The following is a 57,671-nucleotide window of genomic DNA, read 5'->3' on the forward strand; positions in this document are numbered from 1 at the left end:
TTAAACCTAAATACAACATCAAAAAGGGCGACCAGGTGGTGGTAATCGCCGGTGATGACAAAGACCTGAAGAAACCACGTACGGTTTTAGAAGTAATTCTTGAAAAAGGTCGTGTTGTAGTTGAGGGCGCAAATATCATTACTAAACACACTAAGCCTAGTGCGCAAAACACTAAGGGTGGTTTGGTAAAAAGAGAGGCTTCTATAAACATCAGTAACGTGATGTTGTGGGATGCTAAAGCCGGCGCTGCTACGAAAGTAAAGCGTGACCGCCAGGAAGGTAAATTAGTTCGTATTGCAAAAAAATCAGGGGAGGTAATTAAATAATGGCTACCACTACTTATAAACCAAGATTAGCAGACAAGTACACCGCTGAAGTTGTACCTGCTCTAATGAAGAAATTTGGATACACTTCTATCATGCAAGCTCCTAAGCTGCTGAAGATTTGCCTTAACCGGGGTGTTAACGGCGCTGTATCTGACAAGAAACTTGTTGACGTTGCGGTTGAGGAGCTAACTACCATTTCTGGTCAGAAAGCTGTTGCTACAATGTCTAAGAAGGACATCTCGAATTTTAAGTTGAGAAAAAACATGCCAATTGGTGCAAGGGTTACTTTACGCGGCGTGAAGATGTATGAATTTCTTGACAGGTTTGTTTCTGTATCATTACCTCGTGTTCGCGACTTTAAGGGCGTTAACGATAAGGCTTTTGATGGTCGTGGTAACTACACGCTTGGTATTACTGAACAAATCATTTTTCCTGAAATTGATATCGATAAAGTAAACAGGATTACTGGTATGGATATCACTTTCGTGACATCTGCTCATACCAATGAGGAGGCCTACGAATTATTGAAAGAGCTGGGCATGCCATTTAAAAACGTAAAAAAAGACAACCAATAATATAGATTATGGCAAAAGAATCTGTAAAAGCCAGGCAAAGAAAAAGGGAGAAAATGGTGGCGAAGTTCGCTGAAAAAAGAACCGCTTTAAAAGCAGCCGGTGATTATGCAGGACTAGACCTACTTCCAAAAAATGCTTCTCCGGTACGTTTGAAAAACCGTTGCCAATTAACCGGCCGTCCTAGGGGTTACGTGGGCTACTTTGGACTATCAAGAAACGTGTTTCGTGATATGGCACTTAATGGTAAAATTCCGGGCGTAACAAAAGCAAGCTGGTAGAAGACCGCTCTCAGTCTTGCCCTGTAAAGGGCAGATGAAAGAAAGGATATCGCATTGTAACAACATTTTAAATTTTTCAATTACATAGAACAATGGTAACTGATCCTATAGCAGATTTATTAACCAGGATTCGTAATGCTCAAATGGCAAACCACAGAATTGTTGAAATTCCTGCAAGCAATTTGAAAAAGCGGATTACTGAAATATTATACGATAAAGGATATATTCTTAAGTATAAATTCGAGGATGATAACAAACAAGGCGTCATCAAAATAGCCTTGAAGTATGATGCTAACACTAAAGTGCCTGCCATTCGCAGCCTTGAAAGAGTTAGTCGTCCGGGTCTACGTACTTACTCTAAGCCAGCTGATTTTGAGAGAGTTCAAAATGGTTTAGGTATCGCAATCATTTCTACTTCTAAAGGTGTTATGACTGATAAAGAGGCGAAAGCGCAGAATGTTGGCGGAGAAGTTCTTTGCCATATTTATTAATCCCTGACCCCAAGGGGCCACAGAAGCCAAACAGTTGTTGATACATTAAGCCGACACTATACTAGGCTGACCGGTTAACAATACAACAATAAAGCAATAAAACAATAATTATGTCTCGTATAGGTAAACAACCAGTTGCTCTTGCAAGTGGTGTAACGCTTACGGTTGGTGGTGATAATACCATCACTGTGAAAGGACCAAAAGGAACCTTAACCCAGGCTATTGATAGGGATATCAAAGTTGAGGTAAATGGCTCTGAGGTTTTGGTAACTCGTCCTACTGACCAGATTCGTCACCGTGCAATGCATGGCTTATATCGCTCTTTAATCAGTAATATGGTTAAAGGTGTTAGCACAGGATTTACAAAGCAACTTGAATTAGTTGGTGTAGGTTATAAAGCAACTAACACAGGTAATACCTTAGACCTTTCTTTGGGTTATTCTCACAACATTATTTTTGATGTTCCTTCAGAAATTAAAGTAGTTACTGAAACTTTAAAGGGTCAAAATCCAAAGATTAATTTAGAGGGCAGCGATAACCAGTTATTGGGTGCTGTAGCTGCTAAAATTCGCAGTCTTCGTAAACCTGAGCCGTACAAAGGAAAAGGTGTTAGATACTCTGATGAATTCATCCGCAGAAAAGCTGGTAAAGCTGCTGGTAAATAATATTAATTTGAAAATTTGGAAATGCTCAATTTAAAAGCTGGGTGTTTCATTTCCAAATTTTCAAATTGTGACATTTTCAAATTCGGTTTCCCGGCAGTATCGGGAAATAAATAAAATAACAATGGACAAATTAATAAAAAGGCAAAAGATCAGGTATCGGGTTCGTAAGAAGGTTGCTGGTACATCTGCTAAGCCAAGGCTTTCTGTATTTAGAAGTAATTCTGAAATATACGCTCAGTTAATTGATGATACAACGGGAACTACTTTGGCTGCTGCTTCGTCAAGAGAAAAAGATATTGCTGCACAAACTGCTCCTAAAGTAGAGAAAAGTAAAATGGTTGGAGCTGCTATTGCGCGAAAAGCAACTGCATTAGGTCTAACTACATGTGTTTTTGACAGAGGAGGAAATCTTTATCACGGCCGGGTGAAAGCCGTAGCAGATGGTGCAAGGGAAGGCGGACTTCAATTCTAATTAAGAAAATGGCTCAATGGCTAAATTGCTCAATGTAAAGCCAGAGAGTGAATTATAAAAGCAGATTGAGCAATTTTCGAATTTTCAAATTTTCAAATTACAATGTCAAAAGCAATTTTAAATAAAGTAAAAGGCGCTGACCTTGAACTTAAAGAAAAAGTAGTAGCTATCAATCGTGTGGTTAAAACTACCAAGGGTGGTCGTACTTTTAGTTTCTCTGCTCTTGTAGTAGTAGGTAACGGAGCTGGTGTTGTTGGTCATGGCCTAGGTAAAGCAAAAGAAGTACAGGAAGCTATTACAAAAGGTATAGAAGATGCAAAAAAGAACTTGATTAAAGTTCCGATCATGCATGGTACTATTCCTCACGAGCAACTTGCAAAAGAAGGTGCTGCTTATGTTTTAATTAAGCCTGCCGCCCATGGTACTGGTGTACTAGCAGGGGGAAGCATGCGGGCTGTATTGGAAAGCGCTGGTTTAACAGACGTATTAGCCAAGAGCCTTGGTTCTGCAAATCCTCATAATGTTGTGAAAGCAACTTTTAAAGCTTTGGCCCTTTTAAGAGAGCCAATTCAGATTGCGAGAATAAGAAACATTAGTTTAAAGAAAGTATTTAGTGCATAATTAGTTTGAAGTTTCAAGTTAAATGTAGACCTGGAACCTTAAATTACAAACTGATAGATATGAAAAAAATTAAGATAACACAGGTAAAAAGTGGTATTGATAGAAACGAGACAGCTAAAAGAACTTTGATTGCTTTAGGCTTGAAGAAGCTCAATGCAAGCGTAGAGGTTGAAGCTACCCCTCAAATTTTAGGTATGGTGAGAAGAGCAGGACATCTTTTGAAGGTAGAAGAAGTGCAGGCTGTTGAGGCTGCAGCAACTGCTTAGTTTGAAGGATGGAGGGACTTTCTAAAAAAAATATAAAATTAAAGCGAGGGGAATCAACCCCGTAAGTAAAAATTAGATAAGATGAAATTACATGAATTAAGGCCGGCTAAAGGCGCAACCCATAAAGAAAAGAGAATTGGCCGAGGTGAAGCTTCCGGTAAAGGTGGAACTTCTACAAAAGGTAATAAAGGTGGACAAAGCCGTGCAGGTTATAAAAGTAAAATGGCGCATGAAGGCGGTCAAATGCCTATACAACGTCGTATTCCAAAACGCGGTTTTAAGAACCCACATCGCGTTGAGTATAAGGTTCTTAATCTTGGTCAAATTGACAATATCGTTGAGAAATACGGTTTCACCGAAATTAGTCCTGAAAACCTTTATATCAATGGTCTTATAGGCCAAACCGATTTGATAAAAGTATTAGGAAATGGTGAACTTAAGAGTGTAGTAACTTTTAGAGTGAACGCAATTAGTGAGAAAGCTAAAGCAGCTGTTGAAGCCGCAGGCGGAACAGTTGAAATTGTTAAGTAATTTTAGCGATATTTGCCAGACGCATCCGTGATGCGTCTTTTTTGGCTTTAGAGAGATTAACACCTACAACTCAATTTAAAAGTGAAAAAATTCATTCAAACTATTAAGAATATTTGGTCTATAGACGAATTACGTAGTAAAATTGTCGTTACACTGGCCCTGTTATTTACGTATCGTCTGGGAACTCATATTGTTTTACCGGGGATTAATCCAAACCTCTTAGCAAACGCCCAGGCAAATGCTGCAAATAATGGTTTACTCGGGTTATTCGACACTTTTGCAGGTGGAGCTTTTTCACAAGCTTCAATACTTGCTCTAGGTATCATGCCTTACATTTCTGCTTCTATTTTCATGCAATTGATGACAATTCTTGTTCCTCAATTACAAAAGATTCAAAAGGAAGGAGAAAGTGGTCAGAAGAAAATTAACCAGTGGACCCGTTATCTTACTGTTATTGTAACTGCTTTCCAGGCCAGTGCTTATGTTGCTTACTTAAATGGACCGGGTTATGCCGAGGCAATTATTCCTGCGTTTAAATCATATTTTGCTCTTACAACAATTGTTACTTTAACCGCGGGTACTTTGTTTGTAATGTGGTTAGGTGAAAAAATTCAAGACAAAGGTTTAGGTAACGGTACCTCTATCATTATTATGGTCGGTATCCTTTCACGTTTTCCTCAGGCTCTTATTCAGGAATTTGGAGCGAAGCAAACGAGAGGGGGTGGTGGATTATTGATTTTCCTAATTGAGATTGCAATCCTTATTGCCATCATCATGGGAATTATTATCCTTGTTCAGGGTGTTCGTAAAATACCAGTAAACTACGCAAAGCAGATTGTCGGTAATCGCCAGTTTGGTGGAGCAAGACAATTTCTTCCAATGAAAGTGAATATGGCTGGTGTAATGCCAATCATTTTCGCACAGGCGATCATGTTTTTACCTACTTTGTTTTCGTTCACTGAAAGCGGAAAAGGTATTGCACAAGTCTTCGGCGACCATAGTAACTTCTGGTATATGATTGTATATGCCGTTATGGTGATTGCTTTTACTTTTTTATATACCGCATTAATTTTCAACCCGAAGCAAATGGGTGAAGATCTGAAACGTAACAATGGTTTTATTCCAGGTGTTAAACCTGGTCAGCCTACGTCCGATTATATTGGTTCAATCATGGATAAAATCACTCTGCCTGGCGCTATTTTTCTGGCGTTAGTTGGTATTCTTCCAGGTTTTGCTCAAAGGTTGGGTGTAACGTCTACCTTCTCTTCGTTCTTTGGAGGAACCTCGTTACTAATCATGGTAGCTGTTATTCTCGATACATTGCAGCAGATTGAGACTCATTTAATGATGAGGCAATACGATGGATTGATGGATAGTGGCAGAATACAGGGAAGACAACAGTTGACTACTACTGCATCTGTTTAAGTTATAATAAATTTTAAATTTGAACCTGTTAGGAATGCTTCCTGGCAGGTTTATTTTTTACATGTCCAGAACAAGAAATATGGTGTTTTACAAAACGGAGGCAGAAATTGCCTTGATGAGGGAAAGTTGCCTGCTGGTTGGAAAGGTAATAGCTGAAGTGGCTAAATTTCTTAAAGCAGGTGTTACTACAATGCAAGCTAATAATATAGCCGACCAGGTAATTCGTGATAATAAGGCCGTTCCTAATTTTTTAAATTATCGGGGCTATCCTTACACTGCCTGTATTTCAGTAAATGATGCCGTTGTTCATGGCTTTCCTACCAATGACATTTTAAAAGATGGGGATGTGGTGTCTGTTGATTTGGGCGTTTTTAAGAACGGTTTTCACGGTGATAGTGCATATACTTTCGCCATAGGCAACCCGGGAGAAGACATCCTGAAATTAATGAAGATTACCAAACAGTCTTTATACAAAGGAATTGAAAAAGCGCATCACGGAAACCGAATTGGAGATATTGCATTTGCAATTCAGGATTATACGGAGAGGGCTCACGGGTACGGCGTAGTTCGTGAACTGGTAGGTCACGGCTTGGGAAGAAGTTTACACGAGGATCCCCAGGTTCCCAACTTTGGAAAAAGAGGGAATGGACCTAAATTGAAAGATGGAATGGTGCTGGCAATCGAGCCAATGATTAATCTTGGAGTAAAAGAGGTTTTTTATGATGATGACGGCTGGACTGTAAGGACTAAAGACCATAAGCCTTCCGCGCATTACGAACACAACGTTTGCATAAGAAAAGGAAAGGCTGATATCCTTTCTTCGTTTAAAGAAATTGAAGAGGCAGAAAAGGCCAACTCTAATTTATGTTCTGATTATTATTAATTCCCTATAAAAACCTTCTTCTTCGAAGGTTTTTTAATTTCTTACCATAATTGTTTTGGCATTTTTCCTGGTGATTTTTTTGTAACCGGCATTTGATCTTCACTCAATATCGTTGTGTCACTCACTTGTACTTTTATAACCAATATCGGCGAGCTATTGCCTTTACTGCGGTAGTAATAGCCCTTTTTAAATGAAAAAAAAACAGACATTAATAGTAATTGGAGGTGGCGCAGCTGGGTTTTTCTGTGCAGTAAACGCTGCAGGAGCTAACCCAAATTTGAAAGTAACAATAGTCGAAAAGACAAGTAAGCTGCTTTCTAAAGTCAGGGTAAGTGGCGGCGGAAGGTGTAATGTTACTCATGCCTGTTTCGAAATTTCTAATCTGGTTAAAAGATATCCCAGGGGTGCTAATTTTCTAAAGAAAACCTTTCATCAATTCAACACTACTCATTGCGTAAAATGGTTTGAGGACAGGGGCGTAAAATTGAAAACTGAAGCAGACGGAAGAATGTTTTCGATAACCGATAACTCACAAACAATAATAGACTGTTTATTAAGAGAAGCAGATAAATTTGGGGTAGAGGTTTTAATGAATGCAGATGTAAAAAGTGTAAGGCAAGAAGGAGAAACGGTTCGGCTTGAGCTAGCAGGCTTAAGAAGTCTTGCTGCTGATTATGTATGTGTTGCTTGCGGTGGATATCCTAAAAGTTCCATGTTTGATTGGCTCAAAGCGCTGGGGCATACAATTGAAGAACCTGTGCCTTCATTATTTACTTTCAATATGCCTGGTAATGCTATTACTAAACTAATGGGGGTATCAGTTGAAAAAGCGACAGTGAAAATTGTTGGCAGTAAACTATCAGATGAAGGGCCGCTACTAATAACACATTGGGGCATGAGCGGGCCGGCGATACTAAAATTATCAGCATGGGGTGCAAGAGAACTTGCCAATAGAAATTATCATTTCAATATTCTCATTAATTGGTTGAGTAACTACAACGAGCAAAGTTTGCGCGAAGAATGGCAATTATTACGAAATGAAAAATCTGCACAAAAGATAGGTAACCGTAACCCTTTTAATCTCCCCACCCGTCTATGGATTTATTTATTAAACGAGAGTGGGATTAATGAAGAAATCAGATGGGCAGACCTGCCAGGAAAAGAGCAAAATAGACTGATTAAAAACCTGACAGCCCAGGAGTTTGAGGTAAAAGGTAAAACAACCTTCAAAGAAGAATTTGTGACCTGCGGGGGAATAAAATTGACCGAAGTTGACGCAAACACGATGGAAAGTAGATTGGTGCCTCACCTATTTTTTGCTGGAGAGATCTTAGACGTTGACGGTGTAACGGGAGGTTTTAATTTTCAACACGCCTGGACGAGTGGATGGATAGCGGCCAAAGCGATTACCCAATTAAGTGAGTAGGTGAAGTGAAAAGGTAAAAGTATTAAGGCAAGCAGATAGACAATCGAAAAAAGTACGTAATTCATTCCCTCTTTTGATGCTTATAAGCTTTCATGTATTTTCCGATCGCTTTTAAATCCTCTTTAGAAATTTCATTTTCCTTAAATGACGGCATCACTCCTAATCCATGCCTCACTTGCATCTTTTTTATGAAGGAAGGAGCCGGATTCCAATTGATGTCGGGGCCTAAACCGCCTTCTCCGTCTGGGTGACATTTATCGCAATGCAGGTTATATAAAGCTTGTCCTTTTGCAATTTCGCTCGTAGCCGGTACAAAACTTCCCTTTAGCGGTTCACTTCTTCTTAAGGCGCAAGCTTCAAAGAGTAAAATGCAAATAAATATTGCAGTAACACGATTAATGTAAATTGTCATAAACCGTCCTTTGTTATTTTCCAAATCATTCCTGTTTGTTCCATTGGTATTTGTAAGTGGTTTTTTAAGATAATGGTACCATAGTCCACCACATACAAACTTGTTCCTGCAGGATCAAATTTCACTGAGAGCGGCCTCTCCAAACCTCCATTTTTCTTTTGAGATGCGGGTCCATTTTTATAGCCACGGTTTACCGCGAAATCCTGGATCACTCCATTGCTTACATTTACTCTCACTATCTTAAATCCAACCGGAGACATTACTTTACCAACGTCAGGGGCCATATCGCCAAATTGTGCCACAAAGGCTTCGCCTTCGTAACCAAATTTGCTTGTTTTCGAGAAATCAAATCCGTTAGAAGAAGAATGAACAGCGAAAATTGCAGTTGGCTTTGGAGGTGTATTTGGATATTTTGCTAATAACGGTTCTAACTTGCCTTTGCCTGGTGCATGAAATTCTTCATCGTTTATGATTGATTTGCCGGCGGAATAATCTGGCCAACCATACCATAGTCCATCTTTTATTTCCCATAGAACATCACCCGCTCCCCACACTGGTCTACTTCCCCGATCATCGTACGCGTTTTCGGTAACAAATAATTTACCAGCAGGAGAAAGCGCCAAACCATAGGGATTTCTAAATCCCCATGCTACGACTTCCGGATTACCTCCTGAAACAGGTATTCGAAGTATAGAGCCTGAGCATGGGCAGGTACCTTTAATAACCTGGCCAGAGACTGTAGTTGTTCCGAATGGAGAAAAGGCTCCGGTTGAGACGACGTCATTTTCTTCGGTTGTTAAAATATTACCTGTATTGAAATTTTTACCTGTTAAAGTGATGTCAGCACAAGGAATGTCATGAAATTTATTTTGCCGTAAAAGCCAACCGTAGTGGGCATTATCAATTCCTACAATGCCGGAATTTGTTGCAGTGCCAAGGCCGAAATAAATATAGCCTTCTTTAATAACAGGTCCATTTGTATGGTGATCTCCGATGGTTGGAAGATTACTAATTAAGGGAGTAATTTTCCCATCCATTGAAATTCTTAATATTCTACCGCCTTCCAATGCTCCGCCTTCTGCGATGTAAAAATTGCCCTGGTAAAAAGTAACTCCCGTCCATGGTCCGTTGTTAGTGCCTGTTGCCATGGTTGTAGTATTACCTCCCCGGTCGAGACGTAGCAACTTAGGAGACTTAAATACCTCGCCATAAGAGTACCCGGTTTCAATTACATACAAGTTTCCACTTTCATCAAAAGTAACTGCACTTGGAAACGTGAGGCCAGTTGACACTGGTTCTATTTTGTACCCTTTTGGCAGCGCAATATCCGCCACACTAACCTGCCTTGCCTGCACGGTTTTTATCTGCGCACCTCCTGTAGACTTCCTCATTTTGTAGCAGGAGGTATTAGACAACACTATAACAGTTAGAATAAATATTGAAGACAGCTTCATGTAGAAAGGTTTCTGATATTTTATGACTTAAAATATTTATACCAGACATACGAAAATTTAAGCATGTGTGATTTTGAAAATGAGACTTAATTAAGACTTTTACCCAGGCAAACCTGCCGGATTACACTAACTCATGTAGCTTCTGCATAGTTATAAAACAAAAGAGACTGTCTCGTTTTTATGAGACAGTCTCTTGTTATAATGTTAGCCTGAGTCTTATTGAATTAATAGACTTTCAGTTAAACTTTCATTATTAGAGCGTAAAGTAATTCTGTAGATCCCCTTGGTTATGTTGCCAGGCAGTACGATTTGCCTGTTCATGTAACCCTCAACTTTGATAGTTGAATTTTGTAAAGTTTGTCCCAGAGGATTTATTATCAGTAATTTATATGTTCCTGCAGTAAGACCATTTGCCTGTAAATTAATCGCTTTTCCAACTTGCTGCATTTTAAGTGTAGTGCTAATGTTTGTTTTAATTGCGATTATATTACTTAGCTCTTTGCGGTTTTTTTCGTTAATAGCCAACCTGTAATAATTGTTTCCTTTTAAAGGTGCGTTGTCAGTGAAGGTGTATTGGGAAATGATACCTGAGTTATTCTTAGCTGCAATGGTAGCTATAGTTGAAAACTGAATGCCGTTGCCTGAACGTTTTACTTCATATCCATCAATGTTTGTTTCTTGTGCTACACTCCAGGTTAATTGCACTTTTTCTTGTAAAGGCGAAGCTTTAAAGTCTTTAAGGACTACAGGTAATGCTGTGCTTGAGTTATAGGTAAAAAAGCTTTTGATAGTATACGGCTCTGTGCTACCTATTCTTGCAGTACCGTTATAGCCAGTGAAAGGATCTCCAAATCCTTCTGCTGACCGAGATACTGTGTTGCCGTCAATATAGGTTCCAACAAATTTCAGCATGATTACCTGTCCCGGTGTTAACCCTAATTCTGACTTTGAAAATCCCTTTCCATAAGAGTTGCCAGATACGTTTATAGCAAATGAATTAGCTTCTAATATAATGTAACTGCCTAAAAAATTTTGGAAGGAATAAAGTTTACCGCCTGTTTTGTCAAAGGCTATTGCAAAGTCAGGAGTAAAGGTGGTAGGGAAATTTAATACTGGATTTTGTGTTCCGCCTTGTGCAGAAGCAGCTTTGCCGTATTTGTCCAGCGTGGTGAAGGACGAAAGTTGGCTTGTGCTGGTTATTCCCCCAGTGGAAAAGGTGTCAATATAAAGAACAAGAACACTGTCGAAATTGCCTGTTCCTTTATTTAAAAAAATGGAGAAAGAATCCGGAGTGTTTACAACGTTTAGGGTGCCCTTACCCACCGGGCCTCCAAAATCAGCTTTGCCATTTCCCGGAAAAGATGTGGTTTGTGCAAATGTGGCTCCGGATGTAAGTACAAGAATAGCGAGTAAAACTTTTTTCATAAAGTGCTTAATTTAGAGGTTATTAATTAATAATTATTTTACGATCTCTAAGATAAAGCAAAACAAAAAAATTATCTATTAAGTTTTTAACAGAATTAGCAATTGTAAGAGAACTATTAATGCGGTAAAATTTAAATATTTTAGATAGTTGGATGAAGGAGATCTTTTATAAAAAGGTACCAGGCGTGTTTTTTATCGTATAGGGGTTAGAAAAATGTGTGCTTGGAAATGGAGAAGCAGGATATTTGGCTAGTCACAACCTTTTACAAACAAAGAGCTCTGGCAAGGGTTTTCGCCGGGCTTTAAGCGTGCTTGAGAAAAGCAGAAAGAATAACAGGGCAGTACTTTGATTAAAGAATAGAAGACAATAAATTGCTTGGATGATAGCACATGTTATAGAACATTTCAATAGCATTTGTAGCATGCCTAAAGAACTGGTTGCAGAGCTGGAGCGATTGGTTGAAATAAAGGAATTAAAGAAAGATGATTTTCTTTTGAGAGCAGGAAAAGCTTCTAACCACGCCTCATGGATATTAAAGGGTTTGGTAAGAAGTTTTTATTTAAAAAATACTGAAGAAATTACTACTAAGTTTTTATGGGAAGGTGCAACTATAACCTCGGTCTACAGCTTTTATACAAGAAAACCCGGAAATGAAAACATAATTGCGTTGGAAGACACTACACTGGCAATGCTTCGTTTTGATGATTTGCAGTATTTATATAAGAACTATCCGGCGTTTAATTATATAGGAAGGGTAATTACGGAGCAGTACTTATATATACTCGAAATTGAAGTGTACAACCTAAGGAAGCAAAAGGCCGAAGACCGGTACCGGTTTATTGTAAAGCACCTTCCTGACCTACTTCAGAGAGTTCCCCTAAAGTATCTCGCAACCTATTTGGGAATGAACCTTGAGACGTTAAGTCGTGTTAGAGCCCGGAAATAAAATTATTAAACTTTGACTTTTGTCGAATTCTTTTTTGAATAGAAGGAATTTGACTTTTATCAAATGCTTTCTTCCAAAACATCTATTTCTTTGATCGGGAAATACGAAAGTTTGTTTTATCACAAAGCGCTCGTTGGACTTTATATAGTGGAAGGCTGGTTGTATTAATTGATGCAGATAGCAAAACTGTACAAGGGAGTGACACAACAATGCATCATAGTAGTACACATGTTCGCTACATATCTCTCTACCATTATATACGCCATGGCACTACCGGCATGCGAAAAGGAGGGATGCGTAGTTTTAAGTGTTTTGCACTTGTAGCTTATCAACTCCGTATCTTATTTGGGTTTTAAAAAAGAAAGACCGGTTTTTCTCTTATTTACCCTTGTTGCATGTGGCTGAAGCGTTTTAGTTGAGACAATGGGCTTATACATATGTAGGTCGGAAGTTTCGTTTGCGCGTTGTTGCAGAAGTTTGCGAAGAACCTCGCCGGAGGCAATACTAACTGTATTTTGGGGCGCATAAAATATGGGAACTGGTAAATACTTTTTATTTTTGAGATAACGCCCCCTGGTCAAATTAGGTACAATAAAGGAGGGCATTAAACTTCGAATTAACACAGAACAGGCCGAAAGGATTAATTGTCTTATTATTAAATTCGTACAAGATTGGCTATCGTTACTTAAGCGCGTACTTTTCTAACCCACAAAAAATAAAAAAATGGATAGTATACCTGAAGCTTACGAAGCTGCTCCGCTTACCGTAAAAGTTGCCTCTCAACAAGAGTTTGATAAAATTCATCAATTCAACCACGAGACGTTTGCAGATGAAATACCACAACATCATAAACGGGAAGATGGAAAACTCGTAGATGCTTTTCATGAAAAGAATACATACATAGTTGCTTTAGAGGGTGAAGAGCTGGTAGGTATGGTTTGTTATAACGCTGTCCGCCCTTTTTCTCTGGATAAAAAGATGGATAATCTTGATGCTTATTTGCCCCCTCATAACAATTTAGTTGAAATAAGACTTTTTGCAGTTAAGAAAAATAAACGCAAACAGGGAATTGCGATAGCTATGCTAAAAAAACTCATTCCTTCTTTAATTTCTCAAGGGTACGACCTGGGAGTTATATCGGCAAGTTTAAAAGAATTAGAGCTATATCATAATATCGGAGCAGTTCCTTTCGGGTCATTAGTAGGTACAAAAGAAGTTCCTTACCAACCGCTCTATTTTCATATTAATAATTTGAAAGGCGCTTTTAAAGTAATCAATAGGTAAATACAAAGCATTCAATTTATTGCACCATTAATTAATTTTAATCAATCCGGAATGCATTCAAATACGGTTAACGTTAGTACCGGGCCCGTTCAAATTTCAAAACAAGTGCAACAAGCGTTTGCTGCTACTCCTATTTCTCATCGATCGATCGAATTTAAAAAGTTATATAATAACACAGCCCGCTTCCTTTGCGCACAGTTGAAGGTTCAAAAAACCTATTTTATTACAGGTAGTGGAACGGCCGCTAATGAGGCGATGATCTGGCAAATAAAACTGTCGGGAGGTAACGGTTTAATTCTTTCCAACGGTGAGTTTGGTCAAAGGTTAATTGAACAGGCAACGAGGGCATCATTAAAATTTATAGATCACAAGTTGTTGTGGGGTGCGGCGTTCGATTTGCAATTGATTGAAATTGAGATTAGGAAACATAATATCAATTGGGTGCTGTTTTGTCATTGTGAAACTTCTACCGGAGTTTTAAATGATTTTGATAGCATTTCACAAGTATGTGCCCGTAATAATTGCCTTTGTTTTGTTGATTGTATGAGCACTATCGGTACCTATCCTCTCGATCTGTCTGGCATTGCTATGGCTACTGCATCTTCGGGAAAGGGGCTTGCATCGATACCTGGTCTTGCAATTATTTTTTCAAACATAGAAACGATTTCCTCAAATCAAATTCCTGTTTACTTCGATCTTGGTATTTACGATAAAAAAGAAGGGATACCTTTTACACTATCGTCGAACCTACTGTATGCTCTACACATTTCTACACGTAAAAAGCTACAGAACAAGCAGTTGAGCTTGATTGATCAATATTCTGAAGACTGCTTTCAATTGTTGAATGAAAATAACCTCCTTCCATTTAATAAAGCAGGTTCAAAAGTTTTCACTGTTGCTCAACCAAATATGGCTATAACTAATTTTATTGCGGATTTAAGGAGGGAGAAGATTGTTGTCAGTTCTGAAAGCGCATACCTGAAAGAGCGAAACTGGTTTCAGATTGCTTTCTTTGGTTATTATGAAGATGTTGAACTGGATACAGTGTTGAACACATTACAAAGAACTATCTCAAAATTCAACTGAAACGTTAGAGGTGGGGTATAACCGTGTACCCACCCCGTACCACTATTTAATTGTAGCTACACTTGCTAATTTTTGTGCTTGTTGCCTTATAGGTTGGGGCAACACTTTTACAGCAGTAAACGGTGTTTGAATAATATTTCCATCCGGAAGCTCGGCAAGGTATCCTTTAGCATTAACAGCTAAAGGAAGCAGCTCTGTGTTTGCTTTAACCAAAACACCTTGCGCGGTTTTTTGAGCTTTCAGAAGCTTTAGAGAGCCGGATAAATTTTTAACCGCAACCGCCGGGGCGGTCTTTATAGTGCGATTAACAAATGGTAGTGGATTAACCGGTCCTTCAGAAGTATACACACCAAAATGAAGATGCGAAGGCGTATGTTTAGCATTACCTGTATTGCCCACCAATCCTACAACTTCTCCTTGTTTCACTGACTGTCCTTCCTGCACCAACTGCTTGTCAAGATGCGCATAATAAAGAAAAGTATTCCCGTCTTTTATTCTTAGCCATACAGTTTTACCACCAAGGCCTCCTTCTTTTACTCCCGTTACAACACCATCGGCACCTGCCACTGCAGGCGTAAGTTTCGGCGCAAAAATATCAATGCCTTCGTGTGACCTTTTGCCGGCATCGCGGTTATCCCCCCAATAGCTGCCTACGCTGGCCTTACTACCCAACACCGGGAAACCTAGCGAAGGACCAACTGAAATTGAGAGGCTATAGTCGCCACTGTTAAACAATTGAGGCTGCAACCGCAAAATGTAGGTACCTGTTTCGTTAACCTCGAAACTAAATTGATTGGCGCTTGTATCCGCTGAAAGCAAGCGGGTAGTTTTTTCGTCTTGTTTAAAAAGATCGGCAAAGATGACAAAACGGTTCATCGTTTTTTTTGCGAGATCAAAAGTTATGCGCTCGCCAAAATCCGCATTAAATTCCAGCGCTAAAGCGCCGGCTCTATCAGCATGAAAATAGCCGTTTTGACGATAGGGTAGTTGAATTGGTTGAGGGTCTTCCAAAGCTCTTTTAGATACCGCGAGCCATTGGCGTCCCTCGGGCGTCTCGTCCAGGTGTCTGTCTTCAAGTTTGTCCGCATATTTTTCATGCGGCGTCTTATTTGCGAAGATATTTTTAACTGATTTACACGAGCTGCCTAGCAGGGCCATCGCCATTAGGTAGGATAAAATTTTTTTCATACAATTTTACCCACTATAACAAAAGAGAAGCCGAAGAAAGTGAACAAAATATTAATGTATTTAATATTCTTCTTAAACTATTAAAGCACGAGATGCTAACGTAAAATAAGTAGTTCTTTAAATGACAGCTACTGTTATCTCATTGTCCTCCTAGGCTACAATAAGTTTTTCGTTTTCTCCCGCCATCAACAACAATTGATGCCTGAATAAAAGGCAGCAACTTTCAATTTCAAGCGTTTTGTTTTCTAGTATAGTTACATAAGGAGCATCACCATGAATGTGACAAGTAATGGTTTCAAGCTTTTCCTTTAATTTATCCGGCGACATGTTCAAAGTTTTCTTTTTAAACGAATTAGAGCGCAAATTATTTCTTGTTTTTGAATTTCAGTGAGTTATATTGAAATAGCCGCTTCTCCCAACTGTCTTGTCTGTAATGCTATAATAAAATCAGGTATTGTAATGCCTGAATAGGATGGGTTTTGTTGTCGTCAGTAAGTTAAAATGTAGCATTGTTGTGTCACACCCTTGTACCGTAAATCTTTGTTCATCAAACAACGCTTGCAATAGCTATACTGCAGATGCAGATTTGAAATCTGATTTTTACTAACCCCTACAAAAAGAGTACATAGTTTTTTCAAGACCAGCAGTAAACATAATGCGAAGGCCTTTTTCGCCGTTATACTAATATGAACATACGAATGCTAGTGCTCATTAGCCTTATTGCTATATCTGCTATCACAAAAGGTCAGAGACAACTGACGTCTGATGAATTATTTAAAGCTGCACGTATTGCTGCTTTTGAAGAAAAGGATGATAATAAAGCAAAGCAATTAGCAATGCTGGCCCTTACTCAATCCCCGAAATATTCAGAAATCGAGGTTTTTTTGGGAAGATTGTACAGTTGGAACAAACAATACGATACGGCATTATATCATTTTCAAAAGGTTTTAATCTATGCACCTGCAAACGAAGAGGCAAGCATAGCATACACAGACCTTGAATATTGGAACGACAATTACAATAAAGCCTTATCAGTTTGTAACAATGGTCTCGTTGCCAATCCTGCTTCCGCTGACTTATGGTTGCGTAAGGCAAAAATTTTAAGCGCACTCAAACAATACACAGCGGCTTCAGTAATTACAGACAAGCTATTAAAATTTAACAAACACAACACTGCAGCGTTAGCGTTGGCTTCCTCATTAAAAGATGTAGCAATAGCAAACAAAATAGGCGTGAGCTATGATTATACTTACTTTGACAAGCAGTTTAGCCAACCCTGGCACCTTGCTTCCATAGGATATAGCAGGTATACAAAAATGGGCACAGTATCAGCAAACGTAAATTATGCTCAACGTTTTGGCAACAGTGGATGGCAAGGTGAATTGGATGCTTATCCTCGCATCAGCAAGACCTTTTATGGTTATGTTAGCTTTGGTTACTCTCCGGGTAAGACAGTGTTTCCAAAGTATCGTGCAGGGTTTTCTTTGTACGCCAATTTACCGCGCAGCTATGAGGCAGAGGTGGGTATTCGTTATTTAAATTTCGGAACTTCCACTTACGTTTACACGGCATATATTGGCAAATATTACAGCAACTTTTTGTTTGGTGCCCGTACTTATGTTACTCCCGGTGCGGCTGGTGCTTCCCAATCGTACGGCCTTTTAACGAGGTATTATTTTAAAGGAGCAGACGATTACGTTGGTCTTGCTGTAGGGTCGGGCATCTCTCCTGACGATCGCACCACAAGTATTCAATACAACAATAAAAACCGGCTTACTTCCAGGCAAGCCTCTTTAGCTTTTAATCACAGTATTGCAAAAGTGAATATCATTTCTCTAAAGGCCGGTTGTATCAGCCAGCAATACAAAGCTGATGAAACGGGCACGCAGTTGAACATCTCTATTGGTTTGCAAAGAAGGTTTTAGCATGTGGGTACTTTTCCTGATTCGATAGGCGATCCTCCTATGTTGCACCCATTTGTGCTTTAAAAATGTTTACTCGTTGCATTCAATGCTATCCCGTTAAGCCTGCAGGGCTTTAATATGAATAGCGGCCGATGGAATCGGTGGAATATTAGGTAAGCACAGCGCGGTCCTGAAAAGGGTTGAATATTTTTTTCACGTAGTATTTCCGGTGTTTCCATACAACTACTTCACCGGCAAACGCTTTTTCACCCAATCATCTTCGTGCGCCCTTTGCAAAAATAATTTTTGCGGTAATGAGGGCGCCAACCGCTTAATATAATCAGGAAAAAAAATAAGAAATTGGTCAGTTAAAGGAAGCAATGTTAGAAATGGTTAATTTGAACAATTAGAATTTGGAAGGGTATAGCCAAGGTTTGAGAATACTTTTCAGGCTTACCAAAAACCCTTTACAATTGCTATTACTAAACGATCAACCGAAAAATGATAAACAAAAAACTTCCTCGGCGCAGCTTTATACGAACAACAACCGTGGCTGGAATTGGAGCGGCTCTTTTAGAAAGCTTTCCTAAAGTATATGGGATGACTACGTTTCAAAACGAAGCCAGGGTAGGAATTATTGGTTTGGATACATCTCATAGTGTTGCCTTTACCAAATCACTGAATGCACCCGGTAAGGCTGCAGAACTGCAAGGGTTTAAAGTAGTTGCTGCTTACCCAAAAGGAAGTAATGATATAGAGTCATCAGTTAAAAGAATACCGGGTTACATTGAAGAAGTGAAAAAGCTGGGGGTCGAAATCGTTGGTTCAGAAGAAGAGTTGCTTAAAAAAGTTGATTTTGTGTTATTAGAGACTAATGACGGACGACCTCATGCCGCGCAGGCTATGAAAGTTATAAAAGCAAAAAAGCCCTTTTTTATTGATAAGCCTGTTGCCGCATCTTTAACCGATGTTCTTTCAATCTACGCTGCTGCAAAACAAAACGCTGTACCTATATTTTCGTCTTCTTCTCTCCGGTATATGGAAACTGTACAGGACGCTATTAAGGGAAAGGCAGGCGCAGTTTTGGGCGCTGATACCTTCAGCCCCGCTACTTTAGAAAAAACTCATCCCGACTTGTTCTGGTATGGAATACATGGCGTTGAAATATTATTTTCAGTGATGGGGGCAGGTTGCAACGATGTAAGACGAGTGCATACAAACGATACAGACATTGTTATAGGAACATGGAAGGATGGCAGGGTCGGTACCTTTAGAGGAACAAGAACAGGTACGCATGATTACGGGGGAACTGCTTACGGAGCCAAAGGGAATATTACGTTAGGACCATTCAAAGGGTACGACCATTTATTGGTGCAAATTGTAGAATTCTTTAAAACCGGCAAGGCTCCCGTAGCGCCGCAAGAAACCTTAGAGATCTACGCCTTCATGGAAGCTGCTGACGAAAGCAAACGAAAAAACGGAGCTGTGGTAAGTTTAGAATCTGTTATTCAAAAAGCACAAAAGAAATAAAAAATCAGGGTGTAATTGCTTCAAATTGTAGGGTATAAAATTTTTATAAAATGAGTCACGCAGACGCTCAACAATTAATTTTGTAGGAAAAAAAACACATAACATGAGAATACCTACTTCAACGCGTTTACTTACAGCAGCCAGTCTTTTTGCTGCAAGTATGGTTTATGCTGGCCCCGGCAAGGATGACCCGAAAGTTAGAAAATACGTCGACAAGTCAAATATGGATTTGTCTGTAAAACCCGGCGATAATTTTTACATGTTCGTTAATGGCAACTGGCTTAAAAATAATCCGGTGCCTGCAAGTAAGACCCGTTGGGGAAGCTTTGATGTGCTACGCGAAGAAAGCTCACAACGGTTAAGAACGCTCTTAGAAGAATCTGCAAAAAATACCGGCAAAGACAGGAAAACGCAGATGATTGGTGATTTTTATGCAAGTGGCATGGATAGCGTGAGTATTGAAGCTGCAGGCATTATTGGTATTAAGGCAGACCTCGATCGTATTTCAGATATAAAAAACACGCAAGCTGCCCTTACTGAAGTAGCCGGTTTAAGAACCTTTGGTTACGGTAGTCCTATATTTCGTTTCGGTGTGCAGCAGGACAGAAAAAATGTGGATCAATACATCGCTCAAATAAACCAGGGCGGAACTACACTACCCGACCGTGATTACTACCTTAAAAACGATCCGCGTAGTATGCGCATTCGGGAAGCTTACAGAACTTACATTCAACGGTTGTTTTCGCTTGCGGGTGAAGAACCTGCAAAGGCCGATGCAAGTGCAGATGCGGTAATGCGTATAGAGACAGCCCTTGCAAAAGTGCAATACAGTCGTGTAGAACAACGGGATCCATATAAAACGTACAACAAGTTCTCCGTTAAAGACCTGAATGCTTTAACGCCTGACATGAACTGGAACAACTTGTTTGTTCAAATGAAGGTACAGGCTGGGGATAGTGTGCTGGTAGACAATCCTGCTTTTTTTAAAACAGCTGACTTGTTATTAGGTGTGCTTCCGCTGAATGACTGGAAAAGCTACCTGCGTTGGGCGGTGCTAAAAACCAGCGCTCCTTACTTATCCACTCCTTTTGTTGATGCTAATTTTAAATTTACACAGGTTCTTTCAGGGCAAAAAGAACAAACGCCCAGATGGCAACGTATTGCCAGCCTTGTTGATGCCTCGTTGGGAGAAATGCTGGGCCAGTTGTATGTTGAAAGGTATTTTAAACCCGAGGCTAAACAAAGAATGGTTGAGCTGGTAAATAATCTTCAGGCTAGTTTCGAGGATAGGATTAAGCGCCTTGACTGGATGAGCGAGGCAACAAAGAAAAGAGGTATTGAGAAATTACATGCCTTTACTAAGAAGATCGCTTATCCCGACAAATGGAAAGAATACCAGGGTTTGACGGTTGCCAGGAAAGATTTTATTGGCAACATTCGCAGGGCGGATATGTGGGAGTATAACGACATGGTTAATCGCATGGGTCAACCAGTTGATCGTTCGCGTTGGGGTATGACTCCACCTACAATAAACGCCTACTATAGCCCGGTAAATAACGAGATTGTATTTCCCGCAGCAATCCTGCAATCTCCTTTCTTCGACTTTGGTGCTGATGACGCCATTAACTATGGAGGCATTGGTGCTGTAATCGGCCACGAAATGACGCACGGGTTCGACGACCAGGGACGCCAGTATGCAGCCACAGGAAAACTGGAAGACTGGTGGACAAAAGAAGATGCAGATAAATTTAAAACCAAGGCAGACCAGGTAGTAAATCTTTATAACAGTTTCACCGTTTTAGATACCGTGCATTTAAATGGCAGATTGACGCTAGGTGAAAACCTTGCTGATCTTGGCGGTTTAAGCATGGCTTACGATGCTTTTACCAAAACCAAACAATTTAAAGAGAATCAGAAAATAGATGGATTTACCCCGGCACAACGCTTTTTCTTAAGTTGGGCCCAGGTGTGGCGCAGCAACACCGTTCCTGAAACACAGGCTCAGTTGGTGTTAACCGATCCACATTCACCAGGTATGTACCGTGCCAATGGTGCCGTTATGAATATTGATGCATGGTATACCGCCTTTAATGTTGAGCCCGGAGATAAAATGTTTATTGCAAAGGAAAAAAGAACACGTATCTGGTAATTAAAAAAAACTTCGATTAAATAAAAAGGTCCACATGGTGTGGATCTTTTTATTTATAGTTGGTCACTAGCATTCGTTTCTTATAGCATCATTGTTGTGTCACTCACTTGTACTGTTAATTGTAATTGCATCAAGATCATCAGCAGCCATCTTTTTTGAAAAGCTTGCAGAAAGTAGAAAATGCATTCAGTTTGTATTTGCTCCTCAAAAATATAAGCAGCTAAACAAAAATGGCTGATGAAAAACATCAGCCATTTTTACAATTTAAAATGGAAAGTTTATTTGGAAGAAGTTCCTTTTGATGGAGCTTCAACCTTATGCTTAACTTTTACTCCGTTATATTTTTTGTTCCTTTTTTTTCTAAAAGTGTTTGCGACTTTTTGAGTTGGAGTAGAAGTTTTTTTCACTTTAACTTTTTCCTCAGTTTGTGCCATCGAAGATGAAGGGGTAGTAACTGCTGCTCCAAAGGATAACAGCAATAGAAAAATGATTTTTTTCATAAATAAAATTTAAGACTAATAATAAATAATCATGCCAAAAGGTTAATAAGTGTTTAGCAGTTAAAGTGTTACATTTTTTCTTATAAGGCTGGTTACAGATGAAACAGTAAGCTTTGGATATAAAATAAAAGGGTATTTGCAATAGACCTTCAAGATAATTAGTACTTTACATTTATCAGCAAGTTGTTATATTACGAAAAGCAGGAGAGGGCAACTGCACCATTTTACCGGTTTTCTCGGTTTCAGTAAGGTGTTATACAAGTCCGGTCATCCTATTAGCTCACCACTCATACTTAATGCGCGTAAAAGGATGAAAAGGTTGCGATTTTGTATTAATTATGTAGGTTAATGCCTTGTTTTATCCCTAATACTTTGTAAAAATGGAAGCACTTCGACGCACTATCTTCTTTTGTTTATTATGCATAGGCAACATATTACTAGCACAGAGAGTGGATAGTGTACGATTTTTCGTTGATGAACCACCACTTAACGTTACCATTAGTACTGATATGGCCAAACTAATGAGTGAGAAAATGAAAGGCGAACTTTTAAAAGCCACCATCTCCACTAAACTCTACGACAGCTCGCTGGTAGAAGAGGAAATTCGTATAAGTGCAAGAGGTGCCTTTCGAAGAAAATATTGCTACATCCCCCCAATGTTGCTAAATTTTCAGAATACTACTTCCCCCAGGTTGCGTTCGCTTAAAGCTTTAAAAATGGTTTCTGGTTGTACGGTTAATAAGCAGGCCGAACAACTGTTACTGAAAGAATACCTCGTTTACAAAATACATAACCTCGTTGCTTCTAAAAGCTTTCTTACCCGGTTGGCAAAAGTAACATACCGCGATGGCAAAGGCAAAAAGAAGCCCTTTACTCAATATGCATTTTTTTTAGAGAACGTTGATGCAATGGCAAAAAGAAATCATTGTAAAGAGTGGAAGAATGGACCTGTTAATTACCATATGCTGGACCGGAAAGAAACAACGATGATGTTTGTCTTTCAGTACATGATCGGTAATACTGACTGGGGTTTGACAAACAACCACAACCTCAAAATCATGTATGGTAAAAAAGATACCAGCACAACGCCCTTTGCGGTTCCCTACGACTTTGATTATTGCGGATTGGTAAATGCAGAATATGCCGTTCCTAACGAAGAGTTGGGAATAACGACTGTAGTACAACGCTTGTATCGGGGCTTTCCCAGGTCGGCAGGTGAGTTGCAAACTGTCTTTGATGTTTTCAATACACAAAAGGAAAAAATCTACAATTTAATCTCTGATTTTGAGCTGCTCGACAAAAAGAACAAAAAAGAAATGATTGCCTTTCTTGACGATTTCTATAAAACAATTAACCAGAAGTGGGAGGTGCAGTCCATCTTCATTAAAAATGCACGGCACCAGTAGAAGGACTTCGAATGGAGCTGCTAAGATTTACATTTGTACAAGAGTGCGACGCAACCGAAGCTAAATGGAAAAGTGTAGCTGGTCCACAAAAAACGCCGCTACACTTTTTAAAACAATCAAGTTTGTAGAACAATATTTTCTAAATACTCAACTTATAGCTTCCCCTGTATTCTCTTTTTACAAATTGATTTGCTGGTTCAAAGTTGGTGATGCGCTGGTTTTCGCCATCCCATAGCAATTGTTTTCTACCGGGATATGAGATGTCGCCTTTTTCATTTTTTTCCTGGTAGTTGTAACTCTTTACGGCCAGGTTTCCCATTAGTACGGTCTCGGTTAGCGGTCCGCTCTTATCAAAAGATGAACTGGTATAGGCACCATAACCTTTTTTACAAGCATTTACCCATTGCGTTTGGTGCCCTTCAATACCATGTTCTACAAAAGGATATTTTGAAATGGGCAAAGTGGTTTCCTTCATTCTTTTGCTTGGAAGCAAAGTGGGATTTCTTCCAAATAAGCCTGCCATTAATTTGCCTTTGGTTCCTTCGAAAATGATTCCGCCATCCCATTCTCCCATTGGCTCATCAGGCAATAATTCATCTGGTCTTCTTGGTTTTATGCCGCCGTCGTACCATACCAATTCAACCGGTCCCATTGCTTTACGGGCAGGAAACTTGATGTACGTAACCGAAGAAGGCGGATAGCTGTCGGTATACACTTCCTCTTTAAAGAACCCACTAAATACCGAGCCGACGCTACACGAAACGGCTACGGGATAGCCGAGGTTTAGGGCGCGGTAGGGAACATCAATAAAATGACAACCCATGTCGCCTAGCGAGCCAGTGCCAAAGTCGGTCCAGCCGCGCCAGATAGCCGGTAAGTAAATAGGATGATAATTGCGGTAAGGGGCGGTGCCCAGCCATAGATCCCAGTCCACCTCTTTCGGAATATCGAATTTACCTGTAGGCGTAGGTATACCTTGCGGCCAGGTAGGGCGGTTGGTCCACACGTGTACGGTGTGTACATCGCCTAACAGCCCTTGCTGTATCCACGTTTCCACTTTACGGGTATCATCGCCACTGCTGCCCTGGTTACCCATTTGTGTAACCACTTTATATTTTGCGGCGGCCTTAGTTAAAATTCTTGCCTCATAAATGTCGTGCGTTAAAGGCTTTTCGCAATACACGTGTTTACCCAATTGCATAGCAGCCAGCGCAATAGGCGCATGCATATGATCGGGCGTAGTTATAATAACTGCATCAATATTTTTATGCTGCTTATCAAGAAGCGTCCTATAATCTTTATAGTAGGGGGCATCGGGCCATTTAGCCCTCGCCTTTACAGCCATTCGATCATCCACATCGCAAAGAGAGGCAATGTTTTCAGCACCATTGTTCCATGCGTACGGAAGGTTTACTTCTGCCTTGCCACCTGCGCCAATTCCGGCTATGTTTAGTTTATCACTCGGTGCTATAAAACCTCTTCCTAGTACATGCCGGGGAACAATGTAGAAGCCCGCTGCCGTAAGGGCACTATTTTTAATAAAGTTGCGACGGCTGCTGTTGTTATTCATTTGGAGCAAATGTTAGAGCGTGAATGACTGTTATAAATATAAGATTTTTCTTTTAAGCAATTTGAAGTGGTAAGCCGGGTTGTAATAGCAGGAGATTTTTTTATGAACCGTTCAGTAGTTCTTCAATGAGTCATTTGTTGCGTCGCACACTTGTACATTTTGTTTCAAATGCATCTTCTATAGAAAGCCATCATCTACGTCTTCTTTTAATTAACTTTTTTAAGGGGTGCTAAAAAAAGTAATATACTTTATCACGCCAATTTTTATAGCGGCGGCCGAGAACAATTTTAAGTTATGATATTATAAAAGCCAATGGGGCAGTTAAGAGTGGAGGCAAAGGAAGGTGAGGGAGCGGAGTTTATTATTCAATTGTAAAAATAGATGAGATGATAAATTCACAAGCATGGAGGAGAATTGCGAGTGGAAACAAAGAAGGAGTGCAACAGCCCAAAAAAAGCTTTAAAGTAAAACCACCGAAGAGACTTAAAAACAAATACTAGTAATTAACAAACGCAGACGGAAATTTTTTTACTCAATAATCTCTTTTAGCATATTGGTATTTAATCAAGCTACATAGTTTGGATGGCGCGAGTTCTTCCAGTAATCAATAATTTGTTTCAGTTGTTGCTGAATGCCATCGTATGTATTTTCTTTTACAAAAAAACCCTGTACGCTTAGCTGAAATGCTTCGTACACAGCTTTAGCATCGGCACTGGTAGAAAGAAAAATAAAAGGTATTGACTTGTCTTTTAAATAAGGATTTTGCTGAATTTCTGATTTCAATTGCAAACCATTCATAATTGGCAGGTTTACATCAGAGAGTATAAGAAAAGGTTGTTCGTTAGTGGCCAATAAATAATCAAGTGCTTTTTGTCCATTGTCGAATATTTCAACATGATTTTTTACTTCAAGCATGTGCAATGCATCTGTAATAAATTCCTGGTCATCAACATCATCTTCAATTAGTAAGATTGGCCCGCTTTTCAAAGTAGTACTTAGTTAATTATTAATGGTAAAAATATAGTGAACGTCTAACAAAGAAAAATTAATAAGGTTCGCCTCCTTTCCACTTTAAATCTTCTATTTGCATTAAGATAAAAGACAGCAAAAGATCAGTACCCGCTAATTCAGTTTCATCTCGTATAACAATGGCCATTTTTTGCCGGTTACATAGAGCGAATTTTTTGCACTATCGAAAGCGATCCCATTTAAAACGTTACCGTCATCTTTATTTACCTGCTTACCAAATTTTTCAAGCAATCCAGACAAATCCATTCTTCCGGTAATATGGCCGGTAGCAGGATCTATTTTTACGATGTAGTCTGTGAGGTAAATATTTGAAAAAACGGCTCCTTTAATATATTCCAACTCATTCAGGTTGCCTACCGGGCCATTGTTGTCGGTGACACCGACAATCCTAAGCAATTTAAAAGTCTCGGGGTCAACAAAATAAAGGTTGCTGTCGCCGGTACTAATAATTAATTCTTTCCCATTATGGGTAATGCCCCATCCTTCATGATCCCAACTAAATTCTCTTATCTTTTTGAATGTTTTTGAATCGTACACATACACCAGATTACTTTGCCAGGTAAGTTCATAAATTTTATCGTTTAGTATGGTGATGCCTTCCCCGAAAACAGAGGGGTCGATTGAAACAGATTGTTGTGGTTTACCGTTTTTTAGATCCACTTTCATTATACGGCTCTGGCCTTCAAGGCCCGTGCTTTCATATAAAGCATTGTTTTGCCATATTAAACCCTGGGTATAGGATGAAGTATCGTGTGGGTAGGTGGCAATTATATTATAACTAATATTGGCAGGTGCTGCTATTGTACTGGCAGTAGTGATTGCGCCGGTACTATCGTCGTTTGCTGCGTTGTTCTTGCACGCTAAAAACAATAATGTAATGAACGTGAATGTTACAAGTTTATACATATGGTGAAGTGTTGTAGCAAAAATATGCAAGATGAATAATCACCACAGTTAAAATTAGTTGTAATGCTTCCTACTATTAGCAGCAGCTATTCTCAATTTAAAGTTTATAACTATTTATAAATAATGAAACTGCAGTTGCCGCAAATACAAAAGCACACGGGTGTGACACAACATAAGATGACCAGAAAATAAATGTTGGTCGCAGAAAAGAAATACATGAACGCAAACGTTAGTACACTATTCTTTAACACTGAGGATTGATGTATTTACCGATCTTTCTGTCTAATGGTATCATTTTTGACTTTCCAGCACAAAAAACACAGCATGAAAAAATTCTTTATCCTTTTTTCTTTTTCTTTCATATCCATTCTACATACAGATGCTCAACGCCTCAGAGGTTTAATTAATAAGATATCAAAAGATACGTCTGGCTCAACTGTAAGCAGAGTACTTAATTCTGTTTCGGGCTACAATAAAGACTCTTTGTCAACCAACACCATTGCAAGTGGACTAAAAGAGGCATTGCAGGTAGGTACTGAAAGAGGTACGTCGAAGCTATCGGCGGCAGATGGTTTTTTTAAAAATGCAGCATTAAAAATTTTAATGCCTGCGGAAGCGGTTAAAGTTGAAACGAAATTAAGAGCGTTGGGTTTGGGAAGACAAGTAGACAACGCTATATTAAGTATGAACCGTGCCGCAGAAGATGCAAGTAAAAGCGCTGCGCCAATTTTTATAAATGCAATTAAACAAATAACCATACAGGATGCAGTGGGCATTTTAAGAGGCGGCGATTTTGCTGCTACTGAGTACCTGAAGAGCAAAACAACAGCAAACCTTGCCGAAGCTTTTCGACCAGTAATAGAGCGATCGCTTGCAAAAGTAAATGCTACTAAATACTGGAATACACTATTTACTACCTACAATACTTTTAGTACCCAAAAAGTAAATACTGATCTTTCAGCTTACGTTACTGAACGGGCATTGTCGGGCATATTTCACGAAGTTTCTTTAGAAGAGCAAAAAATAAGGAAAGATCCGGCCGCACAAACAACAGCACTGCTAAAAAAGGTTTTTGGAAAGTAACCCGATAAACGGTACAAGTAAGATTGATGAAATGGAAGTGGTCCTAGAAATATAAAAAGGATGTGCATTAGCCGCAACATCCTTTTTATATAACAGTTTTTTTAGCCAGCTTAAATATCGCTATGTATCTTTTGTTGCGTCGCACTCTTGTACTATTATAAAAAATGCAACAGGTGCTCTTGCAATCAACAACACATTTAGTTTTGGCTTTCCTCCAATACCCTTTGCGGTAAGGTTATAATAAAAGTAGACCCCTCATTTATTTTGCTTTGTGCAGTTATAAAGCCTTTGTGTTTCTCAACTATTTTTTTGCAAATTGATAGACCAATGCCCGTTCCTTCGAAGTCGTTATAGGTATGTAGTCGTTTAAATACTATAAATATTTCTTCTGCAAATTTTGATTCAAAGCCAATACCATTATCCCTGATATAGATATTGTAAAAAGTATTTTTAAAAAATTTTCGATCTATATTAGGAATGCACTCGCCCTTAACTACTTCAGTCTGTATATGTATTTCGGGCTTACAGCCCGCTCTGCAAAACTTTATCGAGTTACTAATAATATTTTGAAAGAGTTGCCTTATCTGGCTAGGAATGGCATAAATGGTTGGAAGTTCATCTGCACTTATTGTTGCATCCCTCTTTTGAATATCTGTATCCAGATCTGAAAGTACATCATTCAACACGTCGTTTAAATTTGTCTCCTCAAAATCAAAATTGTCGTGAGAATGTCGTGAGAATTTTAAGATGTCGTTCACAAGCTGCTGCATCCTTTTCGATGCTTTTCCTATTTTCTGAAGATATACCTGCACATCTTCGGGTAAACCAACATTCATTTTCAATGTTAGCTTGTCTGTAAACAATTGAATTTTACGTAAAGGCTCCTGCAGATCATGAGACGCGACGTAGGCAAACCGGTCCAACTCCTGGTTTGTGGTCTTCAGGTGCGTATTGTTTTCAATTAACTGTAAGTTGAGAAGCCTGATTTTTTCTTCAGTTATTTTCCTCTCGTCAATTTCTCTTTCAAGTTTTTTGTTGGCCTGTAAAAGTTTTTGTTCCTGCATTACCAGTTCGTGGTTTCGGCGGTACAGCTCTACAAAAACCCCAACCTTTACTCTTAGTAATTCAGGATTTATTGGTTTGTAAATGTAGTCGACCCCACCCATTTGGTAGCCTTTGAAAATATACTCTTCTTCGTAGTTAAACGCTGTAATAAATATGAGGGGTATATGTTTAAGTTTATCTCTTTGAGAAATAAGTGTTGCGGTTTCAAGGCCATTCATTCCGGGCATTTGCACATCCATTAGAATAAGCGTAAAATCGTGCTCTTTCAATAGAATCTTTAATGCTGCCCTTCCTGAGTTGGCTTTTACCAGCGTATAACCATCTCTTTCCAATATGGTTTCAATCGAAAAAAGGTTGTCCTCCCGGTCATCTACCACCAGTATCTTTATATCAGATTGTTGGAAAGCCTTTTCTTTATTTATTGATTCCATTCCCATATTTATTTATATAGCCATACACGCATCAATGATAGTAGCTGGTCTATTTTAACGGGTTTGGTTATATAATCAGAAGCTCCCGCCTCTATGCACTTCTCCCTGTCACCTTTCATTGCTTTAGCAGTAACTGCAATAATAGGCAAGTTATTGTTCTTATGCTCGCGCCTGATTTTTTGAGTGGTTTCATAACCATCCATCTCAGGCATCATAATATCCATCAGAACAATATCAATCTTATTATTTTCAGCAAGTATGTTAATAGCTTCCTGCCCGCTTTCGGCGGTTATTGTATTCAGTCCATATTTTTCAAAAGCTGTAGTAAGCGCAAATAAATTTCTTACGTCATCATCCACAACCAGCACATTTTTATTGATTACAACGTCTTCCCTCGACTTCAGGTTATCAATTATCCTTCTCTTTTCAGGTAACAGTTTTTTATGATCGATATGCAAATGCATCACGGTTTCTTCCAACAGCAGGTCGAGTGAGTTGACGTCTTTTAAAAGAATTCGGTTTGCATATTGCTTCAATTGTGTTTTCTCCCTGCCGTTGAAATCTTTAGCAGAATAAATGATGATTGGTGTTAACTGAAGCTTGCTAATATGATTAATCTCGGCTACAAATTCCATCCCACCGATATCAGGAAGCATAAAGTCTACAATAATGCAGTCAAAAGGCTTTTGCTGAATCAGTTCTAGTCCATCTTTTCCGGTACTTGCTATTTCAATACTAATCAACTCGCCGTTAGTTAACATTTTTGCTATTTGTGAAGACTCTAATTCATTGTCTTCAACAATGAGCACATTCTTGACTTTTCTTTCATTGAAAGTTGCAATCTCGTCGAACAGAACGTTAAGCGCTTCATTTTTAAGGGGCTTCAGGTTAAAACTTCTCGCTCCTCTTTGCATTGCCAGTAACCTGTTTTCTTCGCCGGAAATTAAATGAACAGGAATGTGTTTAAAGTTAAAGTCGTTTTTGAAGAGATCAAGGATCTTCCAACCGCTTGCGTCGGGCAGTTTTACATCTAAGGTTACAGCAACAGGCTTGAATTTATTGGTGAGATCAAACACATCGCCAAACGCCTTAGCTACAACAACTTTAATCTCTTTTTCATGGGCCTTCTCAATCATGATTTTTGCGAACCGCATATCATCTTCCACCACTAAAAGTACCTTATCGTGCGATAATATATTGTTTCTGTCATCCCCTGTTTCATTGATTACTTCACTTAAAAGTTTCAGATCTTTTGTTTCTGAAACCTTAATTGTAGGAACAGATTGAATGGCAAGGTTTTCATCATTTTCACCTAAAGTATATTGGCTAACAGTCAAACTGCTGTGCTTTTCTTTTTTTAGGTGTGCAGGGTTATAATCAATTGGAAGGTATAAAGTAAACCTGCTTCCTTTACCCGGCTCACTCTCAAGCTCTATCGTTCCACCTAATAAGTCCGCCAGTCCACGGCTGATAGAAAGTCCCAGACCGGTTCCGCCATATTTCCGACTGGTTGAACCTTCCGCCTGCTGGAACGCTTCGAAGATAATATTTTGCTTGTCTTTCGAAATACCAATACCTGTATCGTTAATTTCAAACGCTACCACTTTTTCTGCGTTGTCTAAACTTGTTGCGTGCGACTTCCAGTTACGTTTAGCTTCGTAAATCTTAAATTTCACTTCACCTTTTTCTGTAAACTTGAACGCATTTGACAACAGGTTTTTCAGGATTTGGTTTAAACGCTGAATATCCGTTTCAAGTGTATTTGGTAATTTTTCATCCATCTCAATGTTAAATCGAAGACTCTTACTTTCTGAGATGTGTTTGAATGTTGTTTCAACAAATGCAGTAATCTCGTGGAACCTTACGTTAATAAAGTCTGTGGAGATATAACCGGATTCGATTTTTGAAAGGTCGAGAATGTCGTTAATTAATTGAATAAGGTCATCACCACAACTGTGAATGGTTTTGGCATAACGCACTTGCTTTTCTGTAAGGTTTCCTTCCTGGTTTTCGAACAGCTGCTGTGCGAGAATTAAGAGGGAGTTCAGTGGGGTTCTTAATTCATGCGACATGTTAGCCAAGAACTCTGATTTATACTTAGAGGTAAGTTGTAACTGTTCCGCTTTTTCCTCCAATGATTTCCTTGCATCCTCTACCTCTTTATTTTTATCTTCTACCTCATCTTTTTGTTTTGCCAGCAGATGTGCTTTGTCCTGCAGTTCTTCGTTGGTTCTTCTCAACTCATCCGCCAAAGAAGTTGACTGGGCAAGCAGATCTTCTGTTCTTGAATTGGCCTCGATTGTATTTAATACAATACCGATACTTTCTGTTAACTGACTCAAGAAGTCAAGGTGGGTTTCATTAAATGCATCGAAAGATGCCAGTTCTATGACCGCTTTAATTTGTGTTTCAAACAACACCGGAAGCACGATCAAATTCAAAGGGGTTGCCTCTCCTAAGCCCGATTCTATTTTAATATAGTTTCTTGGAACAGATGTTAATAGAATTCTTTCTTTCTGTACGGCGCACTGTCCAACCAAACCTTCACCAAGTCTAAATTCTCTCGATGTTTCTATTTCGTTACCAAAAGCATATGCGGCAAATAGCTTTAATTTTTGATTTTGAAGGTTTTCATCCTGCTCTAATATATAGAACATACCTTTTTGTGCATTTACTACCTGTGCTAGTTCAGATAGAATACGACGGGTTACCGTATTCAAATCTTTTTGTCCTTGCAGCATCTGGGTGAACTTCGCAAGGTTCGACTTTAACCAGTCTTGTTCCTGGTTGAGTAGGGTAGTACTCTTCAGGTTAGCGATCATCTGGTTAATGGTATCTTTCAATTCCTCCACCTCACCTTTGGCTTCCACGCGAATCATTTGCGTAAGATCTCCTTTGGTTACCGCAGAGGCAACTTCGGAAATAGCACGTACCTGGGTGGTTAGGTTTTCAGCTAACTGATTTACATTTTCCGTCAAATCCTTCCACGTACCGGATGCAGCAGGTACACTTGCCTGTCCACCTAGTCTTCCGTCCACACCTACCTCACGTGCTACCGTCGTTACCTGATCAGCAAACACTGCCAGCGTATCAATTAATTCATTAATCGTATCCGTTAACTGAGCCACCTCACCACGGGATACGATAGATAGTTTTTGTTTTAAGTTTCCACTGGCAACCGCCGTTACCACTTTGGCGATGTTGCGCACCTGGTTAGTTAGGTTAGACGCCATCATGTTTACCGAATCGGTCAAATCCTTCCACGTACCGGCCACGCCCTGTACCTCCGCCTGACCGCCCAGTTTACCTTCCGTACCTACCTCACGTGCAACCCTTGTTACCTCGTAAGCAAACGAGTTCAACTGGTCCACCATTGTGTTGATGGTATTTTTCAGGTCAAAGATCTCACCCTTAACGTCAATCGTTACTTTTTTAGAAAGGTCACCCGAAGCCACCGCTTTGGTTACCTCCGCAATGTTACGTACCTGGCTGGTAAGGTTACCAGTCATTTGGTTTACCGAGTCGGTCAAATCTTTCCATGTACCGGCAACACCTGGTACAAATGCCTGGCCACCCAGCTTACCTTCAGAACCTACCTCACGGGCCACCCTCGTTACCTCTGATGCAAACGCGCGAAGCTGATCCACCATTGTGTTCAGCGTTTCTTTCAACTGCAGGATCTCTCCACGTACGTCCACCGTAATTTTCCTCGACATGTCGCCATTTGCAACGGCGATAGCCACATCGGCAATGTTTCGTACCTGTGCTGTAAGGTTACCTGCCATTTGGTTTACCGAGTCTGTCAAATCCTTCCACGTTCCACCTACACCCGGTACGTTTGCCTGTCCACCCAGTTTGCCTTCTGTTCCTACCTCACGCGCCACCCTCGTTACTTCTGATGCGAAGGAGCGAAGCTGTTCCACCATTGTATTGATGGTGTTTTTCAATTCGAGAATTTCACCTTTTACATCCACTTCAATTTTACGGCTCAGGTCACCATTTGCCACCGCCGTTGTTACCTCGGCGATGTTGCGAACCTGTGCTGTCAGGTTAGAAGCCATTTTATTTACCGAGTCTGTCAAGTCTTTCCAAAGTCCTTCCACACCTGGTACATCTGCCTGGCCTCCCAATCTACCCTCAGAACCTACCTCACGCGCCACACGAAACACCTCTGAACCAAAAGAGTTCAACTGATCCACCATTGTGTTGATCGTATTCTTCAGCTCGAGGATCTCACCTTTTACGTCCACCGTAATCTTACGGCTTAAGTCTCCTTTCGCTACTGCAGTGGTTACCTCCGCAATATTTCGTACCTGGGCAGTTAGGTTACTTCCCATCTGATTTACTGACTCAGTCAGATCTTTCCATGTACCACCCACACCCTGCACTTTTGCCTGTCCGCCCAATTTTCCTTCGGTACCTACTTCAAGCGCCACACGGGTTACCTCCGAGGCAAAAGAGTTCAACTGATCCACCATCGTATTAATGGTTCGTTTCAGTTCGAGAATTTCTCCAGCCACGTCCACCGTAATTTTCTTTGACAAGTCGCCATTTGCTACTGCGGTGGTTACCTCTGCGATATTTCTTACCTGGGCGGTAAGATTACCCGCCATGTTATTTACTGAATCGGTCAAGTCTTTCCATGTACCCCCTACTCCCTGTACCTTGGCCTGTCCGCCAAGTTTACCTTCTGTACCTACCTCAAGTGCCACACGTGTTACCTCAGATGCAAATGAGTTCAATTGATCCACCATTAGGTTGATTACATCCTTGATCTGCAGAATTTCGCCTTTTACATCCACCGTAATTTTTTGGGTAAGGTCACCGTTCGCAATCGCCGTAGCCACTTTTGATACGTCGCGAAGCTGTACGGTTAGGTTACCTGCCAGCTGATTTACGTTATCGGTAAGGTCTTTCCAAACCCCACCGACACCTTTTACTGTTGCCTGTCCACCGAGTTTGCCTTCCGAACCCACCTCGCGGGCAACCCTGGTTACCTCTGCCGAAAAGGAGTTCAGCTGGTCCACCATGGTATTAATCGTGTTCTTTAACTCAAGGATCTCACCTTTTACGTCCACCGTAATCTTTCTACTCAAATCACCTCTTGCCACCGCGGTTGTTACCTCCGCAATGTTGCGCACCTGGCCGGTAAGGTTACTTGCCATCTGGTTTACCGAGTCTGTCAAATCCTTCCATGTACCGGCCACACCTTTTACTGTTGCCTGTCCACCCAGTTTACCCTCGGTGCCTACCTCCCTGGCTACACGCGTAACTTCAGAAGAGAAGGAGTTCAACTGGTCAACCATGGTGTTGATCGTATTTTTTAATTCAAGGATTTCTCCCTGAACGTCTACTGTAATTTTTTTGGACAAGTCACCTTTTGCCACCGCTGTCGTTACCTCGGCGATGCCTCTTACCTGTGCCGTAAGGTTACCTGCCATCTGGTTTACGGAGTCCGTCAAATCTTTCCACACACCAGCTACACCTTTTACTTTCGCCTGTCCACCCAATTTACCCTCAGAGCCTACCTCACGCGCCACACGTGTAACCTCCATGGAAAACAGGTTCAACTGCTTTACCATGTCATTTACCTCTTTTGCGATCCGGGAAAATTCTCCTTGCAATACGTGATCGCCGATTTGTAAAGGCATTTCCTGCGAAAGGTTTCCTTTTGCCACCGATCCGATAACGTGCGCGATTTCAACTGTAGGATGTACAAGGTCCGAAATAAGGTTGTTGATAGAGTCAACACCAGTATTCCAGGAACCTTTTGCGAACGGCAGTTCTACCCTATGATTTAGTTTACCCTGTTTACCGATTGTTTTTCCAGCTACGGTAAGTTCTCCCATGAGTTTCTCATTCAGGTAGATAATGTCGTTCAACGTATCGCAGATTTTTCCGTCGATGCCTATTAAATCTATCGGCATCCGCACGTTGAAATTTCCGTTTTTTACTTCAGATAAAACTCTTAGTAGTTCGCGCCTATCTAATTCCGGCTCGTCGCCCCCAATTACAGGTGCTATTTTTTGTTTCACCTTTCCATTTCCACTGCTTTTCTTTTTCGAGGTTTCGGCGATTACTAATTCCGAGTCATCAACGTTGATAGAAGCTAAGGTTTCAAGATTATGAGGCGACATTGTCTTTTTCGAACTCATTGGTATAAGGGATTAGATTTCAAACGTAAATAAAAAAGTTGCAGAAGTTGAAAAAAAGGAAATGAGCCAAAAGTAAATAATTTCCGAATTTACTTTTTAAACTATTTTTAAAAAATTCGTTGATCTGAAATTCCTCCCTTTAGAAATGTAATAATTGATGTTGAACACTCTCAAGGTTTTTTTGAGCTACCTAATTTTTCAATGCTTCATGTTAATTTTACAGTGTTACTATTCTTCTTATGACTATCAGTCAGTTAGCTATTTATTTTTGGTGTCATTTTTTCTCTTATTTCTTTCTGGATTACAATTTGGACATCAGTAATGGCTTTTTGAGTAGTTGTGTTGAAACAGGTAGTTTGAACGATAAAATTATTAGATTACTCGTTCAGTTCAGGACAAATACTCATCAATGTTGAACGAAGAACAAATAGTATCAGTAAGTGACACAACAATGTGTAAGAGGAGTACAGCCGTAAATCGAAGAAAATACAAAACGTAAAATTTAAAATATTAGATATATGAACCTGAATAATTATACCATTAAGTCGCAGGAGATTATCCAGCAAGCACAGCAAGTTGCTTATAGTGGCGGCAACCCCAACATTGAAACCAACCATCTGTTGAAGGCTTTGCTCGATGATGAAAACAGTCCGGTGGAGTTTTTACTGAAAAAAAATGACGTGAACATTGCTTTCGTAAAAACTAAGATCGAGGAGTCTATCAACAAGCTGCCTAAAGTTACTGGCGGCGAACCGGGGCAGAGCATAAGTCGTGAGCTAAACAATGCACTACTACGGGCAAATGGATTATTGAAATCATTTAAGGATGAGTTTGTGAGTGTTGAGCATCTTTTACTGGCATTAATTCAAGGTAGCGACGACGTTGCTAGAATACTGAAAGACGCAGGTGCAAACGAAAAGGGTATTAAAGCTGCTATTCTTGACCTCAGGAAGGGGTCAACAGTTAATTCTCAAACGTCTTCGCAGCAGTTTAATGCTCTGCAGAAGTACGGGCGTAACTTAAACGATATGGCCCGTGACGGCAAACTAGATCCTGTGATTGGACGGGATGAGGAAATCCGCCGCACCCTTCATATTTTATCGCGCCGCAGCAAAAACAATCCAATACTAGTTGGTGAACCAGGCGTTGGTAAAACTGCAATTGCAGAGGGATTAGCACACCGGATTGTAAATGGTGATGTGCCCGAAAATTTAAAGAGCAAGATAATTTTTGCACTCGACATGGGCCAGCTCATTGCAGGTGCAAAATATAAAGGTGAGTTTGAAGAGCGCCTGAAAAGCGTGGTGAAGGAAGTTGCGGAAAGCGATGGTGAGATCCTTTTGTTTATAGATGAAATTCATACGCTGATTGGAGCCGGCGGAGGGGAAGGTGCAATGGACGCTGCTAACATTTTGAAGCCTGCTTTAGCAAGAGGTGAACTTAGGGCTATCGGCGCAACTACACTTGCCGAGTATCAGAAATATTTCGAAAAGGATAAAGCTTTAGAACGTCGTTTTCAAAAGGTAATGATAAACGAGCCTAGTATCGATGATGCTGTTTCCATTTTGCGTGGACTTAAAGACAGGTACGAGACACACCATCATGTTCGTATAAAAGACGAGGCAATCATTGCAGCAGTCGAATTATCAAGCCGTTATATCACTGATCGTTTTCTTCCAGACAAGGCGATTGACCTAATAGATGAGAGTGCTGCTAAACTACGGCTTGAAATGAATAGCATGCCCGAAGAGTTGGATGAGTTGGAGAGAAAGATCCGGCAACTGGAAATAGAACGGGAAGCTATTAAGCGTGAAAACGACGAGGAAAAGTTGAAACAACTTGCTTTAGATATCAGCACCTTAAGCGTTGAGCGCGATACACTTAAAGCAAAATGGCAACAGGAAAAAGAAGTTGTTGAAAAAATACAGACAGCGAAATCTGAAATAGAAAGTTTAAAACACCAGGCTGAACAGGCTGAGCGAAATGGGGAATATGGAAGGGTAGCCGAGATCCGTTATGGTAAAGTACAGGAGCAGGAAAGAATAATAGTTGAATACTCACGGAAGCTTGAAGAAATAAGCGAAAATAAGCGTCTTCTAAAGGAAGAGGTTGATGCTGAAGACATTGCGGAGAATGTGGCGAGAGCAACAGGGATACCCGTTGCTAAGATGGTGCAGAGCGAAAGGGAGAAATTGCTGAACCTTGAAGATGAATTGCATAAAAGGGTAGTGGGGCAGAATGAGGCGATTGAAGCGGTATCCGATGCCATCAGAAGAAGCCGGGCGGGTTTACAAGATCCTAAAAAGCCAATAGGTTCATTTATATTCCTTGGTACAACGGGTGTAGGTAAAACTGAGTTGGCTAAAGCACTGGCAGATTACTTGTTCGACGACGAGACTATGATGACAAGGATAGACATGAGTGAGTACCAGGAAAAACATACGGTTAGTCGACTAGTAGGTGCGCCTCCGGGATACGTAGGGTATGACGAAGGCGGTCAGCTGACTGAAGCTGTTCGCCGTAAGCCTTACAGTGTTGTGTTACTTGATGAAATTGAAAAAGCTCATCCCGACGTATTCAATGTCTTGTTGCAGGTTTTGGATGACGGGCGTTTAACTGATAACAAAGGTCGCACGGTTAACTTTAAGAACACGATCATTATTATGACAAGCAACATGGGAAGCCATATCATACAGGAGGCTTTTGAAAATGTAGATGAGTACAACCAGGAAGAGGTAGTTGAACGTACCAAAGAGGATGTAATGAACTTGCTAAGGCAAACTATCAGGCCGGAATTTTTAAACAGGATTGACGAAGTGATTATGTTCCAGCCATTAATGCGGAAGGAGATAAAAGGCATCATTCGCATTCAACTTGAGAACTTGAAAAAATTGGTGGAGCAGAACGCTGGTTTACAGCTTCAGTTTAGCGATTACGCTTTGGATTACCTGGCTAAGAATGGCTACAACCCTCAGTTCGGAGCGCGTCCGTTGAAACGGTTAATTCAAAAAGAAGTTGTAAATCCTCTCAGTAAGAGGATATTAGCGGGGGATATTGATAAAACTAAACCAGTATTAGTAGATGTGTTCGATGGATTAGTGGTGTTTAGGAATAGTGAAGTTGAATTAGCTTAAACTAATACATGCAAGAACGTCCCTTTGAAATAATTTGATAAGGGACGTTTTTCGTTTTTTGCTCCTTTTGAAACATGCTTACCAACCTCATCGGCTTGACACCCCTTGGTTGTCTAATACTCGTGCACCTATCTCTTTTTGTACATAAAAAGCTTTTTCAATCGAATCTGTGCTACATCTCTTGGGGCACTGCAACCCACGCTTTCGCTAGTTCAATATCTGAGACGGGGAAACCTTTTGCATCAGCAGGTGAAATGTAGTTAAAAACATAAGCAAGCTTTTCTACGATTTTTTGATCACTTACAATCGCAATCTTATTCCACTTTGCAAAATGTTTCAAACTCACTTTTGCATCCTGAAGCCAGGCTCCCGACGTAAAGTTGCCAAGGTCTGTTTCAAACACCATTAAAAAATTTATCGCTCCTAATTCTTTTGATGCCTTTTCTAGTTCAGGCACTAATGATGTCTTGTAATCTTCTTCTGTAACTTTTCCTAAAGCACGCACGCCTACCACATTTGCCGGTACATCTTTCATTATTTGTAACATACGTTATCTTTTATTAAACATATAAATAACAACTATGCCAGTAGTAAGTCAGGAAATAGTTGAAGTAGAAGTTAAAATTTTTAGATAAACATCCACCTTATATGGCATCATTCTTTCCTCGGCCGGTTCTTTCATTGTGTTACAAATACTGCTAAAGCACCCAGATGTGTTTTCCATTATGATGTGTTCTTATAAAAACAGGCATTTTAGAACACTTTCTCCTGCAATTAGTCGTTGTAGGGGTTAATACACAACAGTGCTTTACGAAGTGTTAATATTTTTGCAGATACAAGGTTACTAGAAGTTATACGGAAATTTGCAGACGATGTAGAAGTCTATTCAAAAATGGAATGATTTTTACCAACTCAAAGTCGAGTAGAAAGGATGAACGAATATAAATATTAGAGATGATCTTAAAAGAAGAAAGGAATATTTTAAAAATTACGTGGAAAGAAGCTTGGATGTCGCCTGTTTACAGAGCAAAATTAATTGCTGGATGGATTTTTTATATTGCAGTTCTTCTCTATTTGCCGCATTTTTTTGCTGCAATACAAAAGAAGCAAGGAGTTCTTCTAGACGACTTTGTGTTAGCTTCTCTGCCTTCAATTAATATGTCTTTCGTTATATTTACTTTACTGTATATAACAATCATTTTTACAATTTATCGGGCTGCGAAGTCTCCTTATTTGTTTTTACTTTATTTATGGGCAACTCTTTTTGTCAGCCTTTCACGATTAATTACAAACGGTTCTGTGGCATTAGAACCGCCAATCGGCCTTGTATCACTGGTTGACCCAATTTTACTTCCGTTTTATGGACCTAATGGTATAACAAAAGACCTTTTCTATTCAGGCCATACCGCTTCTGTTTTTCTTGCATATTTAATTCTGCAAAAAAAGAAAGAAAAAATAGCAGCTTTAATTGCGACAATTATCGTTGGAATAGCGCTTCTTCTACAGCACATACATTACACAATTGATGTGCTGGCTGCTCCCATTATTGTGTATGTCTTATACATATTGGCCAAAAAATTTACACTAGTTCCTATTGCGCAAAAAATTCAAAGTAATGTAAAATTAAAAAGCCTTAAACGCACTGAAAAGGTTGTTTAAGGCTTTACGAATTTAATTTTTACTATTCTTTATTCATCTAAGCTGGTCTGATCCAAATATTTCGAAAACTAATTGGCTCGCTTTTGTCCCCATGCGCTTGTAGCTTAATTGGGTTGGCCGAATTGTGTTTTTTGTAAGAAGGCTGACCTACATACTGTGTCGGACCTTTTAACTCTACATTGTTTTGTACAAGTATATTGTTGAAATATACAGTCACTCTTGCTGGACTTAACAGCGTTCCATCTTCGTTAAAACGCGGTGCTTTCCAAGCCACATCGTAAGATTGCCACTGCCCCGGAGGAAGATTGGGATTTACCAGCGGAGCGAATTGTTTGTAAATACTTCCCGCCTGACCATTTACGTACGTAGGATTATTATAGCTATCCATTATTTGCAATTCGTAACCGGCATCTCCTCTGCCAATTGAAGCAAGAAACAATCCGCTATTTCCTCTTCCCTGGCTAGTGCCGGTGATATTACTAGGTATTTTCCATTCAATATGCAACTGGTAGTCCTGGAACGACTGCTTTGTTTGAATGTTACCCGCTGTTTTGTTTACAGTCATAACTCCCCCGGCTACATCCCACGTAGCTGGCTTTGTTGTATCGTTGGTAGTAACCCAATGGTTTACATTCTTACCGTCAAATAGAATAACCGCATCCTTTGGAGGAGCTGCAAAATTAGCTGATGTGGGGGTAACCACAGGAGGCACAGGAGTGTAGAACTCTGTGTCTTCATGTTTCGCTTGTGCTGTAGCCGCGTTAACGATTAATACCAATGCAAAGACTGAATAAAAGATTTTTTTCATTATAGGCAATTTTGAAAGCAAATTAGTCAAATCATCTATTACACTTATCTAAAAGTTAATAAAGTAACTAAAGTAGCTAATGGCTTTAAACAACTTAGATTCACATCTATCGGTTTAACTTGTAGCTGCATTTTAAAGTTAGCAAGCCCAATTGTTAACGGGGTAAGTGAAATTATACAGCTTTAATTCAAAGTTCACACAGCCATTCTTCGTTTATCTTCGTGGTTTAATAATAGTTTTTTAGGAAATCGAGAAGTATGAATGAACCGCGAAATCCGCAGACCTTATCTTATTTGCCTGGTGGTACGGCAGCACTTGACTTAATTATAGTGGGGGGAGGTCCTATTGGACTGAATTGTGGACTCGAAGCAAAAAAGGCCGGACTAACTTATATTATTTTGGAAAAAGGAGCTTTGGTTAATTCATTATATAATTATCCAATTAACATGACCTTTTTTTCTACCAGTGAAAGGCTGGAGATTGGTGGAGTTCCGTTTGTAAGCAACAGCCCGAAACCTACACGCTCCGAAGCGCTTGAATATTACAGGAGAGTTGCTATATCAGGAGTATTAGATATAAAATTGTTTGAAGAGGTATTGACAGTTAAAAAAGAAAATGAAACCTTTTCTATTACAACCACTAAACAAGGCTATACTGGTAAGAATATTATTATAGCCACAGGCTTTTATGACATTCCGTATTTACTTAATGTTCCTGGCGAAGAGCTGACTAAGGTGAAGCACTATTACAAGGATCCTCACTACTTTGCTTTCCAGAAAGTACTGACTGTTGGTGCAGCCAACTCTGCAATAGACGTGGCTCTTGAAACCTGGCGTAAAGGAGCTGAGGTTACCATGGTTATTAAAGCCGACAAAATAAGCGACCGTGTAAAGTATTGGGTAAAGCCGGATATTGATAACAGGATTGCCGAAGGGTCAATTAAAGCTTACTTCAACTCATCCGTTGCAGAAATAAGAGAACATGAAGTTGACATCAATACACCTGACGGTTTAGTCACCATTAAAAATGATTGGGTTCTTGCAATGACAGGTTACCAGCCAAACATGAAATTTCTTAGAGACATTGGCATCGAACTATCTGATGACGCTGTTCTTTGCCCAACCATAAATGAGGAAACGCAGGAAACAAATATTAGCGGCGTTTACCTGGCCGGAGTTATTTGCGGCGGCATGAATACGCACAGGTTATTTATCGAGAATTCAAGAGTACATGCCGAAAAAATTGTAACGAACATTGTTGCTAAGAGAAATCTATAAGAAATGGTTAGCCATAGCTTCTTAAGGCCGTGCAATGCACTCTTTTTTTCCAGTCTGCTTTCAATTAAAATTCCGCCATCACCCCTATGTATGTTTGAGGGGTAATTTTTCTTAGTTCATCTTTCACATCTTCACTTACCTGTAGCGTGTCAATAAACTGCCCAATGTCATCTTTGCCTATAGCTGTTTTACCTCGTGTCAATTCTTTTAAGGCCTCATATGGTGCGGGGTAGTTTTCGCGGCGAAGAATAGTTTGAATCGCTTCCGCCACAACTGCCCAGTTGTTTTCAAGGTCCTGGTTTATTTTCGCTTCATTTAACAAAAGCTTACTTAAACCTTTTTCAATAGAATTTATCGCAATTAAAGTATGAGCTACCGGCACACCCAAATTGCGTAACACGGTACTATCAGTAAGGTCTCTTTGCAAGCGGCTTATAGGAAGTTTCGCAGAAAGATGTTCAAATAACGCATTTGCTACTCCAAGGTTTCCTTCCGCATTTTCAAAATCTATCGGATTTACTTTATGCGGCATTGCACTGCTGCCAACTTCACCTTTCCTGGTTTTTTGCTTAAAATATTCCATACTAATGTACGTCCAGGCATCACGGCAAAAATCAATAAGAATATTGTTGATACGTTTAATGCAATCAAATTGAGCTGCTAAATTATCATAATGTTCAATCTGTGTGGTAAACTGCATTCGTTGAAGGCCAAGTACATCGTCTACAAACTGGTTTCCTAATTCTAACCAGTTTCTCTTTGGATAAGCTACATTATGAGCATTAAAATTTCCTGTCGCTCCGCCAAATTTTGCTGCATAAGGTATATGTAAAAACAAGTCCAGTTGGTTTTGAAGTCTTTCCACAAACACCATTATTTCCTTACCCAATGAAGTCGGTGAAGCAGGCTGCCCATGAGTTTTAGCCAGCATCGGAATTTGTTTCCACTGCACTGCCAGCTCTTTAAAATGTTTCTGAAGGTTGATAAGAGTAGGTAAATATTCATGCTCCATGCAATCTTTCCAACTTAAAGGAATTGAAGTATTGTTGATGTCTTGTGAAGTCAGCCCAAAGTGTATCCACTCTTTTAAATGCCCACCACCTGCTTTTTCAAGTTGTTCTTTTAAGAAGTACTCAACCGCTTTTACATCATGATTAGTAACTTTTTCAATCTCTTTTATTTGTTCTGCATTTTCAACGCTAAATGTCTCCGCCACATTTTGCAACTGTTGCCTGCATTCATTATCCAACTCAAAAAAGTGGTTATCTGCTAAAAAGAAAAAGTACTGTACCTCAACCAATACCCTATATTTCATTAAGGCGTACTCGCTAAAATATTCATCTAAAAACACTACTTGTTTTCTGTATCGTCCGTCAATCGGAGAAATGGCTGTAAGACTCGATAATTCCATTATTAAGCTACTTTAGTAAAATTTTATTTGTTCAATTGATGTTTGGAATGTTACCGGCTTTTGTAATTCTATTTATTTTTTCTTGCGTCGCACCCTTGTACAGTTAAGCTGTAAGTAAACAATTAATATTTGATAGTAAACAATTAACAACTAATCATTAAACGGCATACTCTCTACTCGGCATCCGTTCTTATTCATTGTTAATTATTCATTATTCATTATTAACTACTTAATGTTTACAGCCGCTTGTCGGTAAAAATCAATTTTCTTTGCAGCCTCAAAATTAGATGAATTGAACAAGACTGTGAAGGTTGGAGCTGTAAGTTATTTGAATACCAAGCCATTAATGTACGCTTTCAAACATGGACTGAAGATAGAGGGGATGGAGATTGTAGAAGAGTACCCCGCTAAAATAGCATCAATGCTACTGAACAACGAAATAGATCTTGGACTAGTACCTGTGGCAATAATACCGAAGTTGAAAGAATACTACATCGTCAGCGATTATTGCATTGGTGCAGACCAGGAAGTTGCATCAGTATGTTTGTTTAGCGAGGTGCCACTTGGGCAAATTGAAAAAGTGATACTCGATTATCAAAGCAAAACATCTGTAGCGCTTGCAAGAATTCTAATTGAAAATTATTGGAAACTCGAAGTTGTTTTTGAAGAAGCAAGCCTCAATTTCAGAAATCAGATAAAAGGTACAACTGCTGCAGTTGTAATAGGCGACAGGGCTTTTGAACAAAGAAAAATTTCAACTTATCAACACGACCTGGCGGCAGCATGGATAGCGTTTACGGGACTTCCTTTCGTTTTTGCTGCCTGGGTAGCAAATAAAAAATTACCCGACGATTTTATTTACAAATTTAACGAGGCTAATAAAAAAGGGCTTGAAAATTTAAACGAGGTAATTGGTGAAAATAGTTCGCCCTTTTACGATTTGAAGAAGTATTATACCGAAAACATTAGCTACGAGCTCACAGATGGCAAGAAAAAAGGTTTGGAGACGTTTTTAAAATTCTTGCCTAATTCCTGACCTTGCTTATCTCTTTAAAGTGTTTTAGTTACGCTTTTCAGGAATGGGCTTTTGTGGGAAATGCAAGAAGACGATATTAATACCAAAGTCTCGCTTCAACCTTTCTTAAATAGTTAAGGGTACTTTCTTTTATCCTTGTTCTTTGCTCTTGTTTAGGAATGTCTAAAATTTGCTTCCAACCTTTCATCCATCCTTTTAAATCGAAACCTGTTTTTAATAAGTATTCAATCGACCACATTATTGCAGTTGAGAAGAAGTAAATTTTAGGTAAGTAGCGGTAAGCCACTTTTGTTTTGTTTACCCACATCATTCTTTGTTTCTCACTCCGCGGCTTGCGGCCAAGTGGGCTTTCTTTATGAAGCATTACAATAGAGCTATCATATTTTATACAATAGCCCTTGTCGAGAATGCGATAGCTAAGATCATATTCTTCCATTCCATAAAAAAACTCTGCAGGCAGCTGGCCTACTTCATCTAATACAATTCTTTTTATTGCATGAGCACCACCAGCAAAAAAATAGGTGAAGAACCCGCACTTGTCTTTGTATTGCTCAAACTGCTTATGGGGTAGCCCGTTTTTCTGCATCTGCAACGAATCGTAGTATAAAATTTTAAAAGAAACGATCGCGATAGAGCGGTTTTCGAAATTAGGTTTTTCAAAAGCTTTCAACAGATTCACTAATGCGTCAGCATTTTGTAATACGGCATCATCATCCAGGAATATAACAATTTCACCTTTTGCATATTGCAACGCAAAATTTCTCCCCCTGGTTACACCCAGGTTTTCCTCGGCGTCGATATAAATAACCGGAAGATTTGGATCCTGGAAATTTTTTACGCTGGCATAATCATCAGTCGAAGCGTTGTTTACTACGATTACATCTTCTAATAACTCTTTGGCAGAATCAAGTTTGCTCAAGTTTTGTAAAAGCTCCAGCGCATCCTTAGGCCGGTTGTAAGTGATGATGATGAAGCTGAGTGGTTTCAAAACTGTTTACTTCTTAACTTATTAAATAGTTGCTGATATCGATCATTGAATGTTTCAATGCTGAAGTTTTCATAGGCATATTTCCTGTTTCTTTCCCCCGTTTGCAGCAGCAGCGTTTTTTCTTCTGCAAGCAAAGAAATAAAACTTACCCCTTCATCAACTATCAGCGCTTCATTTAAAACCGAAGAAAATAAAAAGCCGTTTTCGTTGTGCTTAACATGAATAGGAATATCTCCCACCGGAGTAGCAATAACTGCGCAACCTCTTGACATTCCTTCTTCAATAGCCAAAGGAAAACCTTCGGTAGTAGAGGTAATGATTATAATATGTGCCTGTTGGTATATTTCATCAATCTTCGAGGGATCTGTATGGTGGCCTAACAGAGTACAATAGGATTGTAATGCGGGAGAAATTGCATCTTGTACATCTCCCATAAAAAGAAATTCTACCGGCAGCCTTTTTTGTGCGGACCGTTGAGCCATCTGCGCAATCAGATGAACTCTTTTTTCTTCGGTTCCCCTACCCACATATAATACCTTAAGAGTGTTTGTAAGGGCTTTTTCTTTTGCTGTTGCTGGCAGCCGAATGCCATTTACTATAAATTTTATTTTAGATTTATAACGTTCTGGTACTCCTAATTTTTTGTATTGTTTCAGATGGTCTTCAATTCTTACCCGGCTTATCATCACTGTTTGAGATATGAAAGGAAGAAAAGGAATACGTATCCACGAGAAGGTATTGAACGAGTGAATTAATTCTACTTGAGGAATTTTCCGTTTAACCCAGGGTGAAATTTTATATGCAAAGTTGCATTGGCCGTTAAAAATTAAGGGTAGGCGTTTTTGACTATTAATAGCACCTGTAATATAGCCGCGATAAATAAGGTTGAGGAAGTATAGAAATTTGTTATCGGTGTATTTCGAGATGTTTTTTATAGTACAACCTGACTTTACGAAATCAGCATAAAAGTTTTTATCATAGGATTTTCGGGTAAAATAAATAATAGAACTTGCTCCTCCTGTTGCCTGGGTTATAAGAGCATGAACTTTTTCGGCCCCGCCTGTATGATAAAAAGGAAAAAAGAAAAATGTATCATAGTCAGTTTCCTTCCCTTTAAAGGAAAAAAGAAGACGACCAATTAAAATAAAAGGAAAAATGAAAAGGTTTTCAATTTTTCGTTTATAGACATAAAACAAATACATGTAAGCAAAAATACAAGTTATAGATCACCCTACTTCATTCGCTAATTCAACCCATGATTAATTGAATGGGTTGCATTTTTGGAAATAGAGAAAGCCATTCAAACCGTTTTAAGGAATAGGTGAGGTAATCAGAAATTATATTAGTTCCGGGGATAACTCAACAAGATGGATAAACATCTTAAGTTGCCAAAGTAATATTCAAGCAGCTAAGATTTATGTGGTCAGTCTCTTCTTTATATCTTTTAATGTTGCCTTTATATAATCCAGATACATCGTTAATTGTACTTTTCTATCAAACGAACTAAACTTATTTAGGCGTTTTCTTTCCTCTAAATAAAATTGCTTTGAATAATAATTGACAAGAAAAGGATTTCGTTTTCTTAGGTGAGCGCCGGTTGCGGATGAAGCATGCTGGCGATATAAGAGAACTGGTTCTGGCAGCTTTTCGATCAAGTATCCGTCAGCTAACACATGTAACCACAGGGGATAATCCTCTACTGCAAACCCATCCAACTTAGGCGAACTTTTATATTGATACTGCTTTGCGATAGAAGTGCGCATCATAACGGTAGGATGAGAAATGCAATTTTGCCAAATCATCTCTTTTCTAATCTCTTTAGAAGTATTGGTAATATCGTCCACTTTCCAAACGCTTCCAATTTCTTTATCTTCCTCATCTATAAAGATACTTTTGCCCGCCACTACTGCTGTTAAAAGATGTTGCTCCAATAACTTCAATTGCTTTTCAAGCCTACCCTGCAGGGCAATGTCGTCAGCATGCATCACTGCTATATAGGGAGTTCTGGCTAAATCAACGCCTTTGTTCATAGCAGCAACCACTCCCTTATTATTGTTGTGCTTATAGTAAACGATCCTTTCGTCATTAAAAGAAGATATTATCTTTTCACTGTTATCGGTAGACGCATCGTTAATAATGATAAACTCAAAGGTTGCTAACGTCTGGTTTAGTATACTTTTTATTGCCTTTTTTAGAAAGGGTGATGCATTGTAAACAGGCATAACAACACTTACCGAAGGATTACAAATCATCAATAATGGAGCTTTAATTGCAGGTTCTTTTGTCTTTTATATTTTACTCTTGATTGTTAGAAACCTTTTTTATTAATGATCACCGCGCTATAAAAGATGCAATGATTAACAATCAAAATGGGTTTAATTAAGATATTAAACTGCTTTAGATTTTAGATCTGTCACTAATCTATTTCTATTATTTCTGTAAGTTTTAATAATTGCGGCTACTAACAAGAGCAACATAATAAACGAGCAAATATTTGTAACGGTCCAGCCGATTGCATGGCTTTTCGGTTCAAACTTAAATACAATAGAGTGTTCTCCTGCAGGAACCATCATTCCACGTAGTACATAATTTACCTTGGCGTACGGTGTTTGTTTTCCGTCAATGTAGGCGTTCCAGCCTTTGTCATAATACACTTCGCTAAAGACCGCTAACTGCTCTGAGGGAGCTTTAGATGTATAGGTTATTACATCGTTTTCATTTTTCACTAGTTGGATGCTTGCTGTAGGATCCGAAGTAAAACCTGTTCTTAAAACATGGGAAAAAGATTTATTAGCCACAGCCGAGTCTCTTGTATTAAGATTATCGAGCGCATCCATTTCCTCCTTTGCCGTATTTGCAAAACGGATACCTTTTACAAACCAAACAGGACCAAGATTGGTGGGTCGGGCGGCAACAGCCGTCGCGTTCGGATTTTCAATAACATACTTTGTATTAAGCATGTCTAAAACATTCTGATTGTTTGGGTATTTATACAACTGATGTTCTATGAGATCCTGGTAAATACTAAGTTTTGCAGGATGGTAACCACCAATTGTGTTGTGATGATAGGCAGTTAAAGCACCACCGTTGAAGGCATTGCTAACACCATTTGATAAATCCAGTACCCGGTACCAACTTTTGTCTTGCAAAATTGCCTGGTCAGCGGGAGTTGGGTTAAAGGCTGCTTCGTTTTCTTCTTTCTCCTGGTAATTTTCGCTTTTGAGGTAATTAACATCTATCGCCATAACATCAATAAAAGAGAAAAGGCCGATCACACTCAAAGCATAAACCGGCTTTAAAACTTTCCTTTGATATAGCCATAGTGCTGCACCTGCAATCGCTATAAAAAATAAAGACCGAAAAATGTCCATTAAGAATAAATGTTGTCTGTCGTCTTTAAGCCCGTTTAAAAAATCCCTTACCGGCTGTTCTATAGTTGCTTTTTGCGTTGCATCCGGTATTTGAGCTATTTGTTGCAATAGCTGGGTATCTCCCTTGCTAACGTAATCGAGGTTAAAATATATAAGAAATAAAACAACAAAAACTGCCCCGGTTACCATAACGCCCTGCTTCATTTGCTTTAGGAGAACTGCTTTGTCTTCTATGCCAAACAGTAATTTTTGTAGTGATAAAATAGCAGTCATACACAATAAAAATGTAGGGATAACAATTGTCATGCTCGGTGCTCTAAACTTATTGTACATCGGCAGATGCTTTAATAGAAAACCATTGAAGCCAGGAAAGAAGCCGCCCCAACTCATTAAAATAGAAAGTATGCAAGTGGTCAATATCCACCACTTGTGTTTTGAGTCGAGCACCACAAAGCCTAGAATTGCAAGAAAGCAAATGATAGCTCCTACATAAGGAGGCCCCTGGGTTCCACCAATACCCCCCCAATAGAAACTTAAATTTCCCTGTAGTTGTTGGGCAAGTTGTTGAGGCATCGCCTGTAGTGCTTCGATAGCTTTCGACTTGCTTTCATCCAACTCTAAATTGTTGCTACTTCCGCCAAACATTCTCGGTACAAGCATTACAAAAGGTTCGCTTTTATACATACTGTAGTCAAACGCATACTCCTGGCTGAGGCCGTCTTTGCCGATATTACTTTTAGCATCTGCCAGGTCACTTCCGCCTCTTATGGTAGCCTCAGTATATTCGTAATTAGGAAAGAGAACAACTGCGTTTGATAACGCTCCCACAACTCCCGCAAACAATGTTATGGCACCTGCAAGCAAAAGGTGTTTGTACTCTTGGTTTCTTATCCAGTTGAAAGCGTAGCCAATTGTCATAATGACCGCTATGATGACTCCGTAATATGTTATCTGGTAATGGTTTTGACTTATGAGTGCACCGGTAAAAAAAGCTGTAAGTGCTGCTCCCCACCAGTACTTTTTTTCATAAATTAAAATAAGTGAAGCAATGAAACCCGGCAATAAAGCTATAGACATCATTTTTGTATCATGTCCTGCTACAACAATGACAGGGTTATAAGTAGCGTAGGCATATGCAAGCGATCCAACTACTCCAATCCACGAACTAACTTTTAGCACCTGTGATAAAAAATAAAAACAGAGACACGCAAGAAAAAAGAATTGAAAAGGCTTTCCTAAAAACAACGCTAATGCTTCGGCAAAATAAAAAGGAACATGATTATTTGTTTTGCTGGCGATCAGGTAGCTCGGCATTCCACTAAACATGCTGTTGGTCCAAAGTGGGGCGTCACCGTGTACTTCTTTGTACTTGTATATATCATGGCTCATCCCTTTCCATTGAGTTATATCGCTCTGTTGCAATACTTTGCCTTGCAGGGCAGGTCTGCAATAGAATAAGGCAACGATCAGGAAAATACCAATGGCAAATACATGGGGCAAAACCTTCTTCCAATCAAAATTCTTCATGTTGTTATTTTATGCAGATGGCAAAATAATACTATTTTACACGAAAGTATTTCATGCGTAGCCTTTTATTTCTCGGCAGGGTGGCGTTCATTTGCAACCTGTTCTTTATATTATGTTTATTAATTCGACACACTCATTTTACTATTCCCCACGCGGCTTCAGGCTTTGTTGTTGTTGTAGGGTGGTTGATGTCTGTATTAATTAATTTCGCTTTTACTGTGTATGCAATTTTGATGATTGCCATAAAAAAAACTTTGTCGATCCCTTTATGGTTGACTAGCTTCAATATCGGTTGCTTCTTAATTCAAATTTTATATAGAATATTATCGCCGGAATGATAGAAAACATTATAAAAGAAAAGCCGACAAAACTGTTTGTGGCCATCACCGCTTTTTTTGTAGCAAACGCTTTAATAGCCGAATGCATAGGAGGTAAAATATTTTCACTCGAAAAACTACTTGGATTACCTCCGGCCAACTTAACCATTTTTGGAGAGACTGGTTTATCGTTCAATCTTTCTTGTGGTGTCTTACTGTGGCCTTTAGAATTTATTATAACAGATATTGTAAACGAATTTTACGGTCCCAAAGCTGTAAAAAGAATTTCTTACATCGCTGTTGGCCTCATTTCTTATGCTTTTATTATTTTCTACGTGGCTATAAATTTTCCTCCTGCTGATTTCTGGATTGTTAGTGGCGGTCAAAATCGTATACCAAACATGAACGACGCTTTCAACTCTATTTTTGGGCAAGGCATGTGGATTATTGTTGCAAGTATTATTGCGTTTTTAGTAAGCCAGTTAATCGATGTCACCATTTTTCATAAAATAAAAAAAGTAACCGGGGAGAAAAAAGTTTGGCTAAGGGCAACAGGCTCAACAGTGGTATCTCAATTGGTCGATAGTTTCATTGTCGTATTTATTGCCTTTAAAATAGGAAAGGGGTGGAGTTGGCCAACAGTGCTTTCTATTTCGCTGTTAGGGTATAGCTACAAGTTTCTGGTTGCGGTTTTAATGACACCGGTAATATATTTTGCTGAAGCCAGAATCGCAAACTACGTGGGAAGTGAAACAGCAAGGCAGATGCGTGTGTCAGCAATGGGTAATAAGGGGTAAGCCTTTCTAAATAGTTCGATCTTAAATTGCGCAAAGGCTGTTCTGCATCTCTTTAAACTATGTCTAACCCAAAAACATTCCTGCACAAAATTTTCTGGTCCATTGTTTCAAAACCTTCGTTTAGGAACAATGCTTTAATCGCGCCTAATTCTCACTTCAACAGTATCAGAATGATTGAAGCAACAATACCCGCAATCGTCAAATAGACTCCTGAACTAAAAGGTTTTGTTCCAGGCTTAAACATCCAAAAAGCTGAGACAGACATAAACAGCAATGCCACACCAAACAGCGTAGTAAAATAGTATTTACGGCTTTCTGTAGAGGTGGTGTGCAACTCGATAAAAGGGACCAGCCACGCATACCATTCTTTAGTAGAATAGATGGCAGCACCGGTTGCTGCATTATAAGCACCATCTTGAAAGTGGCGCACGTTGCCTTCTATTTTAGTTACTTTAAAGTTAGGTAGCCTTAAACTTATCCCTACCCCAGTATCTGATAAGTTGGGTGCAAGTTGCTTTTTATGAACAACCTCATGTTTCAACAAGTTTGTATACCTATAGGTTTGCAGAAGACCCGTTAAGCCATAAATGATCACAAGTCCCACAATAAAGAACCCGATTTTGTTGTGGAGATAGCGCATGTACCAGCGAAGGTTCTTTGTACCAGTTGTACCCTGTTTCATGTTTAATAATAACGGTTGTTGCTTTGGAAAAATACGTCAAAAGAAACACCCCCTCTTATTACATGACAAGAATATTTGAAAGTTGTTTCTCTAAATTGAATTGAGATTAAAAAGCAAGATGAGCGCAACGGTACAAAAGATTCAAAAAGCCTTATTTAAGAAATCCAAAATCAACCACGCGCCTTACGTATTTCTTATCCTGAATAACCCATGTTACTTCATAACTGCCGCCCTCTTCGCGCTTCAGCATATAAACGTAGATTTTGTGGCCATCGTTAGAAAGGTAAACCTTGTTCTGGGTCTTTTGTACTCCCTTGTCATAGAATGAAAATATGGGATTGTGCAAGTCGTTATAAGCTGCGGGGGGAATAGCTACCGTATCTCTGTCAATAACCACCATAACATTTTCAATGGTTGTTCTCGGCACCTTTCCGTAGTCGCCAAAGTAGGGCTTATTGTCAATCTTTACCAGGTACTTTTCTTCGTAAAATCCAAGTTTGTGTTTCGTTTTATCAAAGGGAGCAGATGAAACCTTTACCTGTACATTGTTTCCCGCGAAAGTAATATAGTCAGTTCCAAAACCTGTAATAGGAAGCGATTTCAGAGGAAGCTTTCCCACGCTTTCGTCTATACCGGCCATACTGAAGGAAGCAATGTCGCTCCGAATATCTTTTTCAATAATTCTCGAAAACAACTCCTTTTTGCTGCGATAATCAGGATAGTCACCCGATTGTGCAATTGAGACAAAACAAGATTGTAAAAGCAGAACAAATAGAACAATACGCATTTTCTGTAATAATTAAACTTCGCTATAAAACTACCTCTTTAAACGATTTACCTGTTTCCGGAAATAAGATCTTGAGCAGAAATTAATGTTAAGAATACAGAACCCGCTTTAGTTCTCAGCCTGAATAGAGGATAAGATTCTAATGCAAGCATTTGAAGCTCTCTTCAAAATCGTTGTGTCACTCACTTGTACTTCTGTTTTATTTAGCAGCCTTTAAATTTTCGTTTAAGCATAGGGTCAATAAAAACCATAAAATTATAAGGGCCGCAATGGCGGCCCTTATAATTTTATGGTTTTTAAATCCACTTCCTCTTAATCCTTACAATCCTCTTAGTTCCGGTTAAACATCAATAGCCTCGCCATACGCTACTGCAGTCGCTTCTTTTAAACCTTCGCTCATAGTGGGGTGCGGGTGAATGGAATTAAGAATTTCGTGGGCAGTCGTTTCTAGTTTACGAGCCACCGATACTTCTGCAATCATTTCAGTAACACTGTTTCCAATCATGTGAGCACCAAGAAACTCTCCGTATTTAGCATCGAAGATCACTTTTACAAAACCTTCGGTTGCCCCCGACGCACTTGCTTTACCGCTAGCCATAAAAGGAAACTTGCCTACTTTAATGTCATATCCGGCATCTCTGGCTGCTTTTTCTGTATAACCTATGCTTGCAATCTCAGGGGTGCAATAAGTGCAACCGGGGATGTTGTTGTAATCAATTCCTTCAGGAGCGTGGGCAAATTTCTTTTCAGTATAAGCAATATGCTCTGATGCATTCACGCCTTCCTTACCTGCTACGTGAGCAAGTGCTTGTCCCGGCGTGCAGTCGCCAATAGCATAAAATCCTGGTACATTTGTCTGGCCAAATTTGTCTACTACAATTTTTCCTTTTTCTGTTTTTATACCCAACTCTTCCAAACCAATATTTTCAATATTGGCTGCAATACCTACCGCACTCAAAACAATGTCTGCTTCCAGACTAACTTCGCCAGCCTGGGTTTTTACTCTTGCTTTTACACCATTACCTGTTGCCTCAACTGCCTCAACGGTTGAGTTGGTCATAATTTCAATTCCTTGTTTCTTATATTGCTTCTCCAGTTCCTTCGAAATTTCTTCGTCTTCAACCGGTACAATGCGGGGCAGAAACTCGACGATGGTTACTTTAGTTCCCATGCTGTTATAAAAATAAGCGAACTCAACGCCTATGGCTCCACTGCCTACTACAATCATGCTTTTAGGCTGTGTTGGTAATACCATCGCTTCACGATAGCCAATTACATTTTTGCCATCAATCGGCAGGTTCGGTAATTGTCTTCCCCGGCTTCCTGTTGCTATAATAATGTATTTCGCTTCGACTGTTTGTTTGCTGTTGTCTGCTGCAGTTACTTCTACCTGCCCTTTGGCTTTCAGTTTGCCATAACCCATAATCACATCAATCTTATTCTTCTTCATCAAGAACTGAACGCCTCTACTCATTTTATCTGCAACTCCACGGCTGCGCTTTATAACAGCTCCGAAATCGTGTTGCGCACCAGTTACGTTTATACCATAAGCGGTGCTGTGCTTGGCGTACTCGTAAACCTGTGCGCTTTTTAGCAAAGCTTTAGTTGGTATACATCCCCAGTTAAGACACACGCCACCAAGACTCTCTTTCTCTATAATGGCAACCTTAAAACCTAATTGTGAAGCTCGGATAGCTGCCGGGTAACCACCTGGTCCGCTTCCTAAAACGATTACATCGTACGCCATAGTTTAGTTATATTATTAAAATGAGTGTTTGATTTTTTATTGCCTGTTTTACTTCACTGGTTCACATAACGTGGATTTGCAGTTGTAACAGAACAACCTTTAAAATGATGTGCAAAAATACTGGTTACTATGCAAAGAACAAATTAGATATAAGTAAAAGCGTTGAAAAGTAATCATTTCCCCGGTTGGTTATCCACCGTTAAACCATCCTATTCATCTTATTTTTGTTGCTTTCAATTATTAATGATATGAGAAGATGGATACTCTTAGCTATTGCTGTATGCGCTTATACAACGTCGTATTGCCAGGATGATATAACGGTAAAAAAGCTGCAAAGCGAAATGAATCGTCAGCTAAGAAGAGACGCCGCAGACACAACACCATGGAATTGGGTAAAAGGAGGCACGGTAGCATTGAATGGCACCCAGGGTTCGTTGAGAAATTGGGCAGCCGGCGGTGATAAATTTTCAATGGCTATTAATAGTTATGTGAATTATTACCTATTCTACAGAAATGGCAGACAAAACTGGGACAATAACCTTGATTTTAATTTTGGTTTATTGCAGAGTACCAGTGCCGGCACCCGGAAAAATGATGACAGGGTGGACCTTTTATCCAAGTATGGATACAACTTTGACGGGAAGTGGTTTTTGTCGGGCTTATTTAATTTTAGAACGCAGTTGTTTGATGGCTATTCTTATTCGTCAGTCAACAAAACACTATCATCTACTTTTCTTTCACCTGCCTACGTCCTCACTTCACTGGGATTTGACTATAAACCTTCTGCTAAATTTTCGGCCTTTATTTCGCCGCTAACAAGCCGATGGGTTATTGTAGCCAGCAGAAAGTTAGCTGCTAAAGGTTTGTATGGAGTTGATTCGGGCAGACATGCGATAAATGAATTTGGAGCTTTTGCATCTATCAATATGGTTAGGCCAATGAGCAATAATATTTCTTATAAAGGTCGCCTCGATCTTTTTAGCAACTACCGTAACAAACCCCAGAATATAGATGTCTTCTTTACGAACTATTTTGCTTTTAAAATAAACAGGTACCTCGCCGCCACATATAACCTTGATATTATTTATGATGACGATGTGAGATTATTTGGAAAACAAGGGCGTAGCCCATCGCTACAACTGAAAAGTTTAATTGGCATAGGGTTTACGATGCGGTTGAAATAGAAACTTTAATGGCTTGTAGTGATTAAAGTTTCGGCAGCAGCTATTATACAACTTGGAATCTGAAAGCCATCTTATACGGCTTTCGACGAGAGTGCAATTTTTCTTGCGAGCCAGCTGTCTTTTACAGGAACCAGCCAACCTTCCAAAAGCTCGGCTTTCGTCTGCACAAGGTTGTTGAAATAAATAGTATCGGGAGTTATGAAGTTATTTTCAACAGCATATTTAAGTTGCGAAAGAGGTAGTAGCTGAATTTTATCGTTTATGAAAAGTGCGAGGTTTTGGCGGTTAAACATATCAACCTTAAAGGTCTCCTCAATTGTCTTAATCAATCTAACACTACTGTCTGTACTACATCCGCTGACACCCGCCTGGGTTTCATCGGCTATTAAGACAATAAACTGTCCAAAAAAAAGATTTGCATATCCTTTTACTTTAGCTCCATGAGAGTTCCAGTTTTCTGTAAAATCGTTCAACATTTCTTCTATCTCCAGCGCTTCTCCCAAAGAAAATAAGCGGCTTGACTGGTAAATCCAGACACGGGATGAGGGATGAAAATCTTCTGGAATTAGGTGTTTATATTCTAAGTTCATTGTTTTGATTTTGGTGCAACCTTTCGTGCCAATTAATATGAATGAGACTGTTGCATTAATAATTGCTGATTTTGTTTTGCGGTACAAGGGAGTGACACAATAATGATGAATTTTAATCAACTGCCTGTAACCAAAGTAAAGTCAATCCTAAAAACTGGTACAAAAATAATCTATACCCGAAAATAAAATAATAAAGCAGAAAATTTTAAAGAGAATATCACAAGTTTTCGGCAACCATTTCAGCTACATCCATTACACGAACTTCGTTTTCCCTTTCTTTATTTTTTACCCCGTCGGTTAACATGGTGTTGCAAAAAGGGCAAGCTGCAGCAACTATTTGGGCACCTGTACCAATAGCTTCTTGGCTTCGTTCTACGTTTACGTACCGATCACCTTTTTCCTCTTCTTTAAACATTTGGGCACCACCTGCCCCGCAGCACAACCCGTTGGTACGGCAACGTTTCATTTCTACCAGATCGGCATCTAACGCCTCCAACACTTTTCTAGGTGCTTCATAAATATTGTTTGAACGCCCCAGGTAGCAGCTATCGTGATAAGTAATTTTTTTGCCTTTAAAGCTTCCGTCTTCCTTCATCTTCACTTTACCCTCATCAATCAGTTGTTGTAGTAACTGTGTGTGATGAACGACCTGGTAGTTGCCGCCCAACTCAGGATATTCATTCTTTAAAATGTTGAAACAGTGGGGGCAGGCTGTAACTATTTTTTTAATCTCGTATCCATTTAAAACCTGAATGTTGTTATAAGCAGTCATTTGAAAAAGAAATTCGTTTCCTGCTCTTCTTGCCGGATCTCCCGAGCAAGCTTCTTCTTTTCCAAGTATAGCGAATTTAATACCCGCATGATCTAAAATAG

At 39.5% G+C, this 57,671-nt stretch carries 49 protein-coding genes (1 of these 49 running past the window's edge); 26 read left to right on the top strand and 23 right to left on the bottom strand.

The window, feature by feature from the left end; all coding sequences use genetic code 11:
- The 12 genes from rplX to JWR87_RS05985 form a co-directional block, all read left to right on the top strand.
- Positions 1–326 (top strand): 50S ribosomal protein L24 (gene rplX, locus JWR87_RS05930; protein ID WP_366090220.1); only part of this gene is annotated, 326 nt, incomplete at its 5' end.
- Positions 326–901: a 50S ribosomal protein L5 gene (gene rplE, locus JWR87_RS05935; RefSeq protein ID WP_297816842.1), complete on the top strand. Its 576-nt coding sequence runs from the start codon at positions 326–328 to the stop codon at positions 899–901. The genes rplX and rplE, both read left to right, overlap by 1 nt.
- Positions 902–909: 8 nt before the next feature.
- On the top strand, positions 910–1,179 hold the full coding sequence (gene rpsN / locus JWR87_RS05940; RefSeq protein ID WP_297816844.1) for a 30S ribosomal protein S14: 270 nt from the start codon (positions 910–912) through the stop codon (positions 1,177–1,179).
- A 92-nt stretch (positions 1,180–1,271) separates the two neighbouring features.
- Positions 1,272–1,670, top strand: a complete 399-nt coding sequence (rpsH, locus tag JWR87_RS05945; protein WP_297816847.1) for a 30S ribosomal protein S8 — start codon at positions 1,272–1,274, stop codon at positions 1,668–1,670.
- A 110-nt stretch (positions 1,671–1,780) separates the two neighbouring features.
- Positions 1,781–2,335, top strand: coding sequence for a 50S ribosomal protein L6 (gene rplF / locus JWR87_RS05950; RefSeq protein WP_297816851.1), 555 nt, complete (start codon positions 1,781–1,783; stop codon positions 2,333–2,335).
- A 121-nt stretch (positions 2,336–2,456) separates the two neighbouring features.
- A complete protein-coding gene (gene rplR, locus JWR87_RS05955) occupies positions 2,457–2,807 on the top strand; it encodes a 50S ribosomal protein L18 (protein WP_297816855.1) in 351 nt (116 codons plus the stop codon).
- Positions 2,808–2,909: 102 nt separating this feature from the next.
- The gene (gene rpsE / locus JWR87_RS05960) at positions 2,910–3,428 is read left to right on the top strand and encodes a 30S ribosomal protein S5 (RefSeq protein WP_297816857.1); all 519 of its coding nucleotides are present in this window, start codon (positions 2,910–2,912) and stop codon (positions 3,426–3,428) included.
- A 59-nt stretch (positions 3,429–3,487) separates the two neighbouring features.
- On the top strand, positions 3,488–3,694 hold the full coding sequence (rpmD, locus tag JWR87_RS05965) for a 50S ribosomal protein L30 (protein WP_297816859.1): 207 nt from the start codon (positions 3,488–3,490) through the stop codon (positions 3,692–3,694).
- Between the two features lie 81 nt (positions 3,695–3,775).
- Positions 3,776–4,225, top strand: a complete 450-nt coding sequence (rplO, locus tag JWR87_RS05970) for a 50S ribosomal protein L15 (protein WP_297816862.1) — start codon at positions 3,776–3,778, stop codon at positions 4,223–4,225.
- A gap of 81 nt (positions 4,226–4,306) precedes the next feature.
- Positions 4,307–5,650: a preprotein translocase subunit SecY gene (secY, locus tag JWR87_RS05975; protein ID WP_297816864.1), complete on the top strand. Its 1,344-nt coding sequence runs from the start codon at positions 4,307–4,309 to the stop codon at positions 5,648–5,650.
- Positions 5,651–5,669: 19 nt separating this feature from the next.
- Positions 5,670–6,533, top strand: coding sequence for a type I methionyl aminopeptidase (gene map, locus JWR87_RS05980; protein ID WP_297816866.1), 864 nt, complete (start codon positions 5,670–5,672; stop codon positions 6,531–6,533).
- A gap of 190 nt (positions 6,534–6,723) precedes the next feature.
- Complete coding sequence (locus tag JWR87_RS05985; protein ID WP_297816869.1) at positions 6,724–7,959, top strand: NAD(P)/FAD-dependent oxidoreductase; 1,236 nt, start codon at positions 6,724–6,726, stop codon at positions 7,957–7,959.
- A 61-nt stretch (positions 7,960–8,020) separates the two neighbouring features.
- Here JWR87_RS05985 and JWR87_RS05990 read toward each other — a convergent pair whose 3' ends face one another.
- From JWR87_RS05990 to JWR87_RS06000, 3 genes are all read right to left on the bottom strand, one after another.
- Positions 8,021–8,371, bottom strand: a complete 351-nt coding sequence (locus tag JWR87_RS05990) for a cytochrome c (RefSeq protein WP_297816871.1) — start codon at positions 8,369–8,371, stop codon at positions 8,021–8,023.
- Positions 8,368–9,825 carry a PQQ-dependent sugar dehydrogenase gene (locus JWR87_RS05995; protein ID WP_297816873.1) on the bottom strand — a complete coding sequence of 486 codons (1,458 nt, stop codon included), beginning with the start codon at positions 9,823–9,825 and terminating at the stop codon, positions 8,368–8,370. Before JWR87_RS05995 ends, JWR87_RS05990 begins: the two co-directional genes overlap by 4 nt.
- A 216-nt stretch (positions 9,826–10,041) precedes the next feature.
- Positions 10,042–11,250 carry a hypothetical protein gene (locus JWR87_RS06000; RefSeq protein WP_297816874.1) on the bottom strand — a complete coding sequence of 403 codons (1,209 nt, stop codon included), beginning with the start codon at positions 11,248–11,250 and terminating at the stop codon, positions 10,042–10,044.
- A 380-nt stretch (positions 11,251–11,630) separates the two neighbouring features.
- On the opposite strand from JWR87_RS06000, the gene JWR87_RS06005 reads away from it, so the two are divergent.
- The 3 genes from JWR87_RS06005 (at position 11,631) to JWR87_RS06015 (ending at position 14,567) form a co-directional block, all read left to right on the top strand.
- Positions 11,631–12,197 (top strand): Crp/Fnr family transcriptional regulator, encoded by a 567-nt coding sequence (locus tag JWR87_RS06005; protein ID WP_297816877.1) that lies wholly within the window; start codon positions 11,631–11,633, stop codon positions 12,195–12,197.
- A 723-nt stretch (positions 12,198–12,920) separates the two neighbouring features.
- Entirely contained in the window at positions 12,921–13,481 is a 561-nt protein-coding gene (locus tag JWR87_RS06010; RefSeq protein ID WP_297816879.1) for a GNAT family N-acetyltransferase, read from the top strand.
- A 51-nt stretch (positions 13,482–13,532) separates the two neighbouring features.
- Complete coding sequence (locus JWR87_RS06015; protein ID WP_297816882.1) at positions 13,533–14,567, top strand: aminotransferase class V-fold PLP-dependent enzyme; 1,035 nt, start codon at positions 13,533–13,535, stop codon at positions 14,565–14,567.
- A 42-nt stretch (positions 14,568–14,609) separates the two neighbouring features.
- Here JWR87_RS06015 and JWR87_RS06020 read toward each other — a convergent pair whose 3' ends face one another.
- Both JWR87_RS06020 and JWR87_RS06025 read right to left on the bottom strand, forming a co-directional pair.
- On the bottom strand, positions 14,610–15,755 hold the full coding sequence (locus tag JWR87_RS06020; protein ID WP_297816883.1) for a M23 family metallopeptidase: 1,146 nt from the start codon (positions 15,753–15,755) through the stop codon (positions 14,610–14,612).
- A 150-nt stretch (positions 15,756–15,905) separates the two neighbouring features.
- A complete protein-coding gene (locus tag JWR87_RS06025) occupies positions 15,906–16,082 on the bottom strand; it encodes a hypothetical protein (RefSeq protein ID WP_297816885.1) in 177 nt (58 codons plus the stop codon).
- Positions 16,083–16,453: 371 nt separating this feature from the next.
- Here JWR87_RS06025 and JWR87_RS06030 point away from each other — a divergent pair, with 371 nt between their 5' ends.
- The 3 genes from JWR87_RS06030 to JWR87_RS06040 all read left to right on the top strand — a co-directional run bounded on the left by JWR87_RS06030 (position 16,454) and on the right by JWR87_RS06040 (position 21,338).
- Positions 16,454–17,680, top strand: coding sequence for a YaiO family outer membrane beta-barrel protein (locus tag JWR87_RS06030; RefSeq protein WP_297816887.1), 1,227 nt, complete (start codon positions 16,454–16,456; stop codon positions 17,678–17,680).
- Between the two features lie 480 nt (positions 17,681–18,160).
- Entirely contained in the window at positions 18,161–19,189 is a 1,029-nt protein-coding gene (locus tag JWR87_RS06035) for a Gfo/Idh/MocA family oxidoreductase (RefSeq protein WP_297816888.1), read from the top strand.
- Positions 19,190–19,292: 103 nt separating this feature from the next.
- On the top strand, positions 19,293–21,338 hold the full coding sequence (locus tag JWR87_RS06040; RefSeq protein WP_297816890.1) for a M13 family metallopeptidase: 2,046 nt from the start codon (positions 19,293–19,295) through the stop codon (positions 21,336–21,338).
- 278 nt (positions 21,339–21,616) lie between these two features.
- On the opposite strand, the gene JWR87_RS06045 is transcribed toward JWR87_RS06040, so the two are convergent.
- Positions 21,617–21,838: a hypothetical protein gene (locus tag JWR87_RS06045; protein ID WP_297816893.1), complete on the bottom strand. Its 222-nt coding sequence runs from the start codon at positions 21,836–21,838 to the stop codon at positions 21,617–21,619.
- Positions 21,839–22,287: 449 nt separating this feature from the next.
- Here JWR87_RS06045 and JWR87_RS06050 point away from each other — a divergent pair, with 449 nt between their 5' ends.
- Entirely contained in the window at positions 22,288–23,244 is a 957-nt protein-coding gene (locus tag JWR87_RS06050) for a hypothetical protein (RefSeq protein ID WP_297816896.1), read from the top strand.
- A gap of 139 nt (positions 23,245–23,383) precedes the next feature.
- Here the strand turns inward: JWR87_RS06050 and JWR87_RS06055 are convergent, their stop codons facing one another.
- From JWR87_RS06055 to JWR87_RS06065, 3 genes are all read right to left on the bottom strand, one after another.
- Positions 23,384–24,814, bottom strand: coding sequence for a Gfo/Idh/MocA family oxidoreductase (locus tag JWR87_RS06055; RefSeq protein WP_297816899.1), 1,431 nt, complete (start codon positions 24,812–24,814; stop codon positions 23,384–23,386).
- A gap of 564 nt (positions 24,815–25,378) precedes the next feature.
- Positions 25,379–25,801: a response regulator gene (locus tag JWR87_RS06060; protein ID WP_297816902.1), complete on the bottom strand. Its 423-nt coding sequence runs from the start codon at positions 25,799–25,801 to the stop codon at positions 25,379–25,381.
- Positions 25,802–25,936: 135 nt separating this feature from the next.
- Positions 25,937–26,749, bottom strand: a complete 813-nt coding sequence (locus JWR87_RS06065; protein WP_297816904.1) for a glutaminyl-peptide cyclotransferase — start codon at positions 26,747–26,749, stop codon at positions 25,937–25,939.
- A 324-nt stretch (positions 26,750–27,073) separates the two neighbouring features.
- Here JWR87_RS06065 and JWR87_RS06070 point away from each other — a divergent pair, with 324 nt between their 5' ends.
- Positions 27,074–27,832 (top strand): DUF4197 domain-containing protein, encoded by a 759-nt coding sequence (locus JWR87_RS06070; protein WP_297816907.1) that lies wholly within the window; start codon positions 27,074–27,076, stop codon positions 27,830–27,832.
- 197 nt (positions 27,833–28,029) lie between these two features.
- Here the strand turns inward: JWR87_RS06070 and JWR87_RS06075 are convergent, their stop codons facing one another.
- Positions 28,030–29,328 carry a response regulator gene (locus tag JWR87_RS06075; RefSeq protein WP_297816909.1) on the bottom strand — a complete coding sequence of 433 codons (1,299 nt, stop codon included), beginning with the start codon at positions 29,326–29,328 and terminating at the stop codon, positions 28,030–28,032.
- A gap of 8 nt (positions 29,329–29,336) precedes the next feature.
- Entirely contained in the window at positions 29,337–35,483 is a 6,147-nt protein-coding gene (locus tag JWR87_RS06080) for a HAMP domain-containing protein (RefSeq protein WP_297816912.1), read from the bottom strand.
- Positions 35,484–36,001: 518 nt separating this feature from the next.
- On the opposite strand from JWR87_RS06080, the gene clpB reads away from it, so the two are divergent.
- On the top strand, positions 36,002–38,617 hold the full coding sequence (gene clpB / locus JWR87_RS06085) for an ATP-dependent chaperone ClpB (RefSeq protein ID WP_297816915.1): 2,616 nt from the start codon (positions 36,002–36,004) through the stop codon (positions 38,615–38,617).
- A gap of 172 nt (positions 38,618–38,789) precedes the next feature.
- Here clpB and JWR87_RS06090 read toward each other — a convergent pair whose 3' ends face one another.
- Positions 38,790–39,164 carry an STAS/SEC14 domain-containing protein gene (locus tag JWR87_RS06090; RefSeq protein WP_297816918.1) on the bottom strand — a complete coding sequence of 125 codons (375 nt, stop codon included), beginning with the start codon at positions 39,162–39,164 and terminating at the stop codon, positions 38,790–38,792.
- Positions 39,165–39,571: 407 nt separating this feature from the next.
- On the opposite strand from JWR87_RS06090, the gene JWR87_RS06095 reads away from it, so the two are divergent.
- Positions 39,572–40,276 (top strand): phosphatase PAP2-related protein, encoded by a 705-nt coding sequence (locus JWR87_RS06095; protein WP_297816920.1) that lies wholly within the window; start codon positions 39,572–39,574, stop codon positions 40,274–40,276.
- Positions 40,277–40,313: 37 nt separating this feature from the next.
- Here JWR87_RS06095 and JWR87_RS06100 read toward each other — a convergent pair whose 3' ends face one another.
- Entirely contained in the window at positions 40,314–41,084 is a 771-nt protein-coding gene (locus JWR87_RS06100; RefSeq protein WP_297816923.1) for a DUF1080 domain-containing protein, read from the bottom strand.
- Between the two features lie 257 nt (positions 41,085–41,341).
- On the opposite strand from JWR87_RS06100, the gene JWR87_RS06105 reads away from it, so the two are divergent.
- Positions 41,342–42,361: a YpdA family putative bacillithiol disulfide reductase gene (locus tag JWR87_RS06105; protein WP_297816925.1), complete on the top strand. Its 1,020-nt coding sequence runs from the start codon at positions 41,342–41,344 to the stop codon at positions 42,359–42,361.
- 64 nt (positions 42,362–42,425) lie between these two features.
- Here the strand turns inward: JWR87_RS06105 and purB are convergent, their stop codons facing one another.
- Positions 42,426–43,772: an adenylosuccinate lyase gene (gene purB, locus JWR87_RS06110; RefSeq protein WP_297816927.1), complete on the bottom strand. Its 1,347-nt coding sequence runs from the start codon at positions 43,770–43,772 to the stop codon at positions 42,426–42,428.
- A 292-nt stretch (positions 43,773–44,064) separates the two neighbouring features.
- Here purB and JWR87_RS06115 point away from each other — a divergent pair, with 292 nt between their 5' ends.
- Positions 44,065–44,808: a menaquinone biosynthesis protein gene (locus tag JWR87_RS06115; protein ID WP_297816929.1), complete on the top strand. Its 744-nt coding sequence runs from the start codon at positions 44,065–44,067 to the stop codon at positions 44,806–44,808.
- 76 nt (positions 44,809–44,884) lie between these two features.
- On the opposite strand, the gene JWR87_RS06120 is transcribed toward JWR87_RS06115, so the two are convergent.
- From JWR87_RS06120 to JWR87_RS06135, 4 genes are all read right to left on the bottom strand, one after another.
- A complete protein-coding gene (locus JWR87_RS06120; protein ID WP_297816931.1) occupies positions 44,885–45,796 on the bottom strand; it encodes a glycosyltransferase family 2 protein in 912 nt (303 codons plus the stop codon).
- Positions 45,793–46,998, bottom strand: coding sequence for a glycosyltransferase family 4 protein (locus tag JWR87_RS06125; RefSeq protein ID WP_297816934.1), 1,206 nt, complete (start codon positions 46,996–46,998; stop codon positions 45,793–45,795). Before JWR87_RS06125 ends, JWR87_RS06120 begins: the two co-directional genes overlap by 4 nt.
- 213 nt (positions 46,999–47,211) lie before the next feature.
- A complete protein-coding gene (locus tag JWR87_RS06130; protein ID WP_297816937.1) occupies positions 47,212–48,048 on the bottom strand; it encodes a glycosyltransferase in 837 nt (278 codons plus the stop codon).
- A gap of 135 nt (positions 48,049–48,183) precedes the next feature.
- Complete coding sequence (locus JWR87_RS06135) at positions 48,184–50,694, bottom strand: YfhO family protein (RefSeq protein ID WP_297816940.1); 2,511 nt, start codon at positions 50,692–50,694, stop codon at positions 48,184–48,186.
- A gap of 334 nt (positions 50,695–51,028) precedes the next feature.
- Between JWR87_RS06135 and JWR87_RS06140 the strand changes: the two genes are divergently transcribed.
- Complete coding sequence (locus JWR87_RS06140; protein ID WP_297816943.1) at positions 51,029–51,808, top strand: queuosine precursor transporter; 780 nt, start codon at positions 51,029–51,031, stop codon at positions 51,806–51,808.
- A 151-nt stretch (positions 51,809–51,959) separates the two neighbouring features.
- On the opposite strand, the gene JWR87_RS06145 is transcribed toward JWR87_RS06140, so the two are convergent.
- The 3 genes from JWR87_RS06145 to lpdA form a co-directional block, all read right to left on the bottom strand.
- Positions 51,960–52,490: a hypothetical protein gene (locus JWR87_RS06145; protein WP_297816945.1), complete on the bottom strand. Its 531-nt coding sequence runs from the start codon at positions 52,488–52,490 to the stop codon at positions 51,960–51,962.
- A gap of 151 nt (positions 52,491–52,641) precedes the next feature.
- On the bottom strand, positions 52,642–53,277 hold the full coding sequence (locus JWR87_RS06150; RefSeq protein ID WP_297816947.1) for a hypothetical protein: 636 nt from the start codon (positions 53,275–53,277) through the stop codon (positions 52,642–52,644).
- Between the two features lie 340 nt (positions 53,278–53,617).
- Positions 53,618–55,024, bottom strand: a complete 1,407-nt coding sequence (gene lpdA, locus JWR87_RS06155; protein WP_297816949.1) for a dihydrolipoyl dehydrogenase — start codon at positions 55,022–55,024, stop codon at positions 53,618–53,620.
- Between the two features lie 248 nt (positions 55,025–55,272).
- On the opposite strand from lpdA, the gene JWR87_RS06160 reads away from it, so the two are divergent.
- On the top strand, positions 55,273–56,208 hold the full coding sequence (locus JWR87_RS06160; protein WP_297816951.1) for a DUF3078 domain-containing protein: 936 nt from the start codon (positions 55,273–55,275) through the stop codon (positions 56,206–56,208).
- A 71-nt stretch (positions 56,209–56,279) separates the two neighbouring features.
- Here JWR87_RS06160 and JWR87_RS06165 read toward each other — a convergent pair whose 3' ends face one another.
- Together JWR87_RS06165 and JWR87_RS06170 are read right to left on the bottom strand one after the other, a co-directional pair.
- Positions 56,280–56,798: a hypothetical protein gene (locus tag JWR87_RS06165; protein ID WP_297816953.1), complete on the bottom strand. Its 519-nt coding sequence runs from the start codon at positions 56,796–56,798 to the stop codon at positions 56,280–56,282.
- Between the two features lie 217 nt (positions 56,799–57,015).
- Positions 57,016–57,671, bottom strand: partial view of a (Fe-S)-binding protein gene (locus tag JWR87_RS06170; RefSeq protein ID WP_297816956.1) — the 3' portion only. Its footprint extends 121 nt past the window's final position; 656 of the gene's 777 nt are visible here — the last part of the coding sequence; its start codon lies beyond the right edge, outside the window; its stop codon occupies positions 57,016–57,018.

Source organism: Segetibacter sp. (assembly GCF_025963695.1).
Taxonomy (GTDB): Bacteria; Bacteroidota; Bacteroidia; order Chitinophagales; family Chitinophagaceae; genus Segetibacter.

Bases quoted from the DNA above. Each gene is read 5' to 3' on its own strand.
- JWR87_RS06055 (WP_297816899.1), bottom strand. From the start codon at position 24,814: ATGAATAACAACAGCAGCCGTCGCAACTTTATTAAAAATAGTGCCCTT.
- JWR87_RS06010 (WP_297816879.1), top strand. From the start codon at position 12,921: ATGGATAGTATACCTGAAGCTTACGAAGCTGCTCCGCTTACCGTAAAA.
- JWR87_RS06095 (WP_297816920.1), top strand. From the start codon at position 39,572: ATGATCTTAAAAGAAGAAAGGAATATTTTAAAAATTACGTGGAAAGAA.
- JWR87_RS06150 (WP_297816947.1), bottom strand. From the start codon at position 53,277: ATGCGTATTGTTCTATTTGTTCTGCTTTTACAATCTTGTTTTGTCTCA.
- JWR87_RS06125 (WP_297816934.1), bottom strand. From the start codon at position 46,998: ATGTATTTGTTTTATGTCTATAAACGAAAAATTGAAAACCTTTTCATT.
- JWR87_RS06040 (WP_297816890.1), top strand. From the start codon at position 19,293: ATGAGAATACCTACTTCAACGCGTTTACTTACAGCAGCCAGTCTTTTT.
- JWR87_RS06025 (WP_297816885.1), bottom strand. From the start codon at position 16,082: ATGTCGCCGGATAAATTAAAGGAAAAGCTTGAAACCATTACTTGTCAC.
- JWR87_RS06045 (WP_297816893.1), bottom strand. From the start codon at position 21,838: ATGAAAAAAATCATTTTTCTATTGCTGTTATCCTTTGGAGCAGCAGTT.
- JWR87_RS06145 (WP_297816945.1), bottom strand. From the start codon at position 52,490: ATGAAACAGGGTACAACTGGTACAAAGAACCTTCGCTGGTACATGCGC.
- rplE (WP_297816842.1), top strand. From the start codon at position 326: ATGGCTACCACTACTTATAAACCAAGATTAGCAGACAAGTACACCGCT.
- JWR87_RS06020 (WP_297816883.1), bottom strand. From the start codon at position 15,755: ATGAAAAAAATTTTATCCTACCTAATGGCGATGGCCCTGCTAGGCAGC.
- JWR87_RS06160 (WP_297816951.1), top strand. From the start codon at position 55,273: ATGAGAAGATGGATACTCTTAGCTATTGCTGTATGCGCTTATACAACG.
- rplF (WP_297816851.1), top strand. From the start codon at position 1,781: ATGTCTCGTATAGGTAAACAACCAGTTGCTCTTGCAAGTGGTGTAACG.
- JWR87_RS06065 (WP_297816904.1), bottom strand. From the start codon at position 26,749: ATGTATAAACTTGTAACATTCACGTTCATTACATTATTGTTTTTAGCG.
- JWR87_RS06075 (WP_297816909.1), bottom strand. From the start codon at position 29,328: ATGGAATCAATAAATAAAGAAAAGGCTTTCCAACAATCTGATATAAAG.
- rpmD (WP_297816859.1), top strand. From the start codon at position 3,488: ATGAAAAAAATTAAGATAACACAGGTAAAAAGTGGTATTGATAGAAAC.
- purB (WP_297816927.1), bottom strand. From the start codon at position 43,772: ATGGAATTATCGAGTCTTACAGCCATTTCTCCGATTGACGGACGATAC.
- JWR87_RS06135 (WP_297816940.1), bottom strand. From the start codon at position 50,694: ATGAAGAATTTTGATTGGAAGAAGGTTTTGCCCCATGTATTTGCCATT.
- JWR87_RS06005 (WP_297816877.1), top strand. From the start codon at position 11,631: ATGATAGCACATGTTATAGAACATTTCAATAGCATTTGTAGCATGCCT.
- JWR87_RS06090 (WP_297816918.1), bottom strand. From the start codon at position 39,164: ATGTTACAAATAATGAAAGATGTACCGGCAAATGTGGTAGGCGTGCGT.
- JWR87_RS06140 (WP_297816943.1), top strand. From the start codon at position 51,029: ATGATAGAAAACATTATAAAAGAAAAGCCGACAAAACTGTTTGTGGCC.
- rpsE (WP_297816857.1), top strand. From the start codon at position 2,910: ATGTCAAAAGCAATTTTAAATAAAGTAAAAGGCGCTGACCTTGAACTT.
- JWR87_RS05990 (WP_297816871.1), bottom strand. From the start codon at position 8,371: ATGACAATTTACATTAATCGTGTTACTGCAATATTTATTTGCATTTTA.
- JWR87_RS06080 (WP_297816912.1), bottom strand. From the start codon at position 35,483: ATGAGTTCGAAAAAGACAATGTCGCCTCATAATCTTGAAACCTTAGCT.
- JWR87_RS06100 (WP_297816923.1), bottom strand. From the start codon at position 41,084: ATGAAAAAAATCTTTTATTCAGTCTTTGCATTGGTATTAATCGTTAAC.
- JWR87_RS06030 (WP_297816887.1), top strand. From the start codon at position 16,454: ATGCTAGTGCTCATTAGCCTTATTGCTATATCTGCTATCACAAAAGGT.
- JWR87_RS05995 (WP_297816873.1), bottom strand. From the start codon at position 9,825: ATGAAGCTGTCTTCAATATTTATTCTAACTGTTATAGTGTTGTCTAAT.
- JWR87_RS06070 (WP_297816907.1), top strand. From the start codon at position 27,074: ATGAAAAAATTCTTTATCCTTTTTTCTTTTTCTTTCATATCCATTCTA.
- rpsH (WP_297816847.1), top strand. From the start codon at position 1,272: ATGGTAACTGATCCTATAGCAGATTTATTAACCAGGATTCGTAATGCT.
- JWR87_RS06035 (WP_297816888.1), top strand. From the start codon at position 18,161: ATGATAAACAAAAAACTTCCTCGGCGCAGCTTTATACGAACAACAACC.
- JWR87_RS06015 (WP_297816882.1), top strand. From the start codon at position 13,533: ATGCATTCAAATACGGTTAACGTTAGTACCGGGCCCGTTCAAATTTCA.
- JWR87_RS06165 (WP_297816953.1), bottom strand. From the start codon at position 56,798: ATGAACTTAGAATATAAACACCTAATTCCAGAAGATTTTCATCCCTCA.
- JWR87_RS06105 (WP_297816925.1), top strand. From the start codon at position 41,342: ATGAATGAACCGCGAAATCCGCAGACCTTATCTTATTTGCCTGGTGGT.
- rpsN (WP_297816844.1), top strand. From the start codon at position 910: ATGGCAAAAGAATCTGTAAAAGCCAGGCAAAGAAAAAGGGAGAAAATG.
- lpdA (WP_297816949.1), bottom strand. From the start codon at position 55,024: ATGGCGTACGATGTAATCGTTTTAGGAAGCGGACCAGGTGGTTACCCG.
- rplR (WP_297816855.1), top strand. From the start codon at position 2,457: ATGGACAAATTAATAAAAAGGCAAAAGATCAGGTATCGGGTTCGTAAG.
- JWR87_RS05985 (WP_297816869.1), top strand. From the start codon at position 6,724: ATGAAAAAAAAACAGACATTAATAGTAATTGGAGGTGGCGCAGCTGGG.
- JWR87_RS06130 (WP_297816937.1), bottom strand. From the start codon at position 48,048: ATGATTTGTAATCCTTCGGTAAGTGTTGTTATGCCTGTTTACAATGCA.
- rplO (WP_297816862.1), top strand. From the start codon at position 3,776: ATGAAATTACATGAATTAAGGCCGGCTAAAGGCGCAACCCATAAAGAA.
- clpB (WP_297816915.1), top strand. From the start codon at position 36,002: ATGAACCTGAATAATTATACCATTAAGTCGCAGGAGATTATCCAGCAA.
- JWR87_RS06000 (WP_297816874.1), bottom strand. From the start codon at position 11,250: ATGAAAAAAGTTTTACTCGCTATTCTTGTACTTACATCCGGAGCCACA.